The sequence below is a fragment of the Mucilaginibacter sp. genome (assembly GCF_028288185.1).
Classification (GTDB): Bacteria; Bacteroidota; Bacteroidia; order Sphingobacteriales; family Sphingobacteriaceae; genus Mucilaginibacter.
The window spans coordinates 1-57,671 of the sequence record NZ_JAQBOF010000013.1 but is presented as its reverse complement, the minus strand read 5'-3'; the positions used below and the strand labels follow the sequence as shown (position 1 = coordinate 57,671).

53 protein-coding genes (1 of these 53 running past the window's edge) are annotated in these 57,671 nt (G+C 41.1%); 25 read left to right on the top strand and 28 right to left on the bottom strand.

Going from position 1 to position 57,671, the window contains the following annotated elements:
* The 7 genes from JWQ34_RS06470 to JWQ34_RS06440 form a co-directional block, all read left to right on the top strand.
* On the top strand, window positions 1-768 hold the final stretch of the coding sequence (locus JWQ34_RS06470; protein WP_299355657.1) for a hypothetical protein. 1,104 nt of this gene lie to the left of the window's left edge; 768 of the gene's 1,872 nt are visible here — the last part of the coding sequence; the start codon falls outside the window, past its left edge; its stop codon occupies window positions 766-768.
* A gap of 39 nt (window positions 769-807) precedes the next feature.
* Window positions 808-2,187, top strand: coding sequence for an SPOR domain-containing protein (locus JWQ34_RS06465; RefSeq protein ID WP_299355655.1), 1,380 nt, complete (start codon window positions 808-810; stop codon window positions 2,185-2,187).
* Between the two features lie 12 nt (window positions 2,188-2,199).
* Window positions 2,200-2,901 (top strand): MotA/TolQ/ExbB proton channel family protein, encoded by a 702-nt coding sequence (locus tag JWQ34_RS06460; RefSeq protein ID WP_299355653.1) that lies wholly within the window; start codon window positions 2,200-2,202, stop codon window positions 2,899-2,901.
* On the top strand, window positions 2,901-3,302 hold the full coding sequence (locus JWQ34_RS06455) for a biopolymer transporter ExbD (RefSeq protein ID WP_299355651.1): 402 nt from the start codon (window positions 2,901-2,903) through the stop codon (window positions 3,300-3,302). The genes JWQ34_RS06460 and JWQ34_RS06455 overlap by 1 nt, the downstream gene beginning before the upstream one ends.
* A 78-nt stretch (window positions 3,303-3,380) precedes the next feature.
* Window positions 3,381-4,196 carry an energy transducer TonB gene (locus tag JWQ34_RS06450; protein ID WP_299355649.1) on the top strand — a complete coding sequence of 272 codons (816 nt, stop codon included), beginning with the start codon at window positions 3,381-3,383 and terminating at the stop codon, window positions 4,194-4,196.
* Between the two features lie 129 nt (window positions 4,197-4,325).
* Complete coding sequence (locus JWQ34_RS06445; RefSeq protein ID WP_299355647.1) at window positions 4,326-5,204, top strand: hypothetical protein; 879 nt, start codon at window positions 4,326-4,328, stop codon at window positions 5,202-5,204.
* 277 nt (window positions 5,205-5,481) lie between these two features.
* On the top strand, window positions 5,482-6,360 hold the full coding sequence (locus JWQ34_RS06440) for an aldo/keto reductase (protein ID WP_299355645.1): 879 nt from the start codon (window positions 5,482-5,484) through the stop codon (window positions 6,358-6,360).
* A gap of 286 nt (window positions 6,361-6,646) precedes the next feature.
* Here JWQ34_RS06440 and JWQ34_RS06435 read toward each other — a convergent pair whose 3' ends face one another.
* Complete coding sequence (locus JWQ34_RS06435) at window positions 6,647-6,826, bottom strand: hypothetical protein (protein ID WP_299355643.1); 180 nt, start codon at window positions 6,824-6,826, stop codon at window positions 6,647-6,649.
* A 42-nt stretch (window positions 6,827-6,868) separates the two neighbouring features.
* Between JWQ34_RS06435 and JWQ34_RS06430 the strand changes: the two genes are divergently transcribed.
* Window positions 6,869-8,167, top strand: coding sequence for a folylpolyglutamate synthase/dihydrofolate synthase family protein (locus JWQ34_RS06430; protein WP_299355641.1), 1,299 nt, complete (start codon window positions 6,869-6,871; stop codon window positions 8,165-8,167).
* A 34-nt stretch (window positions 8,168-8,201) separates the two neighbouring features.
* Entirely contained in the window at window positions 8,202-9,197 is a 996-nt protein-coding gene (locus JWQ34_RS06425) for a Gfo/Idh/MocA family oxidoreductase (protein ID WP_299355639.1), read from the top strand.
* A gap of 65 nt (window positions 9,198-9,262) precedes the next feature.
* On the opposite strand, the gene JWQ34_RS06420 is transcribed toward JWQ34_RS06425, so the two are convergent.
* Window positions 9,263-9,433, bottom strand: coding sequence for a DUF6496 domain-containing protein (locus JWQ34_RS06420; RefSeq protein ID WP_299355637.1), 171 nt, complete (start codon window positions 9,431-9,433; stop codon window positions 9,263-9,265).
* Between the two features lie 60 nt (window positions 9,434-9,493).
* Between JWQ34_RS06420 and JWQ34_RS06415 the strand changes: the two genes are divergently transcribed.
* The 5 genes from JWQ34_RS06415 (at window position 9,494) to JWQ34_RS06395 (ending at window position 15,718) form a co-directional block, all read left to right on the top strand.
* The gene (locus JWQ34_RS06415; protein ID WP_299355635.1) at window positions 9,494-10,366 is read left to right on the top strand and encodes a nucleoside phosphorylase; all 873 of its coding nucleotides are present in this window, start codon (window positions 9,494-9,496) and stop codon (window positions 10,364-10,366) included.
* Between the two features lie 111 nt (window positions 10,367-10,477).
* The gene (locus JWQ34_RS06410; protein ID WP_299355633.1) at window positions 10,478-11,572 is read left to right on the top strand and encodes an AI-2E family transporter; all 1,095 of its coding nucleotides are present in this window, start codon (window positions 10,478-10,480) and stop codon (window positions 11,570-11,572) included.
* 166 nt (window positions 11,573-11,738) lie between these two features.
* A complete protein-coding gene (gene lpxK / locus JWQ34_RS06405; RefSeq protein WP_299355631.1) occupies window positions 11,739-12,800 on the top strand; it encodes a tetraacyldisaccharide 4'-kinase in 1,062 nt (353 codons plus the stop codon).
* Window positions 12,763-13,584: a purine-nucleoside phosphorylase gene (locus JWQ34_RS06400; RefSeq protein ID WP_299355629.1), complete on the top strand. Its 822-nt coding sequence runs from the start codon at window positions 12,763-12,765 to the stop codon at window positions 13,582-13,584. The genes lpxK and JWQ34_RS06400 overlap by 38 nt, the downstream gene beginning before the upstream one ends.
* A complete protein-coding gene (locus tag JWQ34_RS06395; protein ID WP_299355627.1) occupies window positions 13,577-15,718 on the top strand; it encodes a putative porin in 2,142 nt (713 codons plus the stop codon). The genes JWQ34_RS06400 and JWQ34_RS06395 overlap by 8 nt, the downstream gene beginning before the upstream one ends.
* Before the next feature lie 87 nt (window positions 15,719-15,805).
* On the opposite strand, the gene JWQ34_RS06390 is transcribed toward JWQ34_RS06395, so the two are convergent.
* Together JWQ34_RS06390 and JWQ34_RS06385 are read right to left on the bottom strand one after the other, a co-directional pair.
* A complete protein-coding gene (locus tag JWQ34_RS06390; RefSeq protein WP_299355776.1) occupies window positions 15,806-17,005 on the bottom strand; it encodes an asparagine synthetase B in 1,200 nt (399 codons plus the stop codon).
* A gap of 200 nt (window positions 17,006-17,205) precedes the next feature.
* Window positions 17,206-18,387, bottom strand: a complete 1,182-nt coding sequence (locus JWQ34_RS06385) for an asparagine synthetase B (protein WP_299355773.1) — start codon at window positions 18,385-18,387, stop codon at window positions 17,206-17,208.
* A gap of 517 nt (window positions 18,388-18,904) precedes the next feature.
* Here JWQ34_RS06385 and JWQ34_RS06380 point away from each other — a divergent pair.
* The 3 genes from JWQ34_RS06380 (at window position 18,905) to JWQ34_RS06370 (ending at window position 20,221) form a co-directional block, all read left to right on the top strand.
* Window positions 18,905-19,045, top strand: a complete 141-nt coding sequence (locus JWQ34_RS06380) for a hypothetical protein (protein ID WP_299355625.1) — start codon at window positions 18,905-18,907, stop codon at window positions 19,043-19,045.
* Between the two features lie 90 nt (window positions 19,046-19,135).
* Window positions 19,136-19,597 carry a peptidylprolyl isomerase gene (locus JWQ34_RS06375; RefSeq protein WP_299355623.1) on the top strand — a complete coding sequence of 154 codons (462 nt, stop codon included), beginning with the start codon at window positions 19,136-19,138 and terminating at the stop codon, window positions 19,595-19,597.
* A gap of 87 nt (window positions 19,598-19,684) precedes the next feature.
* Window positions 19,685-20,221 carry a DUF5606 domain-containing protein gene (locus JWQ34_RS06370; protein ID WP_299355622.1) on the top strand — a complete coding sequence of 179 codons (537 nt, stop codon included), beginning with the start codon at window positions 19,685-19,687 and terminating at the stop codon, window positions 20,219-20,221.
* A 198-nt stretch (window positions 20,222-20,419) separates the two neighbouring features.
* On the opposite strand, the gene JWQ34_RS06365 is transcribed toward JWQ34_RS06370, so the two are convergent.
* Window positions 20,420-21,355 (bottom strand): cation diffusion facilitator family transporter, encoded by a 936-nt coding sequence (locus JWQ34_RS06365; protein ID WP_299355620.1) that lies wholly within the window; start codon window positions 21,353-21,355, stop codon window positions 20,420-20,422.
* 116 nt (window positions 21,356-21,471) lie between these two features.
* Window positions 21,472-21,945 (bottom strand): 23S rRNA (pseudouridine(1915)-N(3))-methyltransferase RlmH, encoded by a 474-nt coding sequence (gene rlmH / locus JWQ34_RS06360; protein WP_299355618.1) that lies wholly within the window; start codon window positions 21,943-21,945, stop codon window positions 21,472-21,474.
* 63 nt (window positions 21,946-22,008) lie between these two features.
* On the opposite strand from rlmH, the gene JWQ34_RS06355 reads away from it, so the two are divergent.
* Window positions 22,009-23,817: a DNA mismatch repair protein MutS gene (locus JWQ34_RS06355; RefSeq protein WP_299355616.1), complete on the top strand. Its 1,809-nt coding sequence runs from the start codon at window positions 22,009-22,011 to the stop codon at window positions 23,815-23,817.
* 228 nt (window positions 23,818-24,045) lie between these two features.
* Here the strand turns inward: JWQ34_RS06355 and JWQ34_RS06350 are convergent, their stop codons facing one another.
* The 3 genes from JWQ34_RS06350 to guaA are packed head-to-tail and all read right to left on the bottom strand — an operon-like array spanning window position 24,046 to window position 27,939.
* Window positions 24,046-25,215 carry an RsmB/NOP family class I SAM-dependent RNA methyltransferase gene (locus JWQ34_RS06350; protein ID WP_299355613.1) on the bottom strand — a complete coding sequence of 390 codons (1,170 nt, stop codon included), beginning with the start codon at window positions 25,213-25,215 and terminating at the stop codon, window positions 24,046-24,048.
* Complete coding sequence (locus JWQ34_RS06345) at window positions 25,212-26,453, bottom strand: ABC transporter substrate-binding protein (RefSeq protein ID WP_299355610.1); 1,242 nt, start codon at window positions 26,451-26,453, stop codon at window positions 25,212-25,214. The genes JWQ34_RS06350 and JWQ34_RS06345 overlap by 4 nt, the downstream gene beginning before the upstream one ends.
* A complete protein-coding gene (gene guaA, locus JWQ34_RS06340; protein WP_299355607.1) occupies window positions 26,410-27,939 on the bottom strand; it encodes a glutamine-hydrolyzing GMP synthase in 1,530 nt (509 codons plus the stop codon). The genes JWQ34_RS06345 and guaA overlap by 44 nt, the downstream gene beginning before the upstream one ends.
* Window positions 27,940-28,288: 349 nt before the next feature.
* Here guaA and JWQ34_RS06335 point away from each other — a divergent pair, with 349 nt between their 5' ends.
* A complete protein-coding gene (locus JWQ34_RS06335) occupies window positions 28,289-28,870 on the top strand; it encodes a hypothetical protein (RefSeq protein WP_299355604.1) in 582 nt (193 codons plus the stop codon).
* 50 nt (window positions 28,871-28,920) lie between these two features.
* Here JWQ34_RS06335 and JWQ34_RS06330 read toward each other — a convergent pair whose 3' ends face one another.
* Window positions 28,921-29,532 carry an outer membrane beta-barrel protein gene (locus JWQ34_RS06330; RefSeq protein WP_299355602.1) on the bottom strand — a complete coding sequence of 204 codons (612 nt, stop codon included), beginning with the start codon at window positions 29,530-29,532 and terminating at the stop codon, window positions 28,921-28,923.
* Window positions 29,533-29,708: 176 nt separating this feature from the next.
* Here JWQ34_RS06330 and JWQ34_RS06325 point away from each other — a divergent pair, with 176 nt between their 5' ends.
* Both JWQ34_RS06325 and JWQ34_RS06320 read left to right on the top strand, forming a co-directional pair.
* Entirely contained in the window at window positions 29,709-32,735 is a 3,027-nt protein-coding gene (locus JWQ34_RS06325) for a leucine--tRNA ligase (protein WP_299355599.1), read from the top strand.
* A 234-nt stretch (window positions 32,736-32,969) separates the two neighbouring features.
* Window positions 32,970-35,495, top strand: a complete 2,526-nt coding sequence (locus tag JWQ34_RS06320) for an outer membrane beta-barrel family protein (RefSeq protein ID WP_299355596.1) — start codon at window positions 32,970-32,972, stop codon at window positions 35,493-35,495.
* A 384-nt stretch (window positions 35,496-35,879) separates the two neighbouring features.
* On the opposite strand, the gene JWQ34_RS06315 is transcribed toward JWQ34_RS06320, so the two are convergent.
* The 9 genes from JWQ34_RS06315 to JWQ34_RS06275 all read right to left on the bottom strand — a co-directional run bounded on the left by JWQ34_RS06315 (window position 35,880) and on the right by JWQ34_RS06275 (window position 42,936).
* Window positions 35,880-36,665, bottom strand: coding sequence for an alpha/beta hydrolase (locus JWQ34_RS06315; RefSeq protein WP_299355592.1), 786 nt, complete (start codon window positions 36,663-36,665; stop codon window positions 35,880-35,882).
* A 5-nt stretch (window positions 36,666-36,670) separates the two neighbouring features.
* The gene (locus JWQ34_RS06310) at window positions 36,671-37,126 is read right to left on the bottom strand and encodes an SRPBCC family protein (RefSeq protein ID WP_299355589.1); all 456 of its coding nucleotides are present in this window, start codon (window positions 37,124-37,126) and stop codon (window positions 36,671-36,673) included.
* On the bottom strand, window positions 37,110-37,451 hold the full coding sequence (locus JWQ34_RS06305) for a metalloregulator ArsR/SmtB family transcription factor (RefSeq protein WP_299355586.1): 342 nt from the start codon (window positions 37,449-37,451) through the stop codon (window positions 37,110-37,112). The genes JWQ34_RS06310 and JWQ34_RS06305 overlap by 17 nt, the downstream gene beginning before the upstream one ends.
* 197 nt (window positions 37,452-37,648) lie before the next feature.
* A complete protein-coding gene (locus JWQ34_RS06300) occupies window positions 37,649-38,941 on the bottom strand; it encodes a M20/M25/M40 family metallo-hydrolase (RefSeq protein WP_299355583.1) in 1,293 nt (430 codons plus the stop codon).
* Window positions 38,942-39,001: 60 nt separating this feature from the next.
* On the bottom strand, window positions 39,002-39,163 hold the full coding sequence (locus tag JWQ34_RS06295) for a hypothetical protein (RefSeq protein ID WP_299355580.1): 162 nt from the start codon (window positions 39,161-39,163) through the stop codon (window positions 39,002-39,004).
* Window positions 39,164-39,439: 276 nt separating this feature from the next.
* Entirely contained in the window at window positions 39,440-40,012 is a 573-nt protein-coding gene (locus tag JWQ34_RS06290) for a MarC family protein (protein ID WP_299355577.1), read from the bottom strand.
* A 100-nt stretch (window positions 40,013-40,112) separates the two neighbouring features.
* A complete protein-coding gene (locus tag JWQ34_RS06285) occupies window positions 40,113-41,672 on the bottom strand; it encodes an amino acid permease (protein ID WP_299355574.1) in 1,560 nt (519 codons plus the stop codon).
* A gap of 117 nt (window positions 41,673-41,789) precedes the next feature.
* On the bottom strand, window positions 41,790-41,936 hold the full coding sequence (locus JWQ34_RS06280; RefSeq protein ID WP_299355571.1) for an addiction module protein: 147 nt from the start codon (window positions 41,934-41,936) through the stop codon (window positions 41,790-41,792).
* Window positions 41,937-42,060: 124 nt separating this feature from the next.
* On the bottom strand, window positions 42,061-42,936 hold the full coding sequence (locus JWQ34_RS06275; protein ID WP_299355569.1) for a hypothetical protein: 876 nt from the start codon (window positions 42,934-42,936) through the stop codon (window positions 42,061-42,063).
* A 198-nt stretch (window positions 42,937-43,134) separates the two neighbouring features.
* Between JWQ34_RS06275 and JWQ34_RS06270 the strand changes: the two genes are divergently transcribed.
* On the top strand, window positions 43,135-43,437 hold the full coding sequence (locus JWQ34_RS06270; RefSeq protein ID WP_299355567.1) for a GIY-YIG nuclease family protein: 303 nt from the start codon (window positions 43,135-43,137) through the stop codon (window positions 43,435-43,437).
* A gap of 238 nt (window positions 43,438-43,675) precedes the next feature.
* A complete protein-coding gene (locus tag JWQ34_RS06265; protein ID WP_299355564.1) occupies window positions 43,676-43,978 on the top strand; it encodes a GIY-YIG nuclease family protein in 303 nt (100 codons plus the stop codon).
* 252 nt (window positions 43,979-44,230) lie between these two features.
* Here JWQ34_RS06265 and JWQ34_RS06260 read toward each other — a convergent pair whose 3' ends face one another.
* On the bottom strand, window positions 44,231-46,468 hold the full coding sequence (locus tag JWQ34_RS06260; protein WP_299355561.1) for a sodium-translocating pyrophosphatase: 2,238 nt from the start codon (window positions 46,466-46,468) through the stop codon (window positions 44,231-44,233).
* Between the two features lie 140 nt (window positions 46,469-46,608).
* Between JWQ34_RS06260 and JWQ34_RS06255 the strand changes: the two genes are divergently transcribed.
* Together JWQ34_RS06255 and dacB are read left to right on the top strand one after the other, a co-directional pair.
* Window positions 46,609-48,057, top strand: a complete 1,449-nt coding sequence (locus JWQ34_RS06255) for an APC family permease (protein WP_299355559.1) — start codon at window positions 46,609-46,611, stop codon at window positions 48,055-48,057.
* 13 nt (window positions 48,058-48,070) lie between these two features.
* Window positions 48,071-49,450, top strand: a complete 1,380-nt coding sequence (gene dacB, locus JWQ34_RS06250) for a D-alanyl-D-alanine carboxypeptidase/D-alanyl-D-alanine-endopeptidase (protein ID WP_299355555.1) — start codon at window positions 48,071-48,073, stop codon at window positions 49,448-49,450.
* Window positions 49,451-49,688: 238 nt separating this feature from the next.
* On the opposite strand, the gene map is transcribed toward dacB, so the two are convergent.
* From map to JWQ34_RS06210, 8 genes are all read right to left on the bottom strand, one after another.
* On the bottom strand, window positions 49,689-50,453 hold the full coding sequence (gene map, locus JWQ34_RS06245; RefSeq protein ID WP_299355551.1) for a type I methionyl aminopeptidase: 765 nt from the start codon (window positions 50,451-50,453) through the stop codon (window positions 49,689-49,691).
* A 164-nt stretch (window positions 50,454-50,617) separates the two neighbouring features.
* Complete coding sequence (locus JWQ34_RS06240) at window positions 50,618-51,412, bottom strand: hypothetical protein (protein ID WP_299355548.1); 795 nt, start codon at window positions 51,410-51,412, stop codon at window positions 50,618-50,620.
* A gap of 329 nt (window positions 51,413-51,741) precedes the next feature.
* On the bottom strand, window positions 51,742-52,560 hold the full coding sequence (locus JWQ34_RS06235) for a hypothetical protein (RefSeq protein ID WP_299355544.1): 819 nt from the start codon (window positions 52,558-52,560) through the stop codon (window positions 51,742-51,744).
* A 205-nt stretch (window positions 52,561-52,765) separates the two neighbouring features.
* Window positions 52,766-53,956 carry a phosphoglycerate kinase gene (gene pgk / locus JWQ34_RS06230; RefSeq protein WP_299355541.1) on the bottom strand — a complete coding sequence of 397 codons (1,191 nt, stop codon included), beginning with the start codon at window positions 53,954-53,956 and terminating at the stop codon, window positions 52,766-52,768.
* Window positions 53,957-54,097: 141 nt separating this feature from the next.
* Entirely contained in the window at window positions 54,098-54,532 is a 435-nt protein-coding gene (locus JWQ34_RS06225; protein WP_299355538.1) for a GNAT family N-acetyltransferase, read from the bottom strand.
* Complete coding sequence (gap, locus tag JWQ34_RS06220; RefSeq protein WP_299355536.1) at window positions 54,525-55,523, bottom strand: type I glyceraldehyde-3-phosphate dehydrogenase; 999 nt, start codon at window positions 55,521-55,523, stop codon at window positions 54,525-54,527. The genes JWQ34_RS06225 and gap overlap by 8 nt, the downstream gene beginning before the upstream one ends.
* Window positions 55,524-55,632: 109 nt before the next feature.
* Window positions 55,633-56,727 carry an MraY family glycosyltransferase gene (locus JWQ34_RS06215; protein ID WP_299355533.1) on the bottom strand — a complete coding sequence of 365 codons (1,095 nt, stop codon included), beginning with the start codon at window positions 56,725-56,727 and terminating at the stop codon, window positions 55,633-55,635.
* Window positions 56,728-56,916: 189 nt separating this feature from the next.
* Window positions 56,917-57,447 carry a glycosyltransferase gene (locus tag JWQ34_RS06210; RefSeq protein WP_299355530.1) on the bottom strand — a complete coding sequence of 177 codons (531 nt, stop codon included), beginning with the start codon at window positions 57,445-57,447 and terminating at the stop codon, window positions 56,917-56,919.
* Window positions 57,448-57,671 lie beyond the last annotated feature (224 nt).

The following is a 57,671-nucleotide window of genomic DNA, read 5'->3' as shown; positions in this document are numbered from 1 at the left end:
TCTATCTTCCCTGCTGCTAAGTTAGAGTACCAGGTAATACCTAAATATGTACGCTTATTTGTTGAGGCTAAAGGCGATATAAATAAATCATCCTTAAAAGATTTTTACGGCATCAACCCATTCCTGGGCAGAAATTTAGCGATACAAAATTCGGTAGATAAACTGGATTTAAGCGCCGGGTTAAAAGGCACCCTTGCACCGGGTTTAGGCTTTAAAGCCGATGTATACCACAACAGTGTTAAAAACATGCCGCTGTTTGTAAGTAACTTCTATTTCGCAGGAGGGCAAAACAGGTTTGCTGTTATATATGATAATGGTACGGCCACCATCAATGGCTTTAACGGCGAGCTGGATTACAAAGCATCAGGCGATGTAGATCTGTTTGGAAGGGTTGAGTTTAAAGATTACCACATGGCATCAGAGGCGCAAGCCTGGAACATGCCTAAATTTAAACTAACAGCAGGTACATCTATCAATATAAATGATAAGGTTAAGATCAACGGTTCATTATTGTTTCGCGGTGTTGCTTATGATAAGCCTAACGCCGCGGCATTTGCTGCCTCGTATGGAGGAGTTGCTATGCCGGCCTCTATTTTATCAGAAGTTAGCTCGTTTATGGACCTGAGTGGCGGGGTTGAATATAGGGTGAATAAACAGATATCCATTTTTGGACACGTTAATAACATTTTAAATTCAACAAATCAAACCTGGTTGTACTATCCTGACTACGGATTTAATATATTTGGCGGCGCGAGCTTTAGTTTTTAAGGCTTTTGAAGTTATATAATTAACCGTTACTTTTAGCAAATGGATGTAGGCTTTTATTTAGGCGAATTGCTAATGCAGCAAGGCGAAGTAAGTGTACCCGGGCTGGGCTACTTTGTCCAGGTGCGTGTAAGTGGTTATTATGACGAGGCTACGCGCAAATTTCATCCACCCTATCACCAGGCGCAGTTTGATGTACAGTCGATTGATGATGATGCATTGGCCGAATATATAGCCCAGAAAAAAAACATATCCGTTGCATCAGCCAAATACTTTGCCGAAAAATATATTACCGACTTAAAGCAACAGGCTTTACTGAGCGAGGTACCTATTGGTAACCTGGGCTGGTTTTATACAGAACTTACCCAGTTAACCTTTAAGCCTACCGATAAAATAATTGACGATACTATTTTTTACGGTTTTGAGCCCATCAGCATAAATAAAATTGGCGATGTTAAGCCGGTAGAAGAAAGGCCAAAAGTAGAACTGAATTTCCCGCCCAAGTTTGCTCCGCCAAAACCAGCAATAACCGAAGAACAACCGGGAGAAATACCTGCGTCAGCCGAGCAGGCACAAACAATACTGCCTGGCCGTGTTTACGATGAAGAGCAAGCAGGCGTATCATCTGAATTTTTTGACCCGGATAGCGGGGAAGAAGAAACCCGGAACCCGCTACGCTTATTACTGATTATATTAATAGGTATGGTAGTAATAGGCGCTGGCATATTTGCGTTATATCATTATAAGCCCGATACCTTTGCTAAGATGGTTTTCTGGCAACACAAAACTAAAGTTGTAGATAGCGTTAAACCAAAACCAGTAATAGTGGCTAAACCAGTGGTTACAGATACTGTTAAAGCAGACACACTAACGGTTAAAAAAGATACAGTTGTTAATGCTGCACCTAAAAAAACAGAAACAATAATTATACAGCCGGTCAACCCAAAGAAAAAGGAGACAATTATATCGCAGCAACCTGTGGTAACAGCACCGAAGAAAAAGGAAACCATTATTTCGCAGCAACCGGCAACAATTACAAATAATACAATACCCGTTGCTACAAAGCAACCTGTATTAACAACGCCTAAAAAAGCAAGGGTGGTAACTAAAACGCCGGAAGAAGTTGCAGATAAAGCCGGCGTGATCAATGCCAAACCATCAGACGCGGTAGGCACCAGGCGTTTTGAGGTTTACGCGTTTAACGCCACAACCATTGAAGAGGCTAACGCGGCCATTAAAAAAATGAAAAAAGCCGGGCTTGACCCACGGTGGGTAACAGATGCTACCGGCACACTTTATCATATATCCATCGGCCATTTTGCTACTAAGGAAGAAGCTAAGGATTTTGCGTTTCAAATGATAGAATTGGGCAAAGTACCGGGTGGCGATGCTTATGCAATAGAAATTATACCACAAAAATAACACAACATATTAATGCAAGCAGTTACAGACACCGTTAAACATTTAACAGACACCGCTAATCATGCCGCACAGCAGTTAGCCGCTATACCCGCCCAGGATCTTCGCTTTGGCGATTTGATATTAAAAGGTGGCTGGGTAATGCTTCCGATAGGGATATTGGCTGTATTGGGTTTAGTTATATTTTTTGAAAGATATTTTACCATACGTAAAGCCTCAAAAAACGAATCGAACTTATTACAACAAGTGCGCAGTAGTATACATTCGGGTAATTTGGAGTCGGCCATTGCTATTTGCCGTAACAATAACTCGCCGTTGGGCCGTATGCTGCAAAAAGGTTTGTTACGTATTGGCCGCCCTATTAAGGATATTGAGGGCGCTATCGAAAACATAGGCAAGCTGGAAGTAGCCAAACTGGAAAAAAATATAGGCATACTGGGCATTGTTGCCGGTATAGCGCCCATGTTTGGTTTCCTGGGTACAATTGCCGGGGTAATTAAGATCTTTTACGATATCTCTAAAACCGATAACATCAGTATGGGTGTAATATCAGGCGGTTTATATGTAAAGATGGTAACATCGGCAGCGGGTTTATTTGTAGGTATTGTGGCTTACGTATGCTACCATATTTTAAATATGATGGTTGATAAGGTGATACTGCAATTAGAGACCGATGCTATTGAATTTATTGATCTGTTAGAAGAACCCAGCAAATAATGAATTTAAGAAAGAGAAAAAGGGGAGCGTCTGCCGAGGTGCATACTTCGGCCATGAATGATATCATGTTCTTCCTGCTTTTGTTTTTCCTGATCGCATCGACGGTAACCAATCCAAACGTCATCAAGCTGATGCTGCCAAAATCATCAAGCGGGCAATCGGTATCTAAAAAAACAATAACGGTATCAATAACCAAGGACCTTAAATATTACGTTGATAAAAAGGAAGTACCGGTAGCCGACTTAAACGCCAGCCTGTTAAGCTATAAAGCCATAGCAACCGAACTAACCATTGTACTATACGTAGACAAAACCGTAGCCATACAAGATGTGGTACAGGTAATGGACATAGCACAGAAACTGAATATTAAACTGGTACTGGCAACGGAACCGAAGGGGTAGAAATTAGTTATGAGTGTTGAGTTATGAGTTTACAGTATATAAACTCATAACTCAACACTCATGACTCAAAACTAAAAAATGAACTACTTACAAGAAGAAAATAACTATCCAAAAGCATTTGCAGCTACAGGCGTGATCCTGGCGCTTGTGATGGCTTTATGTTATTTTATTGTGTTCACTAACCCGCCGAAAACCCAGGACGGCACAGGTGGTATATTGGTAAATTACGGCACTACGGACGAAGGCATGGGCAGCGATTACATGAGCACCGAGCAGCCATCCCAGTCGGAAAAAGCTAACCATACTAAACCGGATAAGGTAACTAAAGCCGCCCCTACCGAGCAAAAAACTCAAACAGAAACCAGCGACAAAAACGTAGTAACCCAAAATACAGAGGCCGCGCCCGAAGTAGCGGCCAATACCAAAAAGCCAACCAATACCGTAGCTACCCAGCCAACCAAAGCGGTTACCAAGCCAACAGTAAACCAAAACGCGTTATATAAAGGTAAAACCAACAACGGCGTTGGCGAAGGCGACGGAACAACCGGCACACCCGGTAACCAGGGCAAACCAACCGGCAGCACACTAACCAATAACTATAACGGTACAGGCTCCGGCAATGGCGGCAGCCTGATGATGGAACAACGCAACTTTACCAGCAAACCCGCTATAAATGATAATGGCCGCCATACCGGCAAAGTAGTGGTTGATATACGTGTTGACAAAAACGGCAACGTAATATACGCCCGTGCCGGCGCCCGCGGCACAACCATAAGCGACTCGAACCTGCTTGAAAAATGCGAAGAAGCCGTAAAAAACTCCAAACTTAACCCGCTCGACTCGGCCCCCGACCCCCAGATAGGTACGGTGGTTTTTGTGTTTAAGGTGAATTAAGATGGTTAAGGCACAAGTAGCCTTTGCGTACTTGTCTGGCCCGACATACTTGCGCCAGCGGGGGCTGGTACTAGTGCTGGTGGGTAAATAATTCATATATTGAGAGGCTAAACTAATAGCCTCTTTTTTATGCCTGTAAAAATTAAACAAACACAGCAAAATAAATCACAATGGGTAGATTATGAAAACTATTTTCATAATTACATAAATAATGATTTATATGAAACCTTACAGATAAAGGATGTTTATGAATTATACAACCGAATATCAGGGCAAGAACTATGGCAGACCACTTTAGAAAAGAAAGCGGCGATTGAAGCATTAAATAAGCATCCTGATATTTTTAGGATTGAATACTCCGATAAAAACACCATTGTCAAACCAAGAGAGAAGCCAAAACCAACAAGTCAATACGAGCAAACGGGCTCTGAATTAATTTTAGAGAGCATAAGAGAAGCCCAGTATGCTAAGATTTCTGAAAAAAGTTCTACAAATATTCCATCAATGAGCAACAAAGACGAAAAAGCAATTGCATTATTTGAGGCACAAAAGCTGAAAATAGATGCTTTTCCTAATTCAGACGATCAGTTTTGGCGTGATGAAACACTGGGATTAGTCGAAAAATTTATTGGTAAAGAAACAAGCCAATATGGATTATTAAGTAGCCATACTTTTTGGCCAAATCCAAAAGCAATAAATGTAGAAACAGAGGAGTCGCAACGCGAGCGTGGACGAAAAATGATTGATTTGTGTATTTCACACATAAAAGCACACGGAATAAAAATCGAACCCTCTCCGCAACCGATTATAAACTACAATACCGTTGTCCATTCTGGAAATCTATATCAAGACCTATCCCGTGATAACCAGATTAAAAAGCATAAGGTTAAAATGAATAATCCAAGCGCTATTTCAAAGTCTCCAATAATAGAAAAATGGGGGCTATGGGTTGCTATTGCAAGCGGGGTGATAGCCTTATTGACAGGGTTAAAAACCTGTGGAATATAGGCGTATAATCCTTTATATTTAATCCCCCTCTCTCTTGTCCCAAGTGGTATGTAGTTACCCTCAAGAGGGGAATCGCACAATTCCAACGCTTTTTTCGATCTTCCGAACACCCATGGTGATAACACCAACAAAGGCGCAGGTTACAATTTCTCACTCGGGGTCGAGAATGGACGATAGGCAGCTATATCCATATTCAAGCATCTGTTTGTAAGTATATGATGTGCGTTAATTGGCAAACAATACCTAATTTTGACTAATCTAACTACAAAAAAAACCAATGAGTAATCCAAAAATAATAACCATTGCAGCTAACAGCAATAACCCATTAACAGTTAACCGCTTAGGCTATGGCACTATGCGACTTACCGGCCCCGAGATTTACGGAGAGCCACAAAATCGGCCTGAAGCCCTGCAGATTTTAAAGCAGGCTATTGAAAGCGGCGTTAATTTTATTGATACTGCCGATTATTACGGTGAAGATGTCACCAACCGTTTAATAGCGGAAGCTATATATCCATACCCGAAAGATTTGGTGATCTGCACTAAAGTTGGTGGGGCTCGCAAGCCCGATAAAAGCTGGGTTCCTTTTAACAAGCCGGAGAACTTGCGTACCAGCATTGAAAACAACCTGCGTACACTTAAAATTGACCAGGTAATATTGGTGCATTTTAGGGCAATGGGCGGCGCCATGAATTTTGGACAATCCATGGAAGCTATGTTCAAGATGCAGCAGGAAGGTAAAATATTGCATGTTGGCGTAAGCAATGTTACCAGGGAAGAATTGGAAACAGCCATGAAAATGGGCGAAATTGCCACTGTAGAAAACATGTATGGTCACGCGCAGCGTACTACACATAAAGCAGGTCATATGGAAAGTAACGGAGGCGAAGAAGTACTGGATATATGCGAAAAAAATGGGATACCGTTAGTGCCTTATTTTTCATTGTTCCTGTCAATGCCAAAAAAAGATACGCGCATTGCCCAGATCGCCAAAAAATATGGGGTAAACGAAATACAGGCAAATATTGCCTGGCTGCTGCATAAATCTCCCTGGATTTTGCCCATCCCCGGAACTTCATCGCTGGCACATTTTCAAGAAAATATGTTAGCCGCCAACATTAAGCTGACTGAAGAAGATATGCAATTTTTAGATTAACTTATGTTGCTGCTCGCCCTTGTTGGTGTTATCACCAATAAGTACCGATATTTTGTAAATTAGCAAAATGGCCCATATTAATTTTGACTATCGTACCCCCGCTGGCGCAAGTATGTCGGGCCGGGCTAGGGTATTTTAATGAGCGGAACAAAAAATGCGCCCATTTTTTCGTATTTTTGTTAGAATAGTAAGGCATCTTCAAAAAGCCCCAAAACACAAAATTGTCAACGTTAATTTATAGGCTTTTTAAATAGCTTATTTTACTAACTACCTGTAATTCAATAAATTATCCAATAAAAACACTACCGGCATAAGCCCTGATACCCGAAAAATTGGGTTTTTTACTACCGGCATTACCGTCAATGCCCGAAAAACGCCCCAAATTACTACCGGCAAAACATGTAATACCCGAAAAATGGTAATTTTTACTACCGGCTAAAACAGTTAAACCAGTGTGAATTTTCATCTCGTGTAAATAACATTTAGTTAATAGCTTTGCAGTAGCAAAATGAACTACCAGCAAACCATCGATTACCTATACGCACAGCTACCCGTATTTACTCGTGTAGGCATCTCGGCCTATAAAGCTGATCTGAATAATACCATTGAGCTTTGTAATCGCCTGAACAATCCTCAGTATAAATTCAAAACCATCCATATAGCCGGGACCAATGGTAAAGGCTCCACCTCGCACATGCTGGCGGCAGTGCTGCAGGTAGCGGGTTATAAAACCGGGCTGTATACATCCCCGCATTTAAAAGATTTCAGGGAGCGGATCCGTGTTAATGGCCAGATGATCAGCCAGCAAACAGTAATTGATTTTGTAGCCAAACATCAACCGGATTTTGAGGAGATCCAACCCTCCTTTTTTGAAATGACGGTTGGCTTGGCTTTTGATATTTTCGCTAAAGAAAAGGTAGATATAGCTGTTATTGAAACCGGGTTGGGCGGCAGGTTGGATTCGACTAATATCATCACTCCGCTCCTATCCATCATTACCAATATCGGCTGGGACCATATGAATATCTTAGGCGATACACTGCAACTCATCGCTGCCGAAAAAGCCGGCATCATCAAACCCAACATCCCCGTAATCATCGGCGAAGGACAGGATGAGGTTGCCGATATTTTCATCCGCAAAGCGGAACAGGAAAATGCGTCTATTAGCTTTGCATCTGAATTATTTAATTCAAAAGTTAAAAGTCAAAGGTCAAAAGGATGGGACGATCTGTTGGAAGTTGAAATCACCGAAAACTCACAACTCATTACTCACAACTTACAACTGGATTTAACCGGTAGTTACCAACTTAAAAATATAAAGACCGTATTGGCCACGGTAAATGAGTTACGCGCACAAGGCTTTATAATAACTGACGATCATATAAAAACTGCCCTGCGCCAGGTTAAAACCTTAACAGGTTTGCATGGTCGTTGGGAAGTGCTAAGCAAAAACCCATTAACTATTTGCGATACGGGGCATAACCCTGATGGCATACAGGAAGTTTTGAAAAACATTGCCAACGTGCAGTATAACCAGCTGCATTTTGTTATCGGTATGGTGAATGATAAGGATAGCAGTAAAGTATTATCCATGCTACCAACTAATGCTATTTACTATTTCTGCCGGCCCGATATGCCGCGTGGATTGGAGGCTGAAAGCTTAAAGCAACAAGCGGCTTTATTTGGGTTGAGTGGTGATGCATACTCGTCTGTAAAAGCCGCGTTAGCATCAGCACAAAAAAAGGCTAATGATAGCGACCTTGTATTTGTGGGCGGGAGTACGTTTGTGGTGGCAGAGATTGTCTGAAAAATTCTATTTTTACTGTTCTTAAATACACAATATGAGCAAAATTACCTGGGGTATAATTGGTTGCGGCAACGTGACGGAGAAAAAAAGCGGGCCGGCACTAAGCAAGGTGCCTAACAGTAAGTTAATAGCCGTAATGCGCCGCAATGCCGAAAAAGCTGCCGACTATGCCCGCCGTCACAACATAGGCAAATGGTATGCTGATGGCGAACAGTTAATGAACGACCCGGAGATCAATTCGGTTTATGTGGCTACCCCACCGGCTTCGCATATTGATTATACCTTATCGGCCCTAAAAAAAGGATTAAACGTTTACATAGAAAAGCCCGTAACCCTAAACGCTGCCGAAGCTATTAAAATAGCCGAGGCCGTTAAGCAAAGCACGGGCAAGGTATCAATAGCGCATTACCGCCGGGCGCAGCCTTTCTTTTTAAAGATAAAAGAGCTATTAGATACTAAGGTTATCGGCGATGTCCGCACCGTACAGATAAGGATGTGGCAAAGCCGTAAACCGGCCCTGATAACCCACTTAGAAGATAACTGGCGCATAAACCCGGCGCTATCTGGCGGTGGCTATTTCCATGACCTGTCACCACACCAACTCGACCTGATGCTCTATTTTTTTGGCGAACCCGAATATTATAATGGCCGCGGACTCAATCAATCAGGCGCTAACCCTTGCGATGATAATGTAAGTGGCCTGCTGATATTTAAAAATGGCGTTGTTGTTAATGGTTCATGGTGCTTTAACGTTACCGAAGAAGAATCAATTGACCGATGCGAAATAATAGGATCAGAAGGCAGTATCAGTTTCCCGTTTTTTAACGCCCCGCATACCATAACTTTAAAAGTCGGCGGCCTAGAAGAATTGATAACCTTCCCATCGTTAGAGCATGTGCAGCAGCCGATGATAGAAAAAGTAGTAAACTATTTTAATGGGGAGGGCGATAACCCCTGCTCGATAGATGATGCTATTGTGTTAATGAAGATCATTGACGCGTTTACAGCCCCACCCAACCCTCCCCAGTAGGGAGGGCTTTTAATAGAAACAAAAAAAGTCTCCCCTACCGGGGGAGATTTAGAGGGGGCTTGGGCTTATTTCTTCGGCACCTTAGCCCCTTCCTTCCTCGCCTCTGATAGCCCAATAGCGACAGCCTGCTTTTTACTGGTTACCTTTTTACCGCTGCCGCTTTTTAGTTTGCCTGCTTTCATTTCGTGCATTGTTTTCTCAACTTTTTCACCTGCTTTTTCTGAATATTTAGCCATGATATTAATAATTAAGTAAATGATATTAATCCATGCAAAATATTTGCCAATTTTACGAGTATGAACCGCATATCAGAAACCGATCTTATATTAAATGCCGATGGCAGCGCCTACCACTTAAACCTGCACCCCGGCGACATTGCCGATACCGTAATTACCGTAGGCGACCCTGACCGTGTTGGCGAAGTAAGCAAGTATTTTGATTTCATCGAACTAAAAAAAGGAAAACGCGAGTTCATTACCCATACCGGCACCATCGGCAATAAAAGGCTGACCGTACTATCAACCGGTATTGGTACCGACAATATCGACATTGTTTTTAACGAGCTGGACGCATTGGTTAATATCGATTTTAGCACGCGTAGAGTGAACCAAACCCTGCGCAGCCTAAACATTATCCGCATCGGCACATCAGGGGCTGTACAGGCTGATATTGCTATTGACAGCCTGCTACTATCATCGGCAGCATTTGGGTTAGATCCGTTAATGCATTATTATAAACAAACACTAACCGGTAAGGAGCAAGACCTGCTTAATGCTTTTAAAGCAACATTACCGGCAGATGCTATTTTATCACCCTACATAGCCTCGGCAGGTGCAAATTTACTAGCCAAATTAGGTAACGGCGAGCAGCAAGGCATAACTATTACCGCGCCCGGCTTCTACTCGCCACAGGGTCGCCAGGTACGAGCCGTGGCAGCCATTCCAAATTTGATTAATATTATACAGCAATTCAATTTTGAGGGCCAACGCATTACCAATTTAGAAATGGAAACAGCAGGCATATATGGCCTGGCCGCAAGTTTGGGCCACCGGGCAGTATCGTGTAACGTTATACTGGCTAACCGGGTTACGCAAAAATTCAGCATGCAACCTGCAAAGATCATGGATCATTATATTAAGCAATTATTAGAGCGGCTGGCAAAATATTAGCCGATCCAAAAGCATTGATATATTTTAATAAAAACCGTGCTGCTTAATCATTTATTATTATCTTCAAAACATATATACGGCGGTAACGTTTTATCCTACTAAATTTATATAATGACGACAAAAAAAATCATAGCTCCGTTTTACGAACGATTATCGCTGGTACTTATTGGTATTTTGTCGCTGGGTTTTTTAATTATACAAGGCAAAGAAATGCTCGACCCTTTAATATTCGGCTTTCTGTTCGCTATTCTTTTATTACCGGTTTCGGGGTTTTTAGAGCAAAAGTTACGTATGCCGCGCAGTGCATCATCTTTTGTATCCATTCTATTATTAATAGGCTTTATAAGCGGGATATTATACCTGGTAGGCTCGCAAATATCAAAGCTGATGGACGACTGGCCCATGCTGCAAAAGCAACTGGCACAATCTGTAAACAATATATCCGATTGGATACAAGGAACATTCCACTATAATTTAGCCAAACAAAAAACATATGTAGCTAACACAGAGAAAAAGATAATATCATCAGGCACAGAAGTAATAAGCACAACATTTGGTGCCATATCATCATTACTGTTGTTCTATGTGTTCATCATGATATTCACTTTCTTCCTGCTGTTTTACAGGAAGTTGCTGTTTGGTTTTATTTTACAAGCTTTTGGTAAAGACAATGAGCACATTGTACATGATATAGTAGAAAACATACAAGGCATTTTAAGACAATATATATTGGGCCTGCTGCTCGAAATGGTAATAGTTGCTACCGTTGCCTGTACAGCGTTTTGGATGATAGGTATAAAATACGCCGTGCTGCTGGGCATAATTGTCGGGCTGTTTAATATTATCCCCTACCTGGGGATATTTTCGGCGCTGTTTTTAAGTGTGCTCATCACCTTTGCCACCGGGCCGATAACGAATGCTGTCGAAGTAGGCATAAGCGTAATAGCTATTCATCTTGTTGATGCTAACGTGTTGTTACCCGCTGTAGTAGGCTCAAAAGTACGGCTAAACGCGCTGATTACCTTTTTAGGCATTATACTGGGCGAAATGATGTGGGGGCTTTCGGGCATGTTCTTATCCATCCCTATGATGGCCATATTTAAAATAATCTTTGATCGTGTTGAAAGTACTAAAGCCTGGGGCTACCTGCTGGGCGGCGATTATGAGTTCAAAAAATCGGCAGAGAAAAAAATGAAAACGGAGTAGTGCTTACTCACCCCGATCATCGCTTCGCTTGATCACCCTCTCTTTCGCAAGCGGTAAAGAGGGTTTTTAAAAGCCCCCTCTCCTTTGAAGAGGCTAACCCTCTTTCCGCCAAAGGCGAAGCGTAGGCGGGGTGAGTTAACGGCTTTTTCCTATCTTTACACCCAGTATGAAGTACCTGCGCCTGCTATTATTTCCTTTTTCTTTGATCTACGGATTAATTGTGGGTATACGCAATTGGTGCTATGATACCGGCCTGTTTAAAAGCCGGCAATTTGATCTGCCCATCATATCAGTTGGTAACCTTGAAGTCGGTGGTGCCGGCAAAAGCCCTATGACAGAATATTTGATTCGCCTGTTAAAAAAAGATCATCGATTGGCAACACTAAGCCGTGGTTATGGAAGAGAAACAAAAGGGTATCAATTGGCTACCGTCACTGCAACTGCAACTCAAATAGGCGATGAACCCGCACAGTTTAAACATAAATTCCCTGATATTACAGTTGCGGTTTGCGAAAAACGGGGTGACGGCATTGAGCAGCTAATAAACGATCATGAGGTGATTATCCTTGATGATGCCTATCAACACCGCGCAGTTAAGCCCGGGTTAAGTATTTTGTTGTTTGATTTTAACAATCTTAACAATCCGCACTGGGTGTTGCCTGCCGGTAATTATCGCGAACCATTTTACGGAAAATGGCGGGCCGGTATTATTATTGTGAGCAAATGCCCGGCAGATCTGCCCCAGGCCGAGCTGGAAAAAATAGTGGCTGATATAGCACCTCAACCCTACCAGCAAATGTTTTTTACAACCATAAATTACCTGGGTTTGCAGGATATGAATAGCAATCAGGCTGATACAGCTATTGATGCAGATACTACAGTTTTCCTACTGACCGGCATCGCCAATGCCGATCCGCTGGTTAACTATATAAAAAAACAAACTTTACACGTTATACATCATAATTATCCCGATCACCACCGCTTTAGCTTAAAAAATATCACTAAACTTGCCGATGAATTTGCTGACTGCACATCACAAAAAAAAGTGATCATCACAACAGAAAAGGATGCACAGCGTTTAGGAGAACAAGAATTGCTGCCGCTTGTTAAAAAGCTACCTGTTTTGGTACTGCCAATAGGTATTAGTTTTTTACATCACCAGCAGGAATTTAATGAAATGATTATTGAATATGTCAGGAAATATAGAGAGCACCACCCAGTACATTAAAAGCCGCATAGGCGATTTTGTACCCGAAGTTGGTATAATTTTAGGCACTGGTTTAGGTGGCCTTGTAAGCGAAATTGAGGTTGAAAAACAGTTAATGTATAGTAACATTCCTGATTTCCCTATCTCAACTTTAGAATTCCATTCGGGTAAATTAATATTTGGTACACTTGGCGGCGTAAAAGTTGTAGCCATGCAGGGCCGTTTGCATTATTACGAAGGTTATAGCATGCAGCAAATCACCTTCCCCGTTAGGGTGATGAAAATGCTGGGTATTAAAACCCTGTTCGTATCAAACGCCAGCGGCGCTTTAAATCCAGCCTTTAAAAAAGGTGACCTGATGGTTATCGAAGATCATATCAGCCTGCAACCGGAAAACCCCTTGGTTGGCCGTAACGATGCCGAGCTTGGGCCACGTTTTCCGGATATGAGCGAGCCTTATAAACATTCTTTGATTGATAAGGCCTTAACTATCGCAAAAAAAAACAATATAACTTGCCATAAAGGCGTGTATGTTGCGGTAACCGGGCCAAATTTAGAAACCCGTGCCGAGTATCGTTACTTACGCATTATTGGCGGCGATGCCGTTGGCATGAGTACCGTACCCGAAGTGATCGTAGCCAATCACATGGGCCTGCCGGTATTTGCCATATCGGTATTAACGGACGAAGGTTTCCCTGAGGTGCTTAAACCTGTATCGGTTGAAGAGATCATCGCGGTAGCCATGGCGGCCGAGCCACAACTTACCCTAATACTTAAAGAATTGATTGCCGGTTTAAATGCCTGATAAATTAAAATATATACTCTTACTACTGATCTGTTTTGCAGCAAATCTTGCTGTCGCGCAAATCAATCCTACCAGGCCTTATAATCCTGCTAATCCGTATAACCCCAATAATCCGTATAACCCTAATGATCCAAATCAAAGAAATGGGTTACGGAACGATACGGCGCGCCAGGGTAAGCAAATGAGTGGTGACGAAATGATAGATACCTTACGCAAACGCGAGCAGCAAGCACGCGATACTGTTATCTTCACCGCTAAATTTATTAAAGTTACCAATGAGGCTTTGCTCAAGGATAGTACACAACTATTCCCTATTGATACTACGTTGGCAAATTTCGAGAATTACAGCCCGCTTTTTCAACCCCGATCGCCTAAAATAAGTTTGGGCAGTACTATCGGGCTGGCGGCGCGGCCATTATTGTTTGAGCCATCTAAAATAATTGGATTTGATGTGGGTCTGCACGCCCTTGATCTGTTTTTACTGACACCGCAGGATATTCAATATTATAACGCCCGCGTGCCTTTTAGCCTGTTATCTTTATATACAGCCGGCGCGGCCGAGCAGTACTTTAAGGTTTTGCATACCCAAAATATTAAACCTAACTGGAATATTGGCTTTAACTTAAACTTTGTTGGCTCGCGCAATTTTTACAGCAATAACCATGTGCTTGGGCAAAACGTAAGCGATTTAAATGCCGCGGTATTTACCTGGTACGAATCAAAAAGCAAGCGGTACAACCTGTTGGCTAACCTGATATTTAATAACCTTAAATCGCCGGAAACGGGCTCTATATTAAACGACTCGGTTTTTACCAGTGCAAGCGGATCATTTGATAAAAGTACCGAACCTGTGCGCCTGCCAAACAACTTCGAGAACTGGAAAACCGGCGGTATTTACATTAAACAGTTTTACTATATAGGGCGCATTGATACTACCATCCGTAAAAACACGGCAAACATATTGCCTACCCAGCGGGTAAGCTACACCTTTAATTACAATGTAACCAAATACGAGTTTTTACAAAACGATCCGGATACTTACCATGTGTTCCCCGACTATTATTTTAGCTCTAACCGGTCGCGCGACTCGCTTACCTTAACCCATTTACAGAATGATTTTGGATACAGCTTTTACCTGCGGGGCAAATCAAAACAGTTTGTAAAAAACGAATTGAAGCTCGACCTGGGGCTTACGCACGACTTATATAGCTATACCCAATTTGTAAGCGATACTACTATTGATCAATATGGTAGTAAACAGCGCCTGCCCGATAAAAAGCAGGATGCTTCTTTCCAAAATATCACCATCCATGGTAAGCTTAGTTACCGGTTTAGTGACAGGGTAAATTTAGAAACTACCGTTAATCAAATAGCCGTAGGCCATAATTTTGGCGATTTTTTGTATGATGCAAAAGCGGTATTAGCGGGTAACAATAAGGCCGGTAAAATAATCCTGAATGGTTATGTGCAAAGCAGTTCGCCATCATTAGTAACTACCAATTGGATAAGCAATCACTACATATTCCATAACAGTTTTAAAAATCAAAAAACTACCAGTGTATCCTTCAATTATATTAACAACCCGCTGCAAATTGATTTTAAGGCCGAATATTTTTTAATTACCGATTACCTGTATTTTGCCGCGCAGCCAGGCGGTATTGACGCGCACCCGGTACAGGTAGCCAGTAATATCAATTTGCTAAAAGTAAGCCTTGGTAAAAACCTGAGCTGGCACGACCTGCACTTTGACAACTATATTGTTTACGAAAAAACCGACTACCAATCTACCCTGCGTGTGCCCGAAGTTTATACGTACAGCAGCCTGTATTATAATGCCTATTTATTTGATGCGCTAAAAATGTCGACAGGTATGAATGTGCGTTTTAATACGTCATACGTAGCCCCGTCATACGCGGTTGGTTTGGGCCAGTTTTATAACGGGGCAAATCCTACATTTTCATCTTACCCGGTAGCTACCGTGTTTTTTAAAGGCACTATAAAACAAACCAATATTTTTGTGGCTTATGATTATGCTAACCAGGGATTATTTAGCAAAGGCTACTACACCGTTAACCGTTACCCGCAACAAGATGCCGCGCTTAAATTTGGGGTGAGCTGGATGTTTTTCCAATAAGTTTAGTTTGCAGTGGCCAGTTTGCAGTTTGCAGTTTGCAGTAATATATTTACAATGCCAACTGCAAACTAAAAACTGCTAACTGATTTACGTTTTCAACTTCTTCTTCTTAGCCGCCGGAAACAGCACATTATTCAATATCAATCGATAACCCGGCGAATTTGGGTGCAAGCTCAAGTCTGTTGGAGGTTCGTTGGGGCTGTATTGGTAGTTTTCGGGGTCGTGGCCGCCGTAAAAGGTCCATTGGCCCTTGCCGTATTCGCCATGGATATAGCGTGCCTCGTTGGCGCTTTTTAATTCGCCCATAATAGTTACAGTGGATTTGATCTTTGATTTATCAAAAGCGGTAGCAAGCCCCATAAAACCTTTTATCACGCGATCATGATCCTGCGTGAGCATGCTGGGTACTACATCCCACTTTGCCGAAAAATCAAACAGCGTAAAAAAATCCTCCTCTTGCTGTATATGGCGGGTATTGCTCACATCAATATTACTGAACCTGCCGCCTTGCCTGCCGCCATAGCCATAATCGCTGGTAACTACTGTAAAGTTTTGAAAAGCGAAGGTTTGGGTAAAGTCCAATTTTGATTGCGCGCGTGGGTCGGGAGGGTCGCCATCGTATATTTCGTCAACGATATCTGTTTTGGCAGCAGCCAGGGCAATATCAAAACTATCAGCGCCCGAGCACATCGCCAATAAAAATCCGCCATTGGCGCAAAAATTCCTGATGTTTTGCGCCACCGCCAGTTTCATTTTTGATACTTTTTGGTAACCGAACTTTTTGGCCGTAGCTTCAAATATCGCCTTAGTTTGTAAAAATTTATCAGCATTTCTTCCCCGGTTCTCTTTACTATACTGGCCTGTAAAATCTTCGTGGTGCAGGTGCAGCCAGTCGTATTTGTTCAGATCGCCTTTTAAAACTTCTTCGTCATAAACCAGGTCAAAAGGAATCTCGGCATATTTTAATACCAGCATAACCGCATCGTCTGATGGTTTAACCCCTACCTTTGGCGAGTAGATAGCCATACGTGGCGCCTTTTGTAGTTTTACCACGTCCATATTTACTGATGGGTCATTGATCTGAGCGAGTATGGCGGTTACCTTGTCATCGGCTATAACCTCGTAACTAACGCCACGCACCTTGCATTCGTTCTCTGTTTTAGGGTCGTATTTGGTCATAAAACTGCCGCCACGGTAATTCAACAACCACTCAACCTCTTGATCGTTCTTTAAAACCCAAAAAGCAATACCGTATGATTTTAAGTGATCTTTTTGCAGTTCGTCCATAGGTATAAGTATGGAAGCCGCTTTACCTATGATAGGTAAAAGGAGAAAGGCAAAAGGTAAAAGGTATTTTAGATTTTTCATCGTTTAAAATAACCTATATACAGTTGGCAGTTTACACTAAGCAGCTGGCAATTAAAAATACTAACAATTCATTCAGCTAGCAACTGCCTGCTGCAAACCGGCAACTGCAAACTAAAAAATCACGTTTTCTGCTTCTTCTTTTTAGCAGCCGGGAACAGCACATTATTTAATATCAATCTATAACCCGGCGAGCTTGGATGCAAATTCAAGTCAGTTGGTGGGTCGCTAACCGAGTGCTGGTAATCTTCGGGGTCGTGGCCGCTATAGAAGGTCCATTGCCCTTTGCCAAATTCGCCGTGAATGTAGCGCACTTCGTTGGCAGTTTTCATTTCGCCCATTATAGTAACGCCGGGCTTAATTTTGTTTTTGTTAAAAGCCGTAGTTAACCCCATAAAACCTTTTATCACTTTATCATGGTTTTGGGTAAGCATGCTAGGTACTACATCCCATTTGGCCGAAAAATCAAACAAGGTAAAAAAGTCTTGGGTACGGTCAACTTGGCGGGTGGTGGTTACGTCAATATCACTAAACTGGTGCGAGAAAGGATTGACATCTAAATTAAAATTCTGGAAAGCGAATGTCTGCGTAAAATCCAGCTTGCTTTGCGCGTTAAAATCGGCACCATCGCCATCAAACATACTTTCGCAAATATCTGTATTGGCAGCAGCCAGGGCTATATCAAAGGTTTCGCTACCAGAACACATGGCAAACAAAAAGCCCCCACCGGCAGTAAAATCGCGAATGCGTTGTGCTACAGCCAGCTTCATTTTTGATACTTTTTTAAAGCCCAGTTTAGCGGCCATACCTTCCTGCGCTTTCTTATCATCAATATACCATTGCGCGTTACTAAAACCGGCGAAGAACTTGCTGTACTGGCCCGTAAAATCTTCGTGGTGCATGTGCAGCCAATCATATTTTGGCAGGTCGCCGCGCATTACTTCTTCGTCATAAACCAGGTCGAAAGGGATTTCGGCGTATTTTAGCACCAGGGTAACAGCATCGTCCCACGGCAATTTATTTTTTGGCGAATACACGGCAATACGTGGCGCTTTTTCCAGCTTAACCAAATCCATATTAACTGATGGATCATTTACCTGCGTCAATATTTCTGTTACCTTAGCATCGGCCAAAACCTCGTAGCTAATACCACGGATATTACATTCGTCCTCCAGGTTTTTATCATACTTGGTCATGAAACTGCCGCCGCGATAATTAAGCAACCAATCAACCTCGCCCCCATTTTTTAATACCCAAAATGCTATGCCATAAGCCTTTAAATGATTTTTTTGCACCTCGTCCATCGGCATTAACAGGGACGCGGCCCTGGTTACCAGGGTTAAAAAAATAAAGGCAAAAGGTAAAAGGTATTTTAAGCGGTGCATATTCAAATTTAACGAATAATTATGGAAGGTATTATGTAAATAACTTTATACATTATATTTGAAAATTAAAAATAAAAATTGGAAACAAAAATTTACAAGTATAGCTTCAGCCAAATGGTTTGGGGTGTAAGCACTACATTTCTGTTATTGATTATTAGCTATTGCGAAATAATAACAAATCATTCTGATATAGTAATTGGTTAATTTTTGGTGCTATATCTTTAATAATTGGTAGTCGGTTTGTTTACTTATGTGTTATGTATTACATTCCTTACTTTAATGATAAAACGGCACTCTCTTTAGATAAAGAAAGGTTGCAATGTTTTATTACGGGTAAATTACTATTTCAAGTTGCACCAGATATTATATATTGGAAAGATATAGCAGATATAGATTACACCTATGTTTACCGTAGAGGTGCAATAATAGTTTCAAAATGAAAAATGGAGATGGTGATAGTGCTATATACGCTAAATACAATCCGGGCAGTGATAGTGGTATATCCACCAATTACATTTCGGGTAATAGTAAAGCGATTTATAATACAATAGTTGAATATTTCAATAATTATAAATAGAATTTACCCTCTTCTTTGTTAGTATTCTCTAATCTTTAATCTCCAATCTCTAAAAATTATTACCTTTGCCAACTATTAAAAAAATTGACAATGAGTAAAGCAATTATAAAAACTGAAAAAGGCGACATGACCGTAGAGTTTTACGATACAGACGCACCTAAAGCAGTAGCTAATTTTAAGAAACTAGCAAAAGAAGGATTTTACAACGGCATAGCTTTTCACCGTGTTATCCCTAACTTTATGGTACAGGGCGGTTGCCCGTTCTCTAAAGACCCTGCAACTGCTTATAAAGCAGGCAGCGGCGGACCAGGTTATAACATTGATTGCGAGCTAACCGGCGAACTGCAATATCATGACCGTGGTGTATTATCAATGGCTCACGCGGGCCGCAATACCGGTGGTTCACAATTCTTTATTTGCCATAGCCGCACCAACACTGCCCATCTTGACCGTAATCATACCTGCTTTGGTAAGGTTATTGAAAATGTTGACTTGGTTGATGATATACGCCAGGGCGATAAAATTTTATCAATAGAAGTAACAGAGGACTAAATAAAGTTATGAGTTTTGAGTAGTGAGTTTTGAGTTTTTATAGGCTCAACGCACCACTCAAAACTCAACACTCAAAACTCAACACATATGAATTTAAGCGGAATTGTATCAGTAGCCGGTAAACCGGGATTATGGAAAGCATTGGTACAAAACAAATCGGGTTTTGTATTAGAGAGCTTAGATGCACAAAAAATTAAGCTGATAGCTAACCTATCAACTGCTAAATTAGCGGCGTTGGATGAGATCACCATTTTTGGTGATGCCGAAGATATTAAGTTAACGGACGTATTTGAGCGCATGAAAACCGCGACAAATGCACCCGATGCTAAAGCCGATGGCACCAAGCTAAGAGGTTTTTTTAGAGAAGTTGCCCCAGGCCATGATGAAGAAAAAGTTTATGCTTCGGATATGAAGAAGATATTAAACTGGTTTAACATATTAAAAGATATGCCGCTGTTTAGCGAGGAAGCTCCAAAAGCACCGGAAGCTGGCGAAGGTGAAAAAGTTGCCGCGCCTGTAAAAGTTACAGACAAGCCAAAACCGGTAGCTAAAAAAGCAAACTCGGCACCAAAAGCACAAGCGCCAAAGGTTAGCGCGCCAAAAAATCCATCTAAAAAAGGGTAATTTGATGTGCGCAGATGCTGATGCTAATTGATATGCGGATGTGCAAATATGCAGATGCTTAAAAGGTTTGATATTTTAGAGAGTTGCGAAGTTTAAAAACTTCGCAACTCTTTTTGTTTAGTGACGGTTGTCCGATATTAAAATAGTAGTCCTACATTTTATTTGCATATCTGCACATCCGCACATTTGCACATCCACTTAACAATCCGGTTCATCACACTTCTCATCCGCAAACTCGGGCTCAAATGTGCTATGGTTAATATCCAAATGTTGTAAGCGATGTCTGAGATCGGATTTTATACTGTCAAATAAATGCAGATCTGTCGGGGCTATAACCAGGTGGGCCGTTAGCGCGTTTTCGGTAGTGCTTAGTGCCCATACATGCATGTGGTGAATATCAACCACGCCTTTAGCTTTTAATAGCTCGGCTTTTATTTTGGTCACGTTCATTTCTTTAGGTACGCCATCCATTTCTAAACGCAGGCTATCTTTTAGCAAGCTCCATGTACCACGTAATATCACAACGGCTATAATTAAGCTAACAACGCTATCAATCCAATATAATTTAGTGAAATAGATAATCACACCGGCTATTACTACGCCTAATGATACCACTGCGTCCATTGCCATGTGCATATAAGCGCCTTTTACGTTTAGGTCGGTATCTTTATCCTTTACAAAAAGCCATGCCGTAAACGCGTTTATAGCTATGCCTATTAATGATACCCAGGCAACCGTTGCTCCCTCAATTACCTGCGGGTGCATAAAGCGGATGACAGCCTCATAAGCTATTATACCAATAGAGGCAACCAATATTACCGCGTTAAAAAACGATACTAATATGGTGGAACGTTTATAGCCATAAGTATAATTACTGTTTGAACCCACTTTGGTTAGCTTAAATGCCAGTAAAGCTAAAGCCAGGCCCACAACATCGCTCAGGTTATGCCCGGCATCAGTTAATAAGGATAATGACCCGGTAATTAACCCCGCGATAACCTCTATAATAACAAAAGCTGAATTGAGAATAATACCCCAGATAAAAGCTGCATTTAAATGATCCAGCTTAGGGGCTTCGTGGTGATGATGACCAAATCCATGAGAATGATCGTGTGAATGAGAATGACCTGACATGGTGCAAAGGTAAGGTTTTACAAAGTTAAAATAAACAGCCCCTCCCAACCCTCCCCGGTAGGGAGGCCTTTATAAAAAGTCTCCCCTACCGGGGGAGATTTAGAGGGGGGCTGGGCTTATTCATGATGATAAGGCTCACCTTTAATAATAGTAAACGCCCTGTACAACTGCTCGGTAAAAAACAATCGTATCATCTGATGCGAGAACGTCATCCGCGATAGCGATAATTTATCATTGGCTCTGTCGTAAACCGATTGATCAAAACCATACGGCCCACCCACCACAAACACCAGGCTTGAAATTGAGGTGATGGATTTTTTATTGAGATAATTGGCAAATTGTTTAGAGGTTAGCTCCATCCCTTTTTCGTCCAGCAGGATAACATGATCTAAGGGTGTTATCTTTTTTAGGATCAGTTCGGCCTCTTTGGTTTTTTGTTGTTGCTCGGTCAGGGCTTTGGTATTTTTTAATTCGGGCAGGTCAACCAATTCCAGTTTGATATAATGCTTTAGCCGCTTTACATATTTATCAATGCCATCTTTCAGGTAAGCATCTTCGGTTTTGCCAACGGTGAGGAAAGTTATCTTCATAAAACAACAAATAAACGGTTATTTAAAATATTAGTGTTTATTTTGGCTGATTTTATTTAGAGGATGGAACAAGACATTATAGCGCTTTACAATAATAACGCCCAACTTGCGGGCCAGGAAGCTGACAAATTTAAAAACCAGGCCAACATCTGTTCGATAATGCGGTTGGGAATATTTGTGGCTATAGTGGTAGATATTTCTATTGGTATAGGTAATGAAGATTTTAAAATAGCAGGCGTAATATTTGCGGTATTGCTGTTCGGCTTTGCCTGGCTCGTATCACGCCAGAGTATCTATATGCAAAAAATGCGCTACTTTAACGATTTTAAACTCATTAATGAGAACGAAGTTACCAGCATACAAACCCGCTGCAACCTGTACAATAACGGCGCGCAGTTTAATAACGAAAAACACTTTTATACATCCGACCTGGATATATTCGGCAGCGCGTCATTGTTCCAGTTAATGAACCGTGCGGCAACTGCACCGGGTAATGCTAAACTGGCCGATTGGCTAAGCGCTCCGGCTAAGAAAGATATTATATTGGAACGCCAGGTAGCCGTTAAAGAAATAGCAAACAAAAACCAATGGAAGCTTGAGCTGCAAGCCCTGCTCTTGTTCGCTAATAAAACCGATGCCGACCAGCTCAAAGGGTTATTTAATTATTTGCATACCCCATTAAATATTCCCGGCGAAAAAGCCTTAAGCAACTATATTAAAATAGCGCCATATCTGCTACTGGCAGCCATTATTGGCAGCTTTTTTTGGCCGATAATGCAATTGGCTACTCTGCTTTTGGGCGCCGGTAATTTGGTTATTGTAACATTTAACGGCGGCTATATAGCCAAATCATCAGCCATTGCTGATAAGATAAGCAAGATGCTGGCGGGGTACTCGGTTGTGTTTAATAAAATTGAGAATGAACAATGGCAAGCGCCATACAACAATGCCCTAACTAAAAAAATAAAAGAAAACAGTACCTCAAAAAATATAGCCGGGTTAGCTAAGCTGATAGACAAAATGAGTTACAGCCTGATCATGATCGTGGGCTTTATATTAAACATACTCTTCCTTTGGGCGCTAAAGCAAACCATAGCTATTGAGCAATGGAAACGCAGTAACCACGAAAGTTTAGAAGATGCATTTGAAGTAATTGCCGAATTTGAGGCATTAGTAAGCATAGCCGGCCTACAGTTTAATTACCCCGAGTGGTCGACCCCGCAAATTGAGGATGGCAAGGCGTATACCCTTATCGCTAAAAATGTAGCCCATCCGCTCATCAATAGTAAAAACCGGATAACTAATGATTATGAGCTGACGGATACATTTAAAATAGATATAATTACCGGCTCTAACATGGCGGGTAAAAGCACTTTCTTGCGCACCATAGGCATTAATACGGTGCTGGCGCTCTGCGGCGCGCAGGTTTGTGCAGATAGTATGCAGGTATCGGTAATGACTATGGTGAGTTATATGCGGATCAAAGATTCGCTAAACGAAAAAACATCAACCTTTAAAGCCGAGCTTGACCGCTTACAAATGCTGCTGGCCGCTGTCGAACAGGAATACAAGGTTTTCTTTTTGATTGACGAGATGCTGCGTGGCACCAACTCGGTTGATAAGTACCTGGGATCAAAAGCGGTTATTGAGCAATTGATAGCCAAGAATGCCGTAGGTATGGTTGCTACGCATGACCTGCAGATAGCGCGGCTGGAAGATAGTTATCCGGATTATGTGCGTAATTTCTATTTCGATATACAAGTAAAAGATGGCGAAATGCTATTCGACTATAAAATGAAACACGGCGAATGTAAGACGTTTAATGCCACCCTATTGCTTAAACAAATAGGTATTAACATCCCCACAGCTTAAAATTTCTCTAGACTTATACTGAAGCCTTTGATTTGTTCAAAGGCTTTTTTGTTTAAGAATTATTTTCAAAAGGAATCAATGCCCTGACAGAAGCTTTTGATAACACAGGCCACAGGCTGAAATGATCCTGTAACCTTTCTGCTTAAGTTGCGTCATTGTCAAAACAATTCTATGAAAAAAACAACTATCAATTTGTTTTATTAAAGGTGTTCATGAGGGCTTCGCCGTTTAGAGGGGGCTGCGAACTAATCTTGCCACAAACATACTATCCGCCTTATTCTCGTATCCCTTCAAAACTTTAACTTCTTCTAGCTTCAATCCACACTCTTTAACCAAATAATCAACCACTTCCTCATTTTCAGCTTTAAAGGCAGAGCAGGTAATGTAGATCAATGGTTTGCCGGGTTTTAAGAATTTGATAACATTTGCGGCTATAGTTTTTTGCAAGCGCTGAAAGAACTCTATCTTCTGTGGTTCAAACTGCGATATCATTTCGGGTGTGCGGCCCCAGGTTCCAGAGCCGCTGCAGGGGGCATCCAATATAATGCCATCAAACTCATAATCATGCAGGCTTTGGTCCACGTTTTGGGTAAGATCCAGTTGCTTTTTTTGATATTTCATTAATCCCGCCGAGCGGAAACGTTCGTCCAAATTAGCCAATATAGATTCACGAATATCAGACACCACCAACTTAATATTAGGCTCCAGTTCATGCAATAGCAGCGATTTACCGCCTGATGCCGCGCAGGCATCCCACCAGGCATCCCATTTGTTGGGCTTAAAGTAATTGGCTGTTTGTTGCGATGAATAATCCTGCACCTCAAACCAATGCTGAGTAGGGAAGATAATTTCCAGCCGCGTCCCGTTAGGTAAAACTAAACAGCCATTAGCTTCATCTTTAAAAACTATGGAGGCTTTGGTTAACTCGGCTTTTACCAGATGGTCGTAGCCATTATGTACGTGTATAAACAGATCGGGCTGTACAAAGAATGATTTGAGGAAAGCCGTCTTATCAATATCCGGCGATACCTGGTTGATCCACGGGAAAACATCTTCCAGTTTAAAATCCGGGTAAGTTTTAATTACCAGGTCTATCTTTTCTTCGATAGTAAAACCAATGCAGGCCGCCCAATCGGGTTTAAAATGTTGGATGAAAGAGTTGGTTTGCGTATTGCATAAAAACTCGGCAACCATTAAACGGTCCTCGGTAGAGGTGTTCCAAAGGGCTTTACCCAGGCGAAAATAATTGTACACCAACCTATTGGCAATGCGCCGGTCGGTAGATCCCATTTGTTTGTTTTGGCGATAAAAGCCGGGTAAAAATTTGCCTAAAGGAGTTTCGGCTGGGTATTCGCCCAATATGCGCTGAAATGTTTTAAGCTGGTTTATCGCCTTCATTCTACCTTCCTCAATTCGTAATAACGGTAATCCATCATATTTACATGGGTATTAATATAGCCAACTCCCGGTTTTTTTATAAAGTGGAAGTTGTTATGTAGCCCCGTAAAATCGTTGTCTGTTAAATTTTTCACTTCCCCCTTATTAGCGCCTAGTAATTTACCAAAATAAAGGCCCTCATCAAAACCTTTTATGGCATATTCGCTTGGCTCAATATGGTAAGCTTTTCGGTAACTGCGCAGAAAGTCTATAGTCGCGGCGGCTTTATAATCAACCTGGTCGGTTGATGTGATATGTGTTCTTAACCGTTGTAAGATATCAGCATGTAAAAAGCTGAATTTCTCCCAGCTGGGATGACCAAATAATATAACAGGATACTTGCGGGCCAGCGAATCTAACGAATGCATGGTAACTGTTAAAAAAGCCTGGTTGGTTGACGATATTAAAAAAATGTTGGGGCTAATAGCTGAAAGTTGCGGCACTAACGCGGTTAACTTCCCCCTAACAATAACTGTTTGCACTACCTGGGTACGGCCCTTGCTTAAACTATCAATAGTATTTTTAAACGGAACGATATAGTCGTTATCTTCTGAATAGCCTGATTTAAGTACGAATATTTTTTGCGGATTTAAACGGGTATGTATGTATTTGGCAGTCACCGATGCATGGTATTCTAATGGGGGAATAACAGTAACCAAATTTTGATTAGCAATAGTAGCAGGTGCGGCTGGTGACAAGGGAGAAATAATAAGTTTGCGTGCGCCCACTAAAACACTTGTAAATGCTTTCAGATCGTCCGGGAAAATGGGGCCAACTATAAGGTCGCTGGCGCGGACCTGCGGGTTATAAGCAAACGCATGCGCCTGTGATGTTAATCCTTTGGTATCATATACCTGTAGTTTATAATTATACCCAAGTGCGGTAAGCGAATCAAGCGCCAGCTTAAAGCCCTGGTAATAATCCAAAGCTATATTGGCTTGCTTTAAAGTTGCATCGGTATAGCCGGAGCTTAAATGATCAAGCTCGAACGGCAGCAGCATAGCAATGGTTGATTGTTTCGGCGGTGCCGGCTTTGGCGGTTCAACTTTAACAACGGATTTTTCAGATTCGGGTTTTACGGGGGCCACAACCACCGGACGCACTTTAGGCGAGCAGGCAGCCACTAAAATGGCTATCCCTAAAAATATTAACCGCTTATTCCCACTCAATTGTGGCGGGCGGCTTCGAACTGATATCATATACTACCCGGTTTATCCCTTTTACATTGTTAATGATCTCGTTTGATATTTTAGCCAGCAAATCATAAGGTAAATGGCACCAATCTGCCGTCATCCCGTCTACTGATTCAACCGCGCGTAAGCAAACTACATTCTCGTAAGTGCGCTCATCGCCCATAACACCTACCGATTGTACCGGTAAAAATATGGTGCCGGCCTGCCATACTTTATCATAAACACCTGCACTGCGCAAATTGTTGATATAAATAGCATCAGCCTCTTGTAATATAGCAACTTTTTCGGGCGTAACTTCACCTAATATCCTGATAGCCAGCCCCGGACCCGGAAAAGGGTGGCGGCCTAAAATATTTTGATCAATACCCAAAGCCTTACCAACACGGCGTACTTCATCCTTAAACAAAGTATTTAATGGCTCAACAACCTTTAATTTCATAAAGTCAGGCAAGCCGCCTACGTTATGGTGCGATTTAATGGTAGCGGACGGCCCTTTTACAGATACAGATTCGATAACATCAGGGTAGATCGTTCCTTGTCCTAACCATTTAACGTCCTGTACCTCGTGTGCGGCATCATCAAAAACCTCAATAAAAACACGGCCAATAGCCTTGCGTTTCGCTTCAGGTTCTGATAAACCCGCTAACGCATCATAAAAGCGCTGTTTAGCATCAATGCCTTTTATATTTAGGCCCATATGCTGGTAAGAATCCAATACCGATTGGTATTCGTCTTTACGCAGCAAGCCATTATCAACAAATATGCAGTGCAGATTTTTGCCGATAGCGTGGTGCAGCAATACCGCCGCTACGGATGAATCAACACCACCTGATAAACCTAATACCACTTTATCATTGCCTAGTTTTTCTTTAAGCGCGGCTATGGTAGTTTCAACGAACGAGTCTGCTGTCCAATCTTGGGAGCAGCCGCATATATCAACCAAAAAGTTTTGCAGCAATTGCTTGCCGTCTAAACTATGGGTAACCTCGGGGTGAAACTGTATACCGTAAGTTTGTGTACCGGTTATTTGGTAAGCAGCAACTTTTACGCTGTCTGTACTGGCAATTATCTCGAAATTACTGGCCAGCGTAGCAATGGTATCGCCATGCGACATCCATGTTTGCGAACCAACAGGAATATCCTTAAACAACGGGTTTGTCTGGTTAATATAGCTAAGGTTGGCCCGGCCATACTCGCGTGTGCTTGATGGTAATACCTCGCCGCCGTTAAAATGCGCTAAATATTGCGCGCCATAACAAACGCCCAGTAAAGGCAGTTTGCCATGAAATTTCATAAAATCAACATGCAGGGCATCTTCCTGGCGAACCGAATAAGGGCTGCCTGAGAGGATTACTCCTTTTACAGTGCTATCAATTTCTGGAATTTTATTAAACGGGTGGATCTCGCAGTAAATGTTGAGTTCCCTAACCCGGCGCGCGATAAGTTGTGTAAACTGCGAGCCGAAGTCAAGAATGAGGATTTTTTCTTGCATGGGCAAAGATAGTTTTTTGCGGGGAATTTGGGAAGGAGAAATTGAAAGACTTACGAAGTTTACAAAACTCGCAAGTCTAACCAATACTTTAAAATCCTATTCCTCACATTAAAGCTTTCAGTAACGTTTTATATAGATGGGGATGAGTTTTTAAAGATGTTAGCTACCACCATGGTCACCATACTCAAGTGCATTGGCAAAGCTATAGCAACCTAAATAAACAAGAACTGTAAAGTAAATTCTTTTCATAACGGTGATACGTTTATGTCAGCACAAAGCTAATTTATTTTAAATGGGGTTTCTGATAAAAGAAATGATAGGAGTATAACGTTTACTTTATATTTGACAAATGCCTAAAAAAACATTCCTCATCCTCCTGATTCTTTGCATTAGCAGCCTGGTAAAAGCCCAAACTGCCGATGATGTTTACAATCTATACCTTGATTTCAACCTAAAACGGTTTGAGGGTGATGCTACAAAAGCGTTACAGATCGGCGAACAAATATTGCCCAATGTTAATAAGCTGCCTGCCAAAAGCCGGGTGATGTTTTATAATGGCTTTGCTAAATTATATGAAGATGATGAGCAATCTATAGAAGCGATCCCCTTATACGAAAAGGTTGCTACAGCCCAACCCGATTATTATGTGGCACATCGTGCGTTAGGCTACTTGTATTTAAAACTTGCTGATGCCTTATATACTAAACTACAGGCATCACCAGGTGATAAAGAAATTGCCGCGGCTTATAAAGTCGCTGCACTAAAAGCATTGCCACACTTAGAAAAGGCCCAGGCCTGCGACCCCAGCGATGAAACATTGGCAACTATTAAAACGCTTTATACCAACATACATGACGAGGTGGGCCTGCGATCATTAAATGCAAGGCTAAAGGCGTTAAGTAAAAGCTGTTTGGATATTTTGAGTGAGTAATTTTAAAGATTTGACAACTTTTAAAATTGTCAAATCTATTTGAGGTGTAATTAAAATTTAAGGCCTACGGTAAAGTTTGCTCTCTCCAGGTTAGCGCTGTCTGAACCTTTTACTAAAATATTAGAAGCCCCAATTTGTTGGTCAAATTCAAAAAAGGCTTTTAGCTTATCAGTAATTGGTATTTTGAAACCAATATTGGCGTCAATACCAAAATCTGTGCTGTTAAAACTGCTTTTCAAATCAGAATTAGTATAACTATCGGTTGCATTCAGTAAAAAGCCTACATAAGGGCCGGCGCCTAAATACCAATTTTTTTCTTTTCCAAAATGAGCGTTAAGCGTAAGCGGTATAGTAACATAGTTTAGGGTGTAGTAAACACCTGTTACTTGTTTTGTACCATCAGCATAAATAGCGTCTCCCCATCCTTTTGGGTCATAAATAGCTCTTAATTTTAGGCCTACTACGTCAGATAAATAATGTTCGGCAGATAAAGCTGCAGAGAAGTTCCAAATGAGGCCCGTACCGGCACCGTACTGCTGGCTTGACGTAACATAAGCACTATTAATACCCAGGTTAAAGCCAAATTCGTTTTGACCTTTAGTTTGCGCGTGTGCCATTGAGTAAATGCCCAACACAGTAAAAAGTGTAAAGATTTTTTTCATAATTGATGTTTTATAGGTTTTTTGGTTTGCTAAGGTAATTTATTTTTTAAAATTTACTACCAATATTATAAATCAAAAAGTGGATGAATATTGTCAAAACCTAACACTTACATAATTAGCTACTAAACTAATAGAGATTTTCTTAATTTCGCGGATTAATACCGTATAATAAACTCATGGATTATCAATTTAAAGATATAGAGCAAAAGTGGCAACAGTTTTGGGCAGACAACCAAACTTTTAAAGCTGAAGACAAAACCACCAAACCCAAGTACTATGTGCTGGATATGTTTCCGTATCCGTCTGGGGCGGGGCTGCATGTGGGCCATCCGCTGGGCTATATCGCTTCTGATATTTTTGCACGTTACAAACGCCTAAAAGGTTTTAACGTATTGCATCCCATGGGTTATGATAGTTTTGGCTTACCTGCCGAGCAGTATGCTATACAAACCGGCCAGCACCCTGCTGTTACAACCGAAGCAAATATTGCCACTTACCGCCGCCAGTTAGATCAGATAGGTTTTTCTTTCGATTGGAGCCGCGAGGTGCGCACCAGCTCACCCGATTATTATAAGTGGACGCAGTGGATCTTTATGCAGCTATTTAACAACTGGTATAATAAAGATGCCGATAAAGCGCAATCCATAACCAAACTTATTGAGCATTTTGAAAGTAACGGCTCAGCAGGTGTTAATGCGGTTTGCGATGAAGAAGTTTCAACTTTTACTGCTAATGAGTGGAAAGCTAAAAGTGCTAATGAACAACAGAAAGAGTTATTAAAATATCGCCTTACATACTTACGCGAAAGCACTGTAAACTGGTGCCCGGCATTAGGTACTGTATTGGCTAATGACGAGGTTAAAGACGGCTTTAGCGAACGTGGCGGCTACCCCGTTGAACAAAAGAAAATGATGCAGTGGAGCATGCGCATTACCGCTTATGCCGAGCGTTTATTAAAAGGTTTAGATAAAATAGACTGGCCTGAACCGCTTAAAGAAATGCAGCGCAACTGGATAGGTAAAAGCACAGGCGCAAGTGTAAAGTTTCCGATAGAGAGTCAAGAATCAAGAATCAAGAGTCAAGAATATATTGAGGTTTTTACAACCAGGGTTGATACGATATTTGGTGTTACGTTTTTAGTAATAGCCCCGGAGCATGAGTTGGTTGCAGAATTAACTACCTCTGAACAAAAAGCAGCTATAGACGCTTACATCGTCCAAACCAAAAAGAAATCTGAGCTGGACAGGATGGCTGATGCTAAAACGGTATCAGGTGCGTTTACGGGCAGCTATGTGCTTAACCCATTAAACGGCGAGAAGGTACAGATTTGGATAGCTGATTATGTTTTGGCTGGCTATGGTACGGGCGCGGTTATGGCTGTACCATCAGGCGATCAGCGGGATTATTTGTTTGCTAAACATTTTAACCTGCCAATAGTAGCGATACTGGATACACAAAATATTGAAACCGAGGCCGACCCGACAAAAGAGGGTAAATACATTAACTCGGACTTTGCCAACGGATTAGGTTATAAAGAAGCGACCGCGGCTATTATTGCTAAACTGGAAAGTTTAGGTTTAGGCAAAGCAAAAGTAAACTTCAGGATGCGCGATGCCATTTTTGGCCGCCAGCGTTATTGGGGCGAACCCGTTCCGGTTTATTTTAAAGAGGGATTGCCGCACTTAATAAGCGAAAGCGACTTACCATTACTATTACCTGAAGTAGATAAATACCTGCCAACTGAAAGCGGCGAACCACCATTGGGAAGAGCAGAGGGCTGGAAACACCCCGAGGGAGAATATGAACTAAGCACCATGCCGGGCTGGGCTGGCTCAAGTTTTTACTGGTACCGCTACATGGATGCACATAACAATAAGGAGTTTGCATCCAAAGAAGCTATTGCCTATTGGAAAGATGTCGACTTATACATTGGCGGCAGCGAGCATGCAACCGGCCACTTACTGTACAGCCGTTTCTGGAACAAATTTTTGAAGGATATTGACCTGGTTATTGAGGAAGAGCCGTTTAAGAAACTGATTAACCAGGGGATGATACAGGGGAGGAGTAACTTTATTTATAAAATAGGATATAGTGTTTCTTATCCTCCAGTATATGATGGAGAAGATGATACAATATTTGACAAAAGATCAAATGAGTCTGATAAAATATTGCCACAAATTTTAATATCCAAAAAGTGGTACAACGAATATTTAAGTAATAAAAATTATAGAAAATTTTTATATGATTTTTTAAGGGACGAATTTTTGAAAAATATCCAGCAAAATTCTACTGATGCATCAATGTATAATGGAGCATTTATAGATGAAGATATTTTTAAGGTAATACCTACACATGTTGATGTAAATATTGTGGAGAATGATATCTTAAATATTAAAAAACTTAGAGGCTCAAGAAAAGATTGTCAAAACGCAATTTTTATACTGGAAGATGGGTCTATGTCTTATCCGACAAATCCAGGCAAAGATGGCACATACATCTGCGGTGTTGAAATCGAAAAGATGTCGAAATCTAAATTCAATGTGGTTAACCCGGATGACCTGATTGCCCGTTATGGTGCCGATACCCTGCGCATGTACGAAATGTTTTTAGGTCCGCTCGAACAAAGCAAACCGTGGAACACTAACGGCATAGAAGGTGTATTTAAATTTCTGCGTAAGTTTTGGCGTATGTTCCATAACGAGGCCTGGGAGTTTACCGTGTCAGGCGCAGAGCCAACCAAAGCCGAATTAAAATCATTACACAAGATCATCCGTAAGGTGGAGGAAGATGTGGAGCGTTTCTCGTTCAATACTTCGGTTTCCAGCTTCATGATCGCTATAAATGAGTTGACTGATTTAAAATGCAATAACCGCAAAGTATTGCAGGATTTGGTTATAGTGTTATCATCGTATGCCCCACATATCTGCGAGGAACTTTGGGTGATGCTGGGTAATGAGGCCGGTACTTTATCATACGCTACTTATCCAAAATTTAACCCTGCTTATTTAGTCGAGGATGAATTTGTCTATCCTATATCCATCAACGGAAAAACTAAAATGAACCTTAATATTTCTTTGAGCCTGGAGCCTAAAGAAATTGAAGAATTTGTATTAGCTAACGCTGATGTGCAACGTTATCTTGACGGCAAACAACCTAAAAAGGTAATTGTGGTAAAGGGCCGTATTGTTAATATGGTGGTTTAGAAGTAGTACTAAGCAAAACCAAATTGTCATTCTGAGCGATAGCGAAGAATCTTGTAAGCGCGATAAATAAAACGTATAAGATTCTTCGCTATCGCTCAGAATGACAGCTTTTTTTAAATGTGCATCCTCCTCCTTAGTGTAACAATTACGTCAGCTTTAACTTTAATTGAAATAAATCTGCCTTTTCACTGTAACATTTGGAGTAATTTCGCCTCCAATTACAAAAAATATAAAATGAAACGTTTATTACTACTAATTACAATAATTTGTTCTGTTATTTCGGCTAAGGCGCAGTTTGGCGTTGGCGGTGGTTCAGCCATCGTTGGGAAAATATCAGGAATAGTTGTTGACTCAATAACCAAAAAGCCATTAGATTACGGTACCGTAAGTTTATTCAGAAGTACCGGCAAATCGCCTATTACCGGTGTTTTAACTGATGATAAAGGAAACTTTAAATTAGATAATGTACACCCGGGCGTTTATCGCTTAGAGATCACCTTTGTTGGCTACCCAACCAAAATAATTAACAATGTTGAAACAACGCTTTCAAAACCTGATAAAGGTTTAGGAACTGTTTTGGCAGCTCAAAGTGCAAAGGCATTAAAAGAAGTTACCATTACCGGTACAGCCGCATTGGTTGAAAACAGGATCGATAAAATAGTTTACAATGCAGAGAAGGACCTTACATCTGCCGGTGGTAATGCTACTGATGTATTGCAAAAAGTTCCGTTGGTTGCTGTTGACTTAAATGGTAACGTATCCCTGCGTGGCGATCAAAACGTGCGCGTTTTAATAAACGGTAAGCCATCAGGCGCTACATCAGCCAGCTTATCAGATGTATTAAAAACTATCCCTGCCGATCAGATCAAAACCATCGAAGTTATTACTTCACCTTCTGCTAAATATGAGGCAGAAGGTACAGGCGGTATCATCAATATCATCACCAAACAAAAAAACATGTCGGGCTTTAGCGGCGCAGTAAGCGGTGGTGTCGGTACGCGCCAAAACAATGGTAATATCAACTTTAACTACAGCAAAAACAGGTTTAGCTTAACGATTAACGCCGGTGGTAATCTTACCTGGCCACAAGTATCTAACTCAACCTTTAACCAAACATTTTTAAATAACGGATCGCCGGTTTTTGCTAACAGCCGTATTGGCTCAACAAAAATAAAACGCCATGGTGCAATTGGTTCTGTAACCGCTAATTATGATATTAATAGTTATAATAGTATTACATCAACCGTCAGATTAAATCAAGGTGGGTTTAATAGCGGCGGCGGATCGGCAATTACGGCTACAAATTACCTTGATCCTACACAAAGCAGCGCTACAACAGGTATAGCAACATCGCATAATACCTTTGGCGGTTTTGATTGGAACATGGATTATACCCATAAGTTTAAAAAAGAAGGACATGAGTTAAGCATATCAGGCCAGTGGAGCCATAGCGTTATCACAACCGACTTTATGAATACTTATTCGCAACAATCTACCCGGAACCCAAATCAGCGCGGCGATAATAATGGTACCAATAACGAGTACACCGCGCAGGCTGATTATGTATTGCCTATAAATAAAACATTTAAGTTAGAGGCGGGTGGTAAAGGTATCTTCAGAAAAATAAACAGTAATGCTGATATATTTAAAACTGCCACTTTTGGCGCAGCCGATTCTACCAGCTTTATACTTGACCCTGCAAACTCTTACTTATACAAATACGATCAGTATGTAACTGCAGGTTACGCGGTTTTAACTATCAACCTGCCCAATAAATATACGTTGATGACAGGTGTAAGAGATGAAAATACCAGCATAAAAGGCGAGCCAAGTGTGGTAACGCCTAGCTTTGCGCCATTCTCTAACAGCTATAACACGTTTGTGCCAAGCTTTACCATACAAAAAGCGTTAACACCTACACAAACTGTAAAATTAACTTACAGTAAAAGGATAACCAGGCCAAGCTTAACTTTCCTTAACCCGTTCCTTAATGCCAGTAACCCTAATAGTTTACAGCAAGGTAACCCTAAGTTAGCACCAGAAGTTGCACAAACAGTTGAGTTGAATTATAACACGTTTATAAGCTCATCAGTAATTAACTTCTCGGTTTACTATAAACATACTGGCGATTTGATTGAAAGCATAAACCAAACTATACCAAATTCGGCGGTAACGCTTACTACCTTTAAAAATATAGGTACTAACAATTCGTTAGGTGCAAGTTTCTTTGGTTCAATAAACCCGGTTAAGCCGTTAACTATAAGAGGCAGCATTAACGGGTTTACATATAACCCTAAAATTGACCCGGCTTATGCATCGCAACAAACCCGTACAGGTACCACGTTATCATACAATGCGTTTTTAAGTGCATCGCTTAATTTACCAAGCGACTTTATTATGGAGTTCTTCGCGGTTGAAAACTCAAAACGTTATACTTTGCAAGGAAGTAACCCTTCATTCAGCATACTTGGTGCAGGTGTTAGGAAGCAGTTTATGCAGAAAAAGATGTCGTTAGGTATCAATACATTGGAGCCATTTACAAAATACAAACATTTCGACTCGAACATTGCAAGCCCAACAGTTATACAGAACAGCACATTTGCTTTCCCGTTCCGCTCAGTTGGTTTAACGTTTAGCTATAGCTTCGGTAAAATGAACTTTAATGCTCCTAACCCAATGGAGAAAAAGAAAGGTGTTAACAATGATGACCTTAAACAAGGTGATGGTGGTGTTGGCGGCGGCGCCGGCGGTGGTAGATAATTACTGAAACCAAATAAATTAAAAAAGCGATGGGTATTACTCATCGCTTTTTTTGTTGGGGAGGGATAGGTTACTAAAAATTACAACTTTTATAAATTTACGGATAGTGTCCGAGTGAATCTTGACTGAATCAACAACTTGCTCATCAAGAGCCATCGGCTCGATATATATTGTAGCAACGGATTTTAATCCGTTGAAAAAGATCAAGCCAGATAATGAGTGCCGTAGGCACGATGCATATTAATTACTTAATCTGCGGATCGCCTGGTTATATGAGCCGAACCTACGGTTCTTCTACTTGTCTTTGTTTCGGTTTTCAACGGATTAAAATCCGTTGCTACAATATGGGGCGAGGCTACGCCTCTAGTGGTTGCTAACGCAGTATTACTTAGCCAAAAACTCATTAACCAATATAGCCGTTACTACCGGCAACTTGCTATTTTTTGGCAAATCAGCTTCGGCCGCGCCAATAAAACCGCCGTGAGGGCCGGGCAATACAGCCAGATCTGACCCTGCAACAAGCCGCGACATTTGCTGGGTATGTTCAACTGTCATCACATCCTGGGCCGATACCATAAATAAGGCAGGTGCTTTTATACCACTGATGTCGTCATCGCTGTAATCCTTAAAGCCTATCATTCTTGCCTTGTCTTTCTCAAACATAGTTTGCAACCTGGTTTGATCAGGTGTCACTTTTAAGAAAGCGTCTTTTAACAACCCCGGCATATTGTCAATTGAGGCATTGTGCATAAAGTCAAAAAATCCTGTGAAAAAGCCGTCCCGTTTATAACCACCTGATACCACAATTATTTTGTTAGCCACCTGTGGGTGCCTTATGGCTATTTGCAGGGTGGTAGTGCCGCCATTGCTATAGCCTAATATATTGGCTTTATCTATTTTAAGGTATTTAAGCAAGCTTGCCACATCGTCAGCATCCTGTTCAAAAGTTTCGGGCGCGTCCCTGTCGGTAGTACGGCCATGAGCCTGCAACTCAACAGCAATTACTTTACAATGGGCAGAAAGCAGCGGCATTAATATCCCGAAAGATGTTTCGATAGTGGAGCCGCCGCCATGTAGCAATACTAAAGGTATATCGCCCTTACCATGTATCTCATAATACATTTTGATGCCGTTTACTTCGGCGTAGCCGGATATGATTGATTGTTCCATAATAGTTAAATCTGGTTCTTCAGATTTGTTAAGTAGACATTCAGTTTCTCTATATTTTGTTTCAAGCCTTCCGCCGCGTTGTGTGCTTTTACTATCGCTTCAAATTGCTCTGCCGAATCAAACAGCATGTGCCAGGTGAGTGACGTCTTTTCGCCTTGCGCCTCAAAATCAATAGTGGCTATAAAGTGCGGGTTAAAGTGTTCATAACTGATCTTTTTATAAGGGATTACTTCCTTAAATGTACTTTTATTAATATAGTCTGTTCCGTCTGGGCCGTGCATAACCAGGTTCCATTCGCCCCCCGGTTTCATATCCATGTTGGTTATGGTGTTTGTAAAGCCATTAGGGCCCCACCACTGCACTATATGTTCGGGCTTGGTCCATACTTCCCAAACCAGATCTATCGGCGCGTTAAGGGTGCGGGTGATGAGGAGTTCGCGGTCTTTAGTGTTGCTTTCCATGCTGTCTTTCTTTTTTAAGTTTATCTAAATAAGTTTCTAAGTTGTCTAGTTTACTTTCAAAATGCTGTTTGTATTGTGCTACCCAAACGGCGACTTCGTTTAACTGATCAAGCTGTGCCTCGCAAAATCTTTCGCGGCCCTGTTTTTTAATTTTTAAAAGTTCGCACTCTATTAAGATTTTGATATGTAAGGATATGGCCTGCCTGCTCATATCAAAGCTATCGGCTATGGTACTAACATTTAATGGCTTATCGGCCACCATGTTAATAATCTGTCGGCGGGTAGGGTCGGCAATGGCCTGGAATACGTCTCTTCTAACTATCATATGCAAGTATATGCTTGCAAATATAAACGCAAGTATTTACTTGCGCAAATATTTATTCTAAAATCACCTCTTTGCACCAGTGAAGAGCAATCCTATAATGATTCTAATATGATTATTGACAAAGATTTTTTTAAGCTGAATTAAATATATTTAACATGAATCTTCACAAATCGTATTCCTCCTAAACAACTTAACAACTATTTCCCCAACCGATAAATAGTTACCGCCGCCCGCTTAATTAAATATGGATAGTTTTTTAAGTTGATGGTTTCGCCGGCTTTGTGGCCGCCGGTGCCTGATGCGCCCATGCCGTCCAGGCAGTCCAAATATTGGGCTACATCTGATATGTCGCCTGCGCCGCGTAAACCGGGGTCGCCGGCTATGATGTGGATCTCGCCAAGGTCACGGCTTACTTTGTCAACTACGGTTACCAATGCACCGTTACCGGGCGTTGGCGGCATAGAAGGTAATCCATCAGTAAAGGTGATGGTTGATTTGGTACCATTTAAACTTTTAGCTACAATGGCTCTCATTTTTTCGCGGGCCGTTTCTTTTTGAGCTTCAGATAAAAACCGTAGGTCGCCGGTTACCCGTGCCGTTGGCGATATGATATTGGTTTTGCCTAATGCAACGCCCCTTGCATCGCCGGCATCAATTTTAGTTTCAGAACCGGCAACAATTAATCCGGGATTAACTGTAAGAAAACGCTCATTGCTTAACTGTTCCCTAAACTCGTTTACAACACGGGCGGCCTCATAGATAGCGCCATAACCAGCATCAGCAGAAAAAATGCCAGATGAGTGCCCGGTTTTAGCCATAACATCCAACACCCAACCACTTGCGCCACGTCTTGCAGAGGCAACGGTGTTACCATCGGCACTCTCAAAGCCCAGCGCTACCTGGCAGGTTTTAGTCCGCTCAATAAAGTCTTTCCGGGCATCTTCATGTGGTGTGCCGGCTCGTTCTTCATCGCCGGTAAAGTAGGCAATCAGGTTCAAATCTTTTAATTGCCCGGCGGCTTGTAAGGCCTGCAGGGCAGTAATTACCGCCACATCGCCGCCTTTCATATCATTTACGCCCTGCCCGGTGGCAAGGGTATCATTTATCATCGTATAAGGTCCTGCAGGCATATCGGGCTCAAAAACCGTGTCCAGATGGCCTATCAGCAATAAGCGCTTGCCTCCTTTTTTACCAACATGAGTAGCCACCAAATGACCGGCGCGTTTTAGCGCGTCTGGCTCGGCAACCCATTCTACCGTAAAACCTAGTTTTTTAAACTCTTCGGCGTAAATGGCGCCTACCTTTTTTACACCCTCAATATTGAGCGTACCGCTGTTTATGTTTACTGTTTGTTTGAGCAGGCTAATAGCATCACCTATATGGCTGTCTACGTAAGCGGCGGCTTTTTTTTCGGGTGCTGACAGTTGGGCGAAAACGGTTTGGCCGGTTAAAAATATCAGGAGAGGAATGATGGCTCTTTTTAATTGCATAAGTTATCGCTGCCTTATTAGTAAACAGCCACGCTACAAGATACTTATTTTGATTGAAAGTCAAACACCATAGCATGATCCGGGGAAACCGTTTTTACTACCGGTATTAAGGTTATTGCCGGTAGTAAAAATTACTATTTTCCGGGTATTTGCGTTAATGCCGGTAGTAATTTTGGTCGTTTTTCGGGCATTAGCAGCAATGCCGGTAGTACTTTTAACCATTTTTCGGGTATAAGGGGTTATGCCGGTGATAACAATTTGGCTTTAATACCTTGTAATCAATCATTTAAATAAAAATCAAAGAACTTTTATTAATTTCTGCTGAAAAATAAAACCAATATTTGAAACGGTTTTACAGGGGCTTCAACAATCTTAGGAATGATACAAGATACAAAAAAAATAAAATCAGAATGGTGGCAGTATTTTCTTTTTGATTGAAAAAAGCAAAAAGAAATTTCCCCAGACATCATTAAAAGGATCTATTTGGTTAAAGGCTGTCTACAAATGCGTGTTACTCCTAAACAACTTAATAGCAATAGCCAATAGTATTATCCCAAACGCTTTACGCAGTATGTTAATACCTGTTTTACCCAACAGCTTTTCGATCCAACCTACATTTTTAAGCACCAGGTAAACAAACAAGGTATTGATTACTATACCTACCATTATATCCTGTGTTTGATATTGTGATTTCAAGGATAGCAGCGTGGTCATGGTACCGGCCCCGGCAATTAGCGGAAAAGCCAGGGGGACAATAGATGCTGTACTACCCAAATCTTCAGATTTAAACAGGTTGATACCTAATATCATTTCCATTGCGATAAAAAATATCACTAACGAACCTGCAATAGCGAAGGATGCTACATCCAAGCCTATTACGTCAAGCAGTTTATCGCCTATCAATAAAAATACGATCATCAGCACCAATACGGCAATACTTGCCTTTTCTGACTCGATATGCCCGGCACGTTGGCGCAATTGGATAATTACGGGTATGGCACCTAAGATGTCAATGATCGCGAAGAGGATCATGGTTACAGATAGTATCTCTTTAAATATGAAAGGGTGCATAGGCCGTGTTAATTGGTTAGTACAAAGCTATAAAACAATATCAACAAAAAAGGTTCTGAAAAACTCCAGAACCTTTTGATATGTATATCTAAGAATATAATTATTCTACAAATTTAGGGTTAGGCGGATCGTTTGCAACCTCTGGCTTGCCATGCCTTACATGCGAGTGTTTAATACTGTAAGTAAAGTAAACAATCATACCTAAAGCCATCCATATAAATAAACGCAGCCAGTTATCTAAACCTTCGCTGGCCATCATTAGTAAACATATTACTGCACCTAACGGGCAAACAATGTAAAATAAAGGTGTCTTAAACGGACGGGTAATCCCCGGATCTGTTACACGCAATATAAAAATACCTATAGATACCAGCACAAACGCGAACAATGTACCTATACTAACCATATCGCCCACAATACTGTCAGGAATAAAACCTGCAAATACCGATACCATGATAAAGAAGAACCATTGTGATTTATAAGGTGTACGGAATTTTGGATGCAGCTTAGAGAAGATTGGCCATATTAAACCATCAACACTCATGGTATAAAATACACGGGTTTGGCCAAGTAGCATTACCAGGATAACCGATGAGAAACCGGCTAAAATAGCAATAGTAACCAGTTTAGCTAACCAACTATAACCGCCGCCCATAGCCGTATGTATGGCATAGGTTACAGATGCTTCTTTACCCTGAACAAGGAAATCTTTGTAAGACACTAAACCCGTTAATACGTGCGAGAATAAAACATACAAAATGGTACAAAATACCAATGATATCAGGATACCTTTTGGCATATCTTTCTGTGGGTTCTTAGCTTCCTGTGCTGCTGTAGATACCGCGTCGAAACCTATAAAGGCGAAGAATACCACACTGGCACCACGCAATACGCCCAGCCAACCATGATTAAATGTATCGGCATAATTAACTATACCGGTGTTGGTTTTAACAGTACCTGCGTTAGCCGGTATAAGATATGGCGTATGATTTGCCGGATTAATAAAGCTCCAGCCTAAACCAATGATCATTAATACAATGGCTACTTTAATAATAACGATAACGTTATTTACCGCTGCCGATTCTGCTGTACCTTTTATCAGCAATAAAGTAAGCAGCAATAGTATAAGTATAGCCGGTAAATTAACTATACCATGCGACCCCAGCTCTGAAGCATACATACCACTTGTGGTAGTTGATATTTCGAAAGGCGAATGTGATAACGCGAAAGGTATATGGCAATTAAAGAAAGTCTCTAAAAAAGTATTGAAATACTGCGACCAGCCAATGGCCACTGTAGCGGCACCTAATGCATATTCCAACACCAAATCCCAACCTATTATCCAGGCTATGAACTCGCCCATTGTAGCGTAAGAATAGGTGTAAGCCGATCCTGCAATGGGTATCATACTGGCAAACTCAGCATAGCATAAGCCAGCTAAGGCGCAGCCTGCTGCTGCAATTAAAAATGATAGGGTAACTGCCGGTCCGGCGTGCTCGCCTGCTGCTGCTGCTGTACGCACAAAAATACCGGCGCCAATAATTGCGCCAATACCCAATGCGATAAGTGAGCCAACACCGAGTGTACGTTTTAATGTCTTCTCCCCCTCTTTCGAAGCGGCCATTAATAGTGCAATAGGTTTTTTAATAAATAGCTTCATGTGTTTTTTGTGAAATCAGTTAATCTTAATCCCAAACATAGGTAATTTTTCTGAAAAAAATAATGTGACCCTAAATTGATAATTGGAAACTTAGAGGTTATAAATTTATAGGAAATCTTACTTGTATTTATTTTCCAATTCGACTTTTATTTCAGACCATGATCTGGCGATAGTTTTGCCTTCTGCAAAATTTTTCTCTCTACGGATAATTTCTTGTTTTTGTTGATCTGTAAGTTTAGTTTGTTTATCGTTATCTAATTTCATATCGAATTGTAAACTTAAATACAATTTTACCCAACACTTTTAAGGTTGATGATTACTTAGAACATAATACTACTGATGGCAACGTAAGGATGGTTGGGATGTGTTGATAGGTAATAGGATGGCGCTAAATAACATACATGTTCAAATACTCAAATTGAGGATATTCTTTAAGGAGATCCCGTATTAAAGACGGATATATTACTGAATTTATACCTACTCTTACCAGGAAAATACCTTTGGCACTTGTCGTAATAGAATCTACCTGAATTCCAACTTTTTCAAATATTTTGAAAAGTTCGTTGTGTCCATTTAATAAAGCTGCCGTCGTTTTTGCTTTAAGAGTAATTTCAACTCCTTTGTTTAATGTAGTAGAAATCGATTTTTCACCGTTATTAGATAATCTTGTAATAGCATTTTCAAGCCTATCAAACCTTTTTAACAAATATTCATCGATGCTTTGCTCTTTTCCTTTACTTGATTTTATAACGGATATTTCTTCATATACCTGATATATGGGATTGTCAACTGGTTCTTCTTTTGATCTTAAAACAGCCTCAATAGCTGCTCTTAATGACGGCTTTGCAATTTCCGAACCTAATAATGTATCGGAATAGAAAATAGTTCGTTGGTCGTTTATATCAAAAGGTAGTTTAGTATCATCTTCAGCCATTATAATAACTGGTAAACGGACAGCATGCCTTACTGCCAATTCATACATCACATTTGGATTGAGTCCGGTTAAATTAGCTATTACTAGTTCATTAGATATAATACTCTTTAGTACTTGTCTGTTTATCGAGCCACTATCCGCCATTTTATAAGCTGGTATTGCATCAAAACCAAATTCCCTCAATACGGGCTCTATTACAGAATTAATTAAGCCCTTTGCCTTTAAATTGATTGGAGAATTAAGTTCACCAATAGGTGTAATTATAAAACAAGGTTTAATATCAGCAGATATAGTTTCCTGAGGTTCAGCATCTTCTTTAGGTTTAGTCATGATTAAAGGTAAAATAATTATTTGAAATTTGAGACTGTCTTGTCTTGTCCCGCCTGTCTTGTAACTATAAAAGCGAGACAGGCGGGACGCTAACTCCCCCGCGCGTCATTGCGAGGAACGAAGCAATCTCTAAGCCAGACATTCAACGAAACGGGCTCTCATTTTTTACCGTATCAGACAAATTATTTATTTTGCATCATGATTTTCCAAAAAGGCGGTTGCGTTTATATCATGACGAATAAACTTAATAAAGTTTTATACGTAGGCGTAAGTTCTGAACTACCAAGCCGGGTATGGGACCATAAAAACAAGACGTATCCTAAAAGTTTTACTGCAAAATATAATTGTGATAAGCTGGTATATTATCTATTCTACCCTCATATAGAAGAAGCCATCGCAGCAGAAAAAACATTAAAAGGTAGTAGCAGAAAACATAAGCAGCAATTGGTTAATGCACTTAATCCCGAATGGAAAGACTTATATGAATCGTTGTTAGAATAAGATCTGTCATATTGATTAGCAAGTGTAGAGATTGCTTCGTTCCTCGCAATGACGCGCGGTAAAGTGGGCGGTGCAATTATGTCCTGTCCCGCCTGTCTTGTAACTATAAAGCGGGACAGGACAGGACACCAAACCTCCCCCGCGCGTCATTGCGAGGAACGAAGCAATCTCTAAGTCAGACATTCAACAAAACGGGTTCTCTTTTTTAGTCTATCACGTAAATTATTTATTTTGCGATATGATTTTCCAGAGAGGTGGTTGTGTTTATATAATGACGAATAAACTTAATAAAGTTTTATATGTAGGCGTAAGCTCTGAACTACCCGGCAGGGTGTGGAACCATAAAAACAAGATGTATCCTAAAAGTTTTACCGCAAAATATAATTGTAATAAACTGGTATATTATCTATTCTACCCTCATATAGAAGAAGCCATCGCAGCAGAAAAAACATTAAAAGGTAGTAGCAGAAAACATAAGCAGCAATTGGTTAATGAACTTAATCCGGAATGGAAAGATTTATATGAATCGTTGCTTGAATGAGACCTATCATAATTGATTTGCAAGCGTAGAGATTGCTTCGTTCCTCGCAATGACGCGCGGTAAAGTGGGCGGTGCAATTATGTCCCGTCTGTCTTGTAACCATAAAAGCGGGACAGGACAGGACACCCGCCTACCAATGACTAATGACCCAATGACTTAATGACTTAATGACTTAATGACCAACACAACAGGACACCAACAAAAAAAGGGATACCAACCGGCATCCCTTTTTCTTAACATTATAATAATCAATTACGCTTTTTTATCAATCTTGATAACGTGGGTGGTCATTGATTGTAATTTGATCTGTTTTTGTAAACGTGGGCTATGGTCAACCGCGTTGTTTAAGTGCGGCGCGATAACTAATGATACGATAGACATCAGTTTGATCAAAATGTTCATTGACGGGCCGGAAGTATCTTTAAACGGATCACCTACGGTATCACCTGTTACAGACGCTTTATGTGGTTCTGATTTTTTGTAGTGCATTTCGCCATTGATCTCAACACCTTTTTCAAATGATTTTTTAGCGTTGTCCCATGCACCACCCGCGTTGCTCTGGAAAATTCCCATCAACACACCTGATACCGTAACACCTGCTAATAATCCACCCAAAACTTCAGGGCCGAAGATAAAACCTACAACTACCGGAGTGATCAAAGCGATCAAGCCAGGCGCAACCATCTCGCGGATAGATGCTTTGGTTGATATGGCCACACATTTTTCGTACTCGGGTTTAGCTTTGTACTCCATAATGCCCGGAATCTCGCGGAACTGGCGTCTAACTTCTTCTACCATCGCCATTGCTGCACGGCCTACTGCCGATATACATAATGCCGAGAAGATGAAAGGTATCATCCCACCCACAAATAAACCTGCCAATACGTTGGCTTTGTAAATATCAATGTGCTCAATACCTGCAACACCCACAAAAGCTGCGAATAAGGCCAGTGAGGTTAACGCTGCTGACGCAATGGCAAATCCTTTACCTGTCGCTGCGGTAGTGTTACCTACGGCATCTAAATTATCTGTACGGTGACGTACTTCTGGTGGCAACTGGCTCATTTCGGCGATACCGCCGGCGTTGTCGGCAATTGGGCCGAAAGCGTCAATAGCTAATTGCATAGCAGTTGTTGCCATCATACCTGCTGCTGCAATTGCCACACCATATAAGCCTGCAAAGAAGAAAGAACCGTAAATACCGGCAGCTAATACTAAGATTGGCAATACTGTTGATTCCATGCCGATAGCTAAACCACCAATAATATTAGTAGCGTGACCAGTTGATGATTGTTTAATAATACTCATAACCGGGCGCTTACCCATTGCGGTATAATACTCGGTAATGATTGACATTAGCGTGCCTACCACTAAACCTACCAGGATAGAACCGTAAACACCATTTTTGGTAAATACTAATGCCCCTTCTTTCAAAACCCCGTTAGCATCCAGATCACGTACTAAGTGCATTTCTGTATTAGGCATCATCCATTGCACTACAAAATAAGTAGCTATAGCAGTTAATATGATGGATGCCCAGTTACCTATGTTCAGGGCGTTTTGTACACTGTCTGTTTCGTTTTTAATTTTAACCAGCGATGCGCCAATTATAGAGAATATCAAGCCTAAACCTGCAATCACCATTGGTAATAAAACCGGGGCTATACCGCCAAATTTATCGGCAGATACAATTTCGCGGCCCAACACCATAGTAGCCAGCATTGTCGCTACATACGATCCGAATAAATCGGCGCCCATACCTGCAACGTCACCTACGTTATCACCAACGTTATCAGCAATAGTTGCCGGGTTACGCACGTCATCTTCAGGGATACCTGCTTCAACCTTACCTACTAAATCGGCACCTACATCGGCAGCTTTGGTATAAATACCACCACCAACACGGGCAAATAACGCGATAGACTCGGCACCTAAAGAGAAACCAGCCAATACGTCTAACGCTTTAGCCATTGCTTCGCCGTTAACGCTACCACCGGTATTTACCACATACATGGTATAAAACACGATGAATAAAGATCCTAAACCTATAATTGCCAAACCAGCAACACCTAAACCCATAACCGTACCACCGGTAAATGATACTTTAAGCGCTTGTGCCAAACTGGTTTTAGCAGCTTGTGTAGTACGTACGTTTGATTTGGTTGCAATACGCATACCTAAATAACCGGCAAATGCAGATAAGAAAGCACCAATTATAAATGATATAGCAATTACCGGGCTTGATGTAACAACCGTAGTGCCGCTCCATGCCAGCAATACTGCTGTAACTGCAACAAAGTAGCCTAATACTTTCCACTCTGCGCGTAAAAAGGCCATTGCTCCATCAGCAATGTAGCCGGCAAGCTCATTCATTGAAGCATCACCAGTCTCTTGTTTGGTTACCCAAGCCGACTTGATCGCCATAAATAAAATTCCTATTAAACCAAAAACAGGAATCAAATAAATTAAGTAAGTGTTCAAAAAATCCATATATGTTATTAAAGTTTATATTTAGTTTGTTATCAATTCAATCTTATAATTGGGTTCGCAAATTAAGCAAATTAATTTCTTTACAATAGCCTGTCAATTATAAAGTTTTTTGAATAGTTTAGAACTCTAAACTATATACAATGACTAAAGACGAAAGCCAACCCAAATTAAAAGCATCACTGGGCTTATTAGATGGTACCATGATAGTTGCGGGCTCAATGATAGGCTCGGGTATTTTTATTGTAAGTGCCGATATTATACGCAATGTAGGCTCATCGGGCTGGTTAATTGCCGTATGGTTGATAACCGGTTTCATGACTCTGACTGCCGCCGTAAGTTATGGCGAGTTAAGCGCGATGTTCCCCAAAGCGGGTGGGCAATATGTATATTTAAAAGAGGCTTATAATAAATTGATAGCCTTTTTATACGGATGGAGTTTTTTCGCGGTAATACAAACCGGCACAATTGCGGCGGTTGGTGTGGCGTTTTCAAAGTTTACGGCTTATTTAATACCATCAGTTAGCGAGGATAATATTTTATTCTCAACGATGGTTGGCTCATACCATTTTAAGCTTAATGCGGCGCAATGTGTGTCTATCGTTTTAATAATTCTGCTTACTGCCATTAATACCCGTGGCGTTAAAACTGGGAAACTTATTCAGAACACATTTACGCTGACTAAACTTGCCAGCTTATTTGGGTTGATAATATTTGGCATAATCATGATAAAGGGTGATGTATGGCACGCCAACTGGACCAATGCCTGGGATATCCATAAACTAAATAAAGATAATTCTGTTGCTCCTTACACCGTGGTAGCTGCCCTGGGAGCTATTGCCGGTGCGATGGTAGGATCAATTTTTAGTAGTGATGCCTGGAACAACGTAACGTTCATAGCAGGCGAGATGAAAAATCCGCAACGTAACATCGGCCTTAGCCTTTTTTTAGGTACGCTGATAGTTACCGTAATTTATGTAAGTGTAAACTTGGTTTATACCGGCGTTTTACCATTGCATGATATTGCTACTGCCGAAAAGGATAGAGTAGCGGTATCAGCATCGCAGGTAATATTTGGCCATATTGGCACATACGTTATTGCTGTTATGATCATGATATCAACTTTTGGTTGCAACAATGGTTTGATATTAGCGGGGGCACGTGTTTATTATACCATGGCAAAAGACGGATTATTTTTTAAGCGCACCGGCACTTTAAATAAAAACGCGGTACCAAGCTTTGGTTTATGGATACAATGCCTTGTAGCCTGTGTACTATGCCTTAGCGGGCAATATGGCGACCTACTGGATATGATATCTTTAGTTGTAGTAATATTTTATGTATTAACTATTATCGGCATATATATTTTAAGAGTTAAACGCCCCGATGCTGATCGTCCTTACAAAGCTTTTGGATACCCGGTGTTACCAGCCATTTATGTTATTATGGGCATTACTTTTTGTATTTTGCTGCTAGCTTATAAACCCGAATACTCAAGAGGTGGCTTGGTTATTGTTTTATCAGGCATACCCATATATTATATAACAAAGTATTTCTCGAAGGATGATGAGCAAATTGAGAGTCCGGTTTAGTTTATTAGTTTTATTGATATCAGCCCAGGCATGGGCGCAAACTTCTTTACAGCAAAAGTTATCGACAGCATTTAACCGCTTGCAAACAGATAGCCAGTGCAAATATGCATCGGTATCATTAACGGTATTGGATGCTAAAACAGGCGAGCAGGTATTTACTGCCAACCCTAACATTGGTTTGGCACCTGGCTCTACCTTAAAAACGGTTACCACCATTACGGCGTTTAATATGCTGGGTAAAGACTTTAAATATCAAACCCCGTTTGGCTACAACGGCACCATAACGGACGGCATCCTAAACGGCGACCTCATCATTAAAGGCTCCGGTGACCCTACCCTGGGCAGCCGGCGTTGGGAGACTACTACCACAAATTATATATTAAACCAGTTGGTAGCGGCTTTAAAACAAGCCGGCATAAAAAAAATAAATGGTCGTATTATTGGCGATGACACGCTATACGGCTCGCAAAGCATCCCCGATGGCTGGATCTGGCAGGACCTGGGCACTTACTACGGCGCAGGTGCAACCGCCCTTTGCTGGCACGAAAACCAGTTCGATATTAACTTAAAGACAGGGCCGGTTGGGTCGGCTATTAAAGTGGCGGGGACTACACCTCTTACCCCTTACCTTAATTTTAAAAGCGAACTAACAACCGGCGCAGCCGGCACCGGCGATAATGCCTACCCCTACCTGCCTGCCGGGTTAACCAACATCATGTACCTGCGTGGTACTTATGCTATCGACCAAACAAAAAAACTGATCTCGGCCGCTTATCCTGACCCTGCTTTTGATGCCGCATTCAGGTTATTAGATACTTTAATGCGATTAGGCATAACCGTAACCGGCACGCCCGAATCAACTCTTAGCCTAACCGCAAAGGGACTGCAAACCCCGGCAATGACTACTACGCTAACCACCTTGCTATCGCCAAGTCTTAGCCAGATAGTTTACTGTACCAATCGCAAAAGCTTAAACTTATATGCCGAGGAGTTGCTGAAAGCTATCGCCTTAAAAGGTAGTAAAGAAGCAACCACCGCAAACGGCATAACCGTACTGCAAAACTTCTGGAAAGCCCGTGGCATAGACGCTAACGCGATGGATATGATAGACGGCTGCGGCCTATCGCCCGAGGACAGGATAACCACCCTTACCGTTGCCGCCATTATGCAATCGGCAAAGAAAGAGAGTTGGTTTGCCGATTTTTACGACAGCCTGCCCATTTATAACGATATGCACATGAAAAGCGGCAGCATCCACAACGTACAAGCCTACACCGGCTACCAAACCCACCAAGGCCGCGAACTGGTATTCAGCATCATGATAAATAACTACAATGGACCGGGTAAAGGGATAAGGGATAAGATGTTTAGGGTTTTGGACGAGCTGAAGTAGATAACAAAACACAACCTACTGTGGTGCCAATACAAAACCATAATAAAAAATCATGTGTTGCAAGGCCTATAATTATACCCGCTGCTATCGCGATAGTAAAATAAGGCGTTATTTTATTCATAAATAAATGTAGGATTTTATCGCGAATAGTTTGGCAAGGCTGCTTATTGTCTTGCTTGTCTTGTTACAAGACAGACAGGACAAGCAAGACAGTTATAAACTTGCCGTTTAGGGATAATCAATCCCAAATGCCATTTTGTGCTGTAAATATCACCGGCTCACCGCCGGTTACCATAATAGTATGCTCGTGCTGCGCAACAAAACCGCCTTTATTACCGGTTAGCGTCCAGCCATCAGCTTGTGTATCGGCAATTGTTGACCGTGTTGAAATAAATGTCTCTATAGCTACCACCGAATTTTTTTTGAAACGCGTAGTGTTATACCTGTCGCAGTAGTTAGCTATCTCGTGGGGTTCTTCGTGCAAGCTGCGGCCAACGCCATGCCCGGTCAGGTTTTTTATTACCGTGTAGCCGGCTTTTTTGGCTTCCGTCTCTATCAACCTGCCTATCTCCGATATTCTGACACCACCTTTAATGTTGCTGATCGCCTTCCTCAATATTTCTTTCGATGCTGCTACCAGTTTACCATGGCCGTGAATATCTTCTCCCAAAACAAACGAGCCTCCATTGTCGGCCCAATAGCCATTTAATTCTGCCGATACATCAATATTCACCAGGTCGCCCTCTTTCAGGATCTTATCCGCTGATGGTATGCCGTGCGCAGCTACCTCATTAACACTTATACAGGTATAACCGGGAAAGCCATAGGTTAACTTAGGTGCAGATTTTGCGCCCATCTGTGCCAGCAATTCGCCGCCGTACTCGTCAAGCTCTTTTGTTGAAATGCCTGGTTTGGCAAACTCGCGCATCTTTTTAAGCGTGATGGCAACAGCATCACTCGCCTGCTGCATCCCGGTTAGTTCGTTTTCGGTAGTTATAGACATTATTGAATGTTAATCCGGGGCAAAATTAACAATAAATACGCTGGTCATCATTTACTAAACGTCAGTTTATGAAAACAATAACCAAACAAGGCCCCGGCTGGTCGCCGGGGCCTATAGTCCACTTATCCGTCAACCACATTGTGTAACATAACTATTAATTATCATTAGCTAACTACAATTACACCTGAGGTATAAGGCCAATTGATGCTCATGGTTGTATCAGTTATAACTATAGTGCCGGTATAGGTTACGCCATTCAACGTTATTTTAATTTGGTGAGTGCCGTTGTCAAGCAATTTATTTTTAAACACCTGACTGCCTCCTGATGTTGAGTTAGGAGCTGTGGCACCAGCGCATCCTTTCGGCTCACGTATGTTTACCAGATCAAGGCTAAAGTTTTGTGAAGCGTCAACAACTGCGGTGTATTGCATAATGCCTTTTGAACAATAGGTGTTAACCGTACGCGGGCTAAAATTTACTACAACCTTGCCGCTGTTTGGTTCGCGCCAAAGGCCTGCTCCAACTTGTACATCGCCGGTTATAGGTTCAAATTGGGTGGTGTCTGAAACCGTAGTTACAACAGTGGTGTTAGTAGTACCGGCATCCGGTATAAAAACAGGTGGTTTGCGCGTTACTGCTGTAATTGTTATGCTCTGCGTTACACCACCACTTATTTTCTGGGCGCTTACTGAATACACTCCTGTTTTAAAAAAATAAATAATCGCCGCATTCCCTTTAATTTGGATGGAACTTGAATTTGCAGGAGTTACAGTCCATTTAACAGAGTCTGTAGCGGCTGCGCCGGTAAAGAGCAAGGTATCAAGGTCGTATTGCTCAATTTCGGTTTTGGTTGCTTTGATTTTTCCGTCCCCAATATCGGCAAGGCCTGCCTTTTGGCAACCTTGTAAAACAAAAAATGCCATTAAAGCGGCAAATGCAATAAGTGTTAAATTTTTCATGGTGTAATTGATTTAATTATCTTTTATACCATCATCGTAACAACTTTTACAAACGTTGGGTAGCTGGCGTATTTTTTTCGGATACTGCACAAAAAAAGGCCCCTGCTGTCCGAAGTTTGCAACTTCGGTCCATTATGCCTGTAGTCTACGACTACAACTGCGATGTCTGTTTTGCGTACAATAGTCTAAAGACTATTTGCATAGGTCGTCCGAAATCATGGACTTCGAACAGCGGAAAAGAACGCCCAAAAACAAATTAGGCCCCGATAACCCGGAGCCTAATTCAAAAAACTTAACATTGCGGGCATGGAAACACCCGTATTTAAAGATTATTTGGGTAGTACTTTTTGAGGAATAATTACACCTGATGTGTACGGCCAGTTAAAGGTTATGTTTGATGCAGATACAACAATATTACCGGTATAAGTAAGACTACCCACTGTTATTTTAAGCGGATAAGTACCAAAACCAATAAGTTTATTTATGAACACATCATAAGCTGCTGTATTTCCCCCGGATGGTGTTGTGGGTGATGTGGCAATCGCGCAGCCTTTTGATTCTCTAATATTGATCAAGTCAAGATTGAAATTATTATCAGCGGTGATAGCTGATTTGAATTGTATCAAAGCGTTTCTGCAATAATAATTATCCAGGTAAACGTAAGGCATTAAGTTTATCCTAACGCTATCGCCGGCCGGATTACGATAATAACTTAAAGCTATAGTAACATCGTTTGTTATGGGTACAAGTTGAAGCGTATCCGAAGTACTGGTAGTTATATCGCTTTTGGTAGTAACGGTGTCTGGTTTAACAACAGGCGCACCGGGCGATACTGTAATGGTGATACTGGCCGGTAAACCACCTGCTTGTTGAGCAGTAACAATATAAGTGCCCGCGGCGCTGAAGGTTATTGTAGCTGCATTTCCTTTATAACTAAGAGAATCTTTCCCGTCAGGACTAACGGTCCAGTTGACCGATTCGGCGTTACTGGCGTTGGTTAAAAGCAGGGTATCAACTTTACCAATACCAATTTGGATTTTAGTTGCTTTAATTTGTGGCCCTACACTTGCCAGTTGTTCTTTGTTGCAACTCTGCATAACAAAAAATACCACTAATGCGGCCATTACGGTAAACGTTAATTTTTTCATGGTGTAATTGATTTAATTATCTTTATTACATCATCGTATCAATTTTTAAAAACGTTGGGTAGCGGGCGTTTTTTTTTCGGATACTGCAATAAAGGCCCCGACATGCGGGGCCTTTATATCGAATTGTCATTGTGAGGAACGAAGCAATCGCACGCTGTAAAGTTCGCGATTGCCACGCTACGCTCGCAATAACAATAGGGTTTATCTAATCATTTATAGCCGCAACGCCAGGCAATACTTTACCTTCCATATACTCCAGCAACGCGCCGCCACCTGTTGATACGTAGCTAACATCCTTGGTCATGTTGAACTTAGATACTGCTGCTGCCGAGTCGCCGCCGCCAATTAGCGAAAAAGCACCATTTTGGGTTGCTTTAACAACTGATTCGGCAATGGCTTTGGTTCCTATCAGGAATTTCTCCATTTCGAAAACACCCATCGGGCCGTTCCATAATATGGTTTTTGATTCGGCAACTACCTTGCTAAATAACGCAACGGTTTCGGGGCCGATATCCAAGCCCATCCAGCCGTCAGGGATCTGGCCGGTTTTGGCAACGCCGGTGTTGGCATTGTTAGAGAAATCATCAGCAGTAATATTATCTACCGGTAATAAAAGGTTAACACCTTTATCTTTTGCTTTTTTTATCAGGCTAAGAGCAAGTTCTTGTTTATCCAGCTCGACCAATGATGTACCTATATTACCGCCCTGTGCTTTAGCAAATGTATAAGCCATACCACCACCAATAATCAGGTTATCCACCTTATCCAATAGTTTCTCTATCAGCTCAATTTTATCAGATACCTTAGAACCACCCATAATAGCGGTGAATGGTTTTTCGGCATGATTTAATATTTTTTCGGCATTAGCCAGCTCTGCTCCCATTACATAACCAAAGTACTTGGCCTCTGGGAAAAACTGCGCTATGATAGATGTTGAGGCATGGGCACGGTGTGCAGTACCAAAAGCATCGTTTACATAAACATCGCCTAGCGCGGCTAGTTTTTTAGCGAATTCTACATCACCTTTTTCTTCTTCTTTATAAAAACGCAGGTTTTCTAATAATAAGACTTCGCCGCCTGAAAGCGCTTTTGCTTTTGCAACCGCTTGTTCGCCAATGCAATCATCAGCAAATTGTACCTGCTGACCCAACAGATCAGACAAATGTGGTATTACATGCTTTAATGAATCTTTTTCGTTAGGCCCGTTTTTTGGCCTGCCCAGGTGCGACATTAGTATTACCGCGCCGCCATCATTTAATATTTTTTTGATGGTTGGTATAGCCGCGGTTAGGCGGTTATCGTCAGTAATATTATTATTCTCATCCAATGGCACATTAAAATCCACGCGGATAAGCGCTTTTTTACCGGTAAATTTAATTTGATCTATAGTTTTCATACTTGTAGTGTAGTCAGTTTTAAAGAGCGCCAAATTCAGCATTTAATTCTAAATTCCGAACGCAAAAATGAAAAAGGTGTTTTTTTAAGGGCAAATGGTAACATAAAGTTAACATCGCCACGCCTGCCAAGTATAATGATATTACTGGATCTTCAAGTACAATGCATTGTGCGGGCCTGCCGGTGGCAGGTCAAACTCGGGCGATACGATCTCGAAACCTGCATTCTGATAAAACCTCAACGCTTTTCGGCGGCCGTTGCACCATATATAGTTTGCTTTTTGTCCGCGCAGGTAAACTATGGCAAAATTAAGCAGGCGGGTACCTATGCCCTCGCCACGATATTTTTCTATGGTGCCTACACCGCGCATCTGGTAACCATTACCCTGAAATTGCTTGTAGCTTATCAAATGAAAAGAAACTACGCTAACCAGTTCACCTTTTATATAGTAACCTAAATGGAAACTGCCTTCGGCATTATCATTGGTATAACGCATTTCGTTGGGCGTTAGCTTTCCTTCGCGCAATACAGTATTGCGTAAAGGTAACACATCTTCTACGGATATAAATTTAATCATGTAACAGGTTTATTTTTTCAATAAGGTCTGCAAGGCGGCTCGAGTAGCCCATTTCATTATCATACCAGCCTACCACTTTAACCAGGCCGCCAACTATTGATGTTAATTGCGCGTCAAAAATGCAGCTATGGGTATTACCCACTATATCTTGCGATACTATAGGATCTTCGGTATATTCCAGTACGTTCTTCATATCGCCTTGTGCCGCTTGCTTAAAGGCCAGGTTTATGTCTTGTACGGTTGGTTGCAATTTTAAGGTGCAGGTAAAATCAGTTAATGAACCATTTAATACAGGTACACGTATACCCGCTCCACCCAATTTGCCTTCTAACTGCGGAAATATAGAGGTTATTGCCTTGGCGGCGCCTGTAGTTGTAGGAATTATTGAAGCCGATGCGGCCCTGGCTCTGCGCAGATCTTTATGTGGTGTATCATGCAGGCTTTGGTCGCCTGTCATGGAGTGTACGGTGGTTATATAGCCATCAATTATACCCCAGTTCTCATCCAGTATTTTCACCATGGCAGCTACGTTATTGGTAGTGCATGATGCATTAGATAGTACGTTCGAACTCAGATCAACCGCACCATCATTAACGCCTAAAACTACTGTAGGGACACTTTTATCTGTAGATGGAGCCGATATAATAACTTGCTTCGCTCCTGCTGTTAAATGCTTTTCGGCACCTTGCCTTGAGATGAATTTACCGGTTGATTCAATTACCAAATCAATATCTAATTCTTTCCACGGTAATTGCTCAGGGTCGCGCTGGGCTATTATTTTTATTTTTTGGTTGTTGATATACAGGTGTTCATCATCAAAAGTAACAATACCGGCAAAGCCGTGATGAACGGAATCGTATTTAAACAAATGTGCAAGAGTGCGCGTATCAGTTAAATCATTTATGGCTATTACCTCAATACCGGGTTTAACTAAAATGCTGCGTAAAAATATGCGGCCAATTCTGCCAAATCCGTTTATCGCTATCCTCATTATATTAACATAAGTAGGATGCAAAGTTAACCAATTTAGGCCTTATGCCTAAATTTTAGCTATAAACAGACATTAAAATGAAATTGAGGGTGTGTTTAAATTACACAAACTAGTTGCCTAAAGCAACCCTTTCGCGATCTTTTGAACGTATAAAAAAGGTAATTGCCCAGTTAAATAAAATAGACACTAAAAAGATTATTATTATTAATGTAAAATTGCCAATGCTGCCAAATGCAAGCGCCAGCAAGGTTAGTACTATGTTAAACGCGGCTAGTACCAATGTGGTTTGTAAATGAGTGTAGCCTAACCTTAAAATACGGTGATGGATATGGTTACGATCTGCCCTGAATGGTGATGTGCCACTCATTGCCCTGATAAAGAATATCCTTGTGGTATCAAAAACCGGCACTATCAGTATGGCTACTGTTAAAGCAGGTGCAGAATAAATTTTCGGTAATCCTTTGGTAGTAAACTTGTTTAACTCAATAAATTTAATAGCCATTATTATTGATATTAACCCAATAAATAAAGACCCTGTATCGCCCATAAATATTTTGGCGGGGGTTAAATTGTATCTTAAAAAACCAATAATGGCACCAACTAAAATCAATGAAACTACAGCTAAGTCATATCGATGCATATATATAAATAATATAGCAAATACACAATTTGCTATAATGCCTGTAATGCCGGCTAACCCATCAATACCATCAATAAGATTAAACGCATTAATAATCATTATTATAACTAGAACTGATAATATAAGGCTTATTACAAAAGGAATGTCATATATACCAAATACACCATACATGCTGGATAAACGAATGTCACCAAACACTACCAGTATTAAGGCAACTAAAAATTGAACTAAAAATTTTGTCCTGGGGTTTACGCCCGAAAGGTCATCCTTTAGGCCCATTATAAATAAAATTATACTTGCTGTAAGTAAATAACCAATTGGAAATGATTTATCAACCATACTAAGCATCAGGACAGTAACACTAAAACTTATAAAAATTGCGATCCCGCCTAAACGGGGTATTCCGTGATTATGCTGTTTTCTGAAATGGCCAATATCATCATATAAGTGCAGTGTATGGGCAACATGTAAAATGGAAGGAATAGCTATAGTTGAGAGCAATGCGGCACCGCCCATTATGCATAAATAATATATAACCTGATAATTATTCAAAAAATCTGGCATATAATTAAGCATTTGTATATATGTATACATCAACAACCAAATTTATTAACATGAGATAATTCTTGTTTAGTTTAATCATGACAATTGCACAGCCGGTTTAAATATATTGAATATTTTTCTTAATGGTTATAAATATACTGAATATTTTTCTTAACGGTTTAAATATATTGCAATATTTTTCTTAAAGGTTTAAGTATATTGCAATATTTTTCTTAAAGGTTTAAATATTACACAAAATAGTGGAAAAATCACTCCATTTTTCTTCATTGCTTTAAAATCAAAGGTCCATGCTTTAAGGCGATTGGCATAGTTTTCATTACTAATACCGCCCACAGTCATTTTAACCATTGTTTTGTTTAAGTAATTTACATTCACCTTATTTAAATGTATAAATCTTAACATCAATTCATAATCTGCAGCAGTTCCGTATTGCAAATCATATAAACCCAAGTTTTTAAATAATAACTTTTTACAGTAAAAAGTAGGGTGCGGCGGCATCCAGCCCCAATTAAAAATGCCATGTATATAGGTTCCTGCCTTCCATTTACGTACTATAGTTTCGTTTGAATTTATATAATCCAGATTACCGTAAACTACATCAACATTTGGATTTACAAAAGCTGCTGCTACGCAACTTATTATATCATTATAAGCAAAAAAATCATCAGCGTTTAGCATTCCTACTATATCCCCGGTGGCAAGTTTGATACCTTTATTCATACATTTAAACCCCATGTGGCATGGCGGCCATATTAAAATGTGGTCGAGAAAAACTTTAAGTAATGCTTTATTGAATGCCGGTTTTACCCAGATTGAGTTTAAAGGTTGCGGCAGAATGCCTTATTTTTGGAAATCAATGATCATTAAAGCCCGGTTGGTTTGAGCACACCTTACTCATTTATTATTTTAACTTATAATGAAGAGCAACATCTGCCCCGTTTGCT

Bases quoted from the DNA above. Each gene is read 5' to 3' on its own strand.
- JWQ34_RS06465 (WP_299355655.1), top strand. From the start codon at position 808: ATGGATGTAGGCTTTTATTTAGGCGAATTGCTAATGCAGCAAGGCGAA.
- JWQ34_RS06460 (WP_299355653.1), top strand. From the start codon at position 2,200: ATGCAAGCAGTTACAGACACCGTTAAACATTTAACAGACACCGCTAAT.
- JWQ34_RS06455 (WP_299355651.1), top strand. From the start codon at position 2,901: ATGAATTTAAGAAAGAGAAAAAGGGGAGCGTCTGCCGAGGTGCATACT.
- JWQ34_RS06450 (WP_299355649.1), top strand. From the start codon at position 3,381: ATGAACTACTTACAAGAAGAAAATAACTATCCAAAAGCATTTGCAGCT.
- JWQ34_RS06445 (WP_299355647.1), top strand. From the start codon at position 4,326: ATGCCTGTAAAAATTAAACAAACACAGCAAAATAAATCACAATGGGTA.
- JWQ34_RS06440 (WP_299355645.1), top strand. From the start codon at position 5,482: ATGAGTAATCCAAAAATAATAACCATTGCAGCTAACAGCAATAACCCA.
- JWQ34_RS06435 (WP_299355643.1), bottom strand. From the start codon at position 6,826: ATGAAAATTCACACTGGTTTAACTGTTTTAGCCGGTAGTAAAAATTAC.
- JWQ34_RS06430 (WP_299355641.1), top strand. From the start codon at position 6,869: ATGAACTACCAGCAAACCATCGATTACCTATACGCACAGCTACCCGTA.
- JWQ34_RS06425 (WP_299355639.1), top strand. From the start codon at position 8,202: ATGAGCAAAATTACCTGGGGTATAATTGGTTGCGGCAACGTGACGGAG.
- JWQ34_RS06420 (WP_299355637.1), bottom strand. From the start codon at position 9,433: ATGGCTAAATATTCAGAAAAAGCAGGTGAAAAAGTTGAGAAAACAATG.
- JWQ34_RS06415 (WP_299355635.1), top strand. From the start codon at position 9,494: ATGAACCGCATATCAGAAACCGATCTTATATTAAATGCCGATGGCAGC.
- JWQ34_RS06410 (WP_299355633.1), top strand. From the start codon at position 10,478: ATGACGACAAAAAAAATCATAGCTCCGTTTTACGAACGATTATCGCTG.
- lpxK (WP_299355631.1), top strand. From the start codon at position 11,739: ATGAAGTACCTGCGCCTGCTATTATTTCCTTTTTCTTTGATCTACGGA.
- JWQ34_RS06400 (WP_299355629.1), top strand. From the start codon at position 12,763: ATGTCAGGAAATATAGAGAGCACCACCCAGTACATTAAAAGCCGCATA.
- JWQ34_RS06395 (WP_299355627.1), top strand. From the start codon at position 13,577: ATGCCTGATAAATTAAAATATATACTCTTACTACTGATCTGTTTTGCA.
- JWQ34_RS06390 (WP_299355776.1), bottom strand. From the start codon at position 17,005: ATGGACGAACTGCAAAAAGATCACTTAAAATCATACGGTATTGCTTTT.
- JWQ34_RS06385 (WP_299355773.1), bottom strand. From the start codon at position 18,387: ATGGACGAGGTGCAAAAAAATCATTTAAAGGCTTATGGCATAGCATTT.
- JWQ34_RS06380 (WP_299355625.1), top strand. From the start codon at position 18,905: ATGAAAAATGGAGATGGTGATAGTGCTATATACGCTAAATACAATCCG.
- JWQ34_RS06375 (WP_299355623.1), top strand. From the start codon at position 19,136: ATGAGTAAAGCAATTATAAAAACTGAAAAAGGCGACATGACCGTAGAG.
- JWQ34_RS06370 (WP_299355622.1), top strand. From the start codon at position 19,685: ATGAATTTAAGCGGAATTGTATCAGTAGCCGGTAAACCGGGATTATGG.
- JWQ34_RS06365 (WP_299355620.1), bottom strand. From the start codon at position 21,355: ATGTCAGGTCATTCTCATTCACACGATCATTCTCATGGATTTGGTCAT.
- rlmH (WP_299355618.1), bottom strand. From the start codon at position 21,945: ATGAAGATAACTTTCCTCACCGTTGGCAAAACCGAAGATGCTTACCTG.
- JWQ34_RS06355 (WP_299355616.1), top strand. From the start codon at position 22,009: ATGGAACAAGACATTATAGCGCTTTACAATAATAACGCCCAACTTGCG.
- JWQ34_RS06350 (WP_299355613.1), bottom strand. From the start codon at position 25,215: ATGAAGGCGATAAACCAGCTTAAAACATTTCAGCGCATATTGGGCGAA.
- JWQ34_RS06345 (WP_299355610.1), bottom strand. From the start codon at position 26,453: ATGATATCAGTTCGAAGCCGCCCGCCACAATTGAGTGGGAATAAGCGG.
- guaA (WP_299355607.1), bottom strand. From the start codon at position 27,939: ATGCAAGAAAAAATCCTCATTCTTGACTTCGGCTCGCAGTTTACACAA.
- JWQ34_RS06335 (WP_299355604.1), top strand. From the start codon at position 28,289: ATGCCTAAAAAAACATTCCTCATCCTCCTGATTCTTTGCATTAGCAGC.
- JWQ34_RS06330 (WP_299355602.1), bottom strand. From the start codon at position 29,532: ATGAAAAAAATCTTTACACTTTTTACTGTGTTGGGCATTTACTCAATG.
- JWQ34_RS06325 (WP_299355599.1), top strand. From the start codon at position 29,709: ATGGATTATCAATTTAAAGATATAGAGCAAAAGTGGCAACAGTTTTGG.
- JWQ34_RS06320 (WP_299355596.1), top strand. From the start codon at position 32,970: ATGAAACGTTTATTACTACTAATTACAATAATTTGTTCTGTTATTTCG.
- JWQ34_RS06315 (WP_299355592.1), bottom strand. From the start codon at position 36,665: ATGGAACAATCAATCATATCCGGCTACGCCGAAGTAAACGGCATCAAA.
- JWQ34_RS06310 (WP_299355589.1), bottom strand. From the start codon at position 37,126: ATGGAAAGCAACACTAAAGACCGCGAACTCCTCATCACCCGCACCCTT.
- JWQ34_RS06305 (WP_299355586.1), bottom strand. From the start codon at position 37,451: ATGATAGTTAGAAGAGACGTATTCCAGGCCATTGCCGACCCTACCCGC.
- JWQ34_RS06300 (WP_299355583.1), bottom strand. From the start codon at position 38,941: ATGCAATTAAAAAGAGCCATCATTCCTCTCCTGATATTTTTAACCGGC.
- JWQ34_RS06295 (WP_299355580.1), bottom strand. From the start codon at position 39,163: ATGGTTAAAAGTACTACCGGCATTGCTGCTAATGCCCGAAAAACGACC.
- JWQ34_RS06290 (WP_299355577.1), bottom strand. From the start codon at position 40,012: ATGCACCCTTTCATATTTAAAGAGATACTATCTGTAACCATGATCCTC.
- JWQ34_RS06285 (WP_299355574.1), bottom strand. From the start codon at position 41,672: ATGAAGCTATTTATTAAAAAACCTATTGCACTATTAATGGCCGCTTCG.
- JWQ34_RS06280 (WP_299355571.1), bottom strand. From the start codon at position 41,936: ATGAAATTAGATAACGATAAACAAACTAAACTTACAGATCAACAAAAA.
- JWQ34_RS06275 (WP_299355569.1), bottom strand. From the start codon at position 42,936: ATGACTAAACCTAAAGAAGATGCTGAACCTCAGGAAACTATATCTGCT.
- JWQ34_RS06270 (WP_299355567.1), top strand. From the start codon at position 43,135: ATGATTTTCCAAAAAGGCGGTTGCGTTTATATCATGACGAATAAACTT.
- JWQ34_RS06265 (WP_299355564.1), top strand. From the start codon at position 43,676: ATGATTTTCCAGAGAGGTGGTTGTGTTTATATAATGACGAATAAACTT.
- JWQ34_RS06260 (WP_299355561.1), bottom strand. From the start codon at position 46,468: ATGGATTTTTTGAACACTTACTTAATTTATTTGATTCCTGTTTTTGGT.
- JWQ34_RS06255 (WP_299355559.1), top strand. From the start codon at position 46,609: ATGACTAAAGACGAAAGCCAACCCAAATTAAAAGCATCACTGGGCTTA.
- map (WP_299355551.1), bottom strand. From the start codon at position 50,453: ATGTCTATAACTACCGAAAACGAACTAACCGGGATGCAGCAGGCGAGT.
- JWQ34_RS06240 (WP_299355548.1), bottom strand. From the start codon at position 51,412: ATGAAAAATTTAACACTTATTGCATTTGCCGCTTTAATGGCATTTTTT.
- JWQ34_RS06235 (WP_299355544.1), bottom strand. From the start codon at position 52,560: ATGAAAAAATTAACGTTTACCGTAATGGCCGCATTAGTGGTATTTTTT.
- pgk (WP_299355541.1), bottom strand. From the start codon at position 53,956: ATGAAAACTATAGATCAAATTAAATTTACCGGTAAAAAAGCGCTTATC.
- JWQ34_RS06225 (WP_299355538.1), bottom strand. From the start codon at position 54,532: ATGATTAAATTTATATCCGTAGAAGATGTGTTACCTTTACGCAATACT.
- gap (WP_299355536.1), bottom strand. From the start codon at position 55,523: ATGAGGATAGCGATAAACGGATTTGGCAGAATTGGCCGCATATTTTTA.
- JWQ34_RS06215 (WP_299355533.1), bottom strand. From the start codon at position 56,727: ATGCCAGATTTTTTGAATAATTATCAGGTTATATATTATTTATGCATA.
- JWQ34_RS06210 (WP_299355530.1), bottom strand. From the start codon at position 57,447: ATGAATAAAGGTATCAAACTTGCCACCGGGGATATAGTAGGAATGCTA.